Genomic DNA, 55,735 nt, shown 5'->3' with positions numbered 1-55,735 from the left:
CCGCTACGATGATCGCGCCGCGTTGATGACAAACCTTGCTGAGGTTGTTGCAGGGGAGCTGCGCACCGCGCTCCACCAACAGGCGCATGCGACCCTTGCGGTGCCCGGCGGCACAACACCCGGACCGTTCCTGACCGCGCTGAGCGATGCGGATCTCGACTGGTCGCGCGTGCGTGTCATGCTGACAGATGAGCGCTTCGTGCCCGAAAGCTCTGATCGCTCAAACACGCGACTCCTGCGCGGCACCTTGCTGCAGAACCGGGCCGCGGCGGCTACGCTCGTCCCGTTTTACCGGGAGGCAGATGCGCCCGAGGATGTTCTTGATGCCCTGGGGCAGAGCATTGGCGCAGCCCTTCCGCTCGACGTCTGTGTGCTTGGCATGGGCGCGGATATGCATACGGCCTCGATTTTTCCGGGCGCAGATCGGTTGGCCGAGGCGCTGTCGCCCGATGCGCCGCCCTTGCTGCCCATGCGGGCACCCGGCGCGCCGGAGCCTCGGTTGACACTTACAGCGCCAGTTCTGGCAGCGGCGCGGCACATTCATGTTCTGATCCAAGGCCAGGACAAGGCGGATGCGCTGGCCCAGGCGCAGGCCGAGGATGATCGTGCGGTTGCACCCATCAGAGTTGCGCTTGATGCAGGCGCAACGGTGCACTGGGCAGCTTAAACCGCCTCGCAAGCGTCACATTTTCAAGAAGGCCTTCAGATGTAGGCGCGCCGCCCTTCGGGGCGGCACGCCGGATCATCACGCCGATTGGCAGGCGTTCGCGAGTGTCACCTCACGCCCGTTGAAACCATCATTGGCGATCTGCAGGGCATCATGGGACTGGCGCAGCAACAGGTTGCTGAGGACGTTCATCTGGCCCAATTCCTCAACCGTCGGAACATCGCCGTTCAAACCTGCCTCGATCAGATCGCTCATCCCAAGGAAGGTCTCGTGCGCGCATTCAAGTGCGGCCAGCGTTTCCTCACTGGGCTCAACGATACGGTTGTCGAGATTTCCGAACCGCAGGTCCGTAAATGCCGTGTTTAGCACAGAGAGGGTTTGAGCAAGTTCAGCCGTCGCGCTGGCCGGGTCATCGCCGGTCGCCAGTGCGCAATGCTGCGCCGCGATGCGCTGGGACAACATCCGCTGACGTCCCATGACATTCAGCGTGCGGGTCTGATCAGCTGGCAGAACAGAGCCGCGCGCATATTTTTCCTCAAGATCCGCAACAAGCTCGTTGAACCCCGACACCAGATGGTCCGCAAGCTCGGACATCTGCGCCAGGTCGTCCGCACTGGCTGTGCCGCTGGCAGAGATATAGAGCGGGTACAGTTTGAACTGCTCCCAGCGGATTGCGATCATCTCTTCCAGCTGATGGCGGATCACGGGCGAACGCTCAGCCGTCAATCCGAGTGCCTCATCCCCCTCAATCAGTCGCAGTTGAATAGCGTCAGCTTCCGCGATGTCCTGCGGCAGTGCAGAGGTGATGCTGTCATCCTGAATGCCAGCTGCAACATAGCACGCGTTTCTCAGCATCCGCTGCGTGCGCATGCGAAGACTGCCCGCGATATCGATTCTGTAGAGGCCCTGTTCCGCCCGTGCCATCTGCGCGTTGGCCGGTGCTGCAAGAGAGACAGCGAGCGCCATCAAAAGTGCAAGTTTCATAGTGTGTTCATCCCGCTTTTAACCGCACCCATCCCCCCAGATCGGATGCAACTGACGCGGTTTAATACGAAATTGTGACACCGTGTGACCATGAATTATCAACAAATAATTTCTGGTGCAGAAACAACACACGCCTTCAGTGGTGCCGTATATCCCAAAGTATAGTAGTAAATGAGACTCAACCACCCTAAGTTGGCTGCGTTCGCCTTCTGATTGTTTCCGTTGACGAATACGTAAGTGTGGGCTAACATGTAAGCCATGGCTTACGCAGACGTTCTTACCGCTTTAGCTGACCCGACCCGCAGGGCGGTGTTTGAAGTGGTGTGCCGTCACCCCGCGTCGGTCACCGACATCGCAGCCGGTTTGCCGGTCAGCCGTCCCGCTGTCTCCCAACATCTGAAAGTGTTGGAGGCGGCAAATCTTGTTCACGCCATTCCGCAGGGCCGCACACGGCTCTATGCGGTGCAGCCCGACGGGTTGAACGCGTTGCGTGAATGGATGGACGGTGTCTGGGATGTCGCCCTTAAAGCCTATGCCGCCGAAATCGCGCGTCGCACCAAGAAGGACTGATAAAAATGCTTCCACCCCTCGAACGCGAAGTGACCGTGCCCTGTGGGGCCGAGATGGCCTTCACTGTCTTTCTGGAAGAGATGGAGACATGGTGGCCCCTGGGCATGATGACCCTGTCAGCCATGAATGGCGCACCGGCCAAAGGCATCCGCACCGAAGCGCGCGAGGGGGCCGAAATCATCGAGATCGGCGCAGACGGAACGGAAACCTCATGGGGGCACGTGGTGACCTGCAATCCGCCAACCGAACTGGTATTGCGGTTTCATATTCCTGCACCCGGCCGGCCCGCGCAGGGCCGCTCGCTGCTCGAATTGAATTTCGAGGAACTGGGGCCCGATAGCACCCGCGTGCGCCTGAAGCAGAGCGATTGGGAAGCGCTGGGAACAGATGCGGACAACGTTCAGGGCGGCTATGGCAAGGCGTGGGGCATGCTGCTCGACAATGCCTATTCTCAGGCCTGCGCCGCGAAGGCCGGTGGCTGAGATCGTGACGTAAACCCCCTTGATTTGCCGGGATGGGACTGCACCATCAACGGCAACAAGAGGGGAAGCATATGTCCGAGACAGTCAGCGTCAGCAAAGACGGCGAAATCGCAATCGTGACGGTCGACAATCCGCCGGTTAACGCCGTCGGGTTGTCGGTTCGACAGGGGCTGTGGGATGCGATCCCGGCACTTGAGGCCGATGACAGCGTCCGCGCGGCTGTGCTGATTTGTGCAGGCCGCACCTTTATTGCAGGTGCGGATATTCGGGAATTTGACGGCGGCGCACTCGACCCGTGGTTGCCGGAAATCGTTGACCGCATGCATGCCAGTACCAAGCCGTGGGTGGCCGCGATCCACGGCACAGCGCTGGGTGGTGGGCTGGAGACGGCACTGGGTGCGCATTACCGCGTTGCGCTCGCGAGTGCCAAGGTCGGCCTGCCTGAGGTCGCGTTGGGGATCATTCCCGGTGCCGGTGGAACGCAACGCACGCCGCGCCTGACATGTGCGGCAGCCGCGGTAAAGCTTGTCACTTCCGGCGCGCCAATCTCGGCGGCAGAGGCGCAGGACGCCGGACTGATTGATCGTATCGTCGATGATCTGCTGCCCGATGCGGTGGCCTTTGCCCGTTCTATAATGGATCAACCGGTTCCCCGCCTAGACCCGGCCCCCGCGCCGACGGACCTGACACCCGCTGACTGGGACGAGCTGCGTCAGACTGTGCAGAAAAAGGCGAAGGGGCAGCTGTCCCCGGTGCGCGGGTTGGATGCCGTCCGCATCGCCTTCGAGCTTCCCCTGTCGGAAGGGATGGACCGTGAGCGGGATATTTTTCTGGAGTTGAAAGAGACTGATCAGTCAAAGGCCCTGCGTCACGCATTCTTTGCGGAGCGTGCGGTCGCAAAACCCGCTGCGTTGAAGGGGGCGAAACCGCGGCAGCTTGAGCGCGTGGCCATCGTCGGTGGCGGGCTGATGGGGTCTGGCATCGCAACGGCGGCCCTGACCGCGGGACTAATTGTCACCATCATCGAGCAAACGATGGATGCGGCGGAGCAGGCGAAGGGTCGCGTGGCTGCCAACCTTGAGTCTGGCGTTCGCAAGGGCCGAATGTCCGAAGATCAGCGGGATGCGCTGCTCGGAAAATTGCGGGTGACAAATAGCTATCACGGGGCGGATGGCGCTGATCTGTGCATTGAAGCGGTGTTCGAGGACGCCGATACAAAACGTGCCGTGTTCGAGCAACTCGCCCAGATCGCCGGGCCTGATGCTATCCTCGCGACCAACACTTCGTATATCGATCCGGTGAGCTTTACGGACGCCGTGCCAAACCCCGGGCGCGTGATGGGCCTGCATTTCTTCTCTCCGGCTCATATCATGCGTCTTGTCGAGGTGGTGCGCACGCCGCAGACCGAACCGGAAGTTCTGGCCACCGGCTTTGCGCTGGCCAAGAAGATGCGCAAGGTTGCTGTCCTGTCTGGCGTTTGCGACGGGTTCATCGGCAATCGCATTCTCGGTGCCTACGGGCGCATGGCGGGATACCTGCTGGAGGACGGGGCCTCTCCGCAGCAGATCGACGCTGCGATGAAGCGGTTCGGGATGCCGATGGGACCCTTTGAGATGTTTGATATGGCCGGCCTTCAGATCGGATACGCCAATCGCAAGCGCGAGGCCGCGACCCGCCCCGCCGATCAGCGCTATTCGCGGGTTCCCGATCTGATCGTGGAGCAGGGCTGGCTGGGGCAGAAAACCAAGCAGGGGTACTATCGCTACGAGGATGGAAGTCGTACGGCGATCCCCTCGGAAGAGTTCAACGCGCTGTTGGAGGCGGAGCGCGGCGCGCGCAACATCACCCCGCGCGACATTTCTGACGAAGAGATCGTGGCAAGCCTGCATGCCGTGCAGGTGAATGAGGCGGCGATGATCCTTGCGGAAGGTGTGGCGGAACGCCCGCTCGACATCGATATCGTAAAGCTGATGGGTTATGGCTATCCGCGCTGGCGTGGCGGCCCGATGATGGAGGCAGATCGCCTTGGCACGGACCGGGTCCTCGCCACGATGCAGCAGATTGCAGAGACGGATCCCGGCTCGTGGAGCGTCGCGCCGCTCTTATCCCGTCTTGGGGCCGAGGCGACCCCGTTCAGCAGCTTGAACTGACCCCCTAAACAGCACTGCGCCGCGGCTGCTACGGAGCCACGGCGCAGGCTGCCCCCCAATCTGCCTTCCCCCTCAGTCAGGCAGAATCGAGCACACCGGACCTTTGCGGGGCAAAGGGGGCTGGTGCTGCGCGCAGTGCAGCAGTCGCGCCTACCGGTGAGGCCCGTGACATAGGCAGGGGAATGTTTTGCGAATAGTCCCGCAGTTAAGGGACAGAACTTCCAAGTGCTGGCTGAACAATACTGGAACCGATGCCGACAATGGCTGCGGATGTGCGGTCGGACACATTCAGCTTCTCGAACAGACGTCGGACATAAGTGTCCACAGTATGTCGCGAGATGTCCAAAATGTCAGCAATTACTGCGTTACTCTTGCCTTGAGCAATCCAGTCGAGGATTTCCCGCTCTCGTTTCGACAGATTCGCGGGCGCAGTGAAGTCGTTCTTCAGCAACTCGCAATATCGAAGGTGACCGGCCTGTGCTGCCATTTGTAACGCTGCGGCACCTGCGGCGTCGGGCATGTTTTCCGAGCCACCAAAGCCAAGGCCAAGATAGCCATTGCGCAGGTTTGGTCCGAAGAGCGGGATTGCAAGTCCGTCGCCCAGCTTCCAGTGGCTCAACTCTTCCATGAAATCGCGCTGCTCTTCATGCAGGTTTGCGATCTGATCTATGTCTGACCATCGAAAGACATTGGCCATGCGCCGGGCGAGATCAGGTCGCGGATCCACACGGTACAGCTGGTCCTCGATATAGTGGCACACCCAATCTTCGGGAAATCCATCGGTGTGGATTGTCATGCCTTCGCGCCGACCCAGCGGGAAGTGGTGATAGCTGACCCGCTGCGCGCCATGCGCATGGAAATAGTCCAGCCCGAAATCCCAAAGCTCCTGCGCCGTCTTTGCCGACGCGATGTCGTCAATGAACTTGGCAAGATCTGTGTGCATGGGTGGCCTGGGCTCCTTGAAGTTGACCTTACGTCATATGGGGCGGCGATAAAGCATTAATAGATGGCGGATTTGGCCCACCAAAAGAAAACCACCGCTCCGGATGTCGGAGCGGTGGCATACTGGCCTTGCTTGATCGGTTGGGATCAGGCGTTCACGGAGTCTTTCAGTGCCTTCGCGATCGTGACTTTCACCGCGCGATCCGCTTCCTTCTTCATCTGCTCGCCGGTGGCCGGGTTGCGCACCATGCGCTCGGGCCGGTCGCGGCAGAACACTTTGCCAATGTTCGGGATCGTCACGGCGCCACCTGCGGACACTTCGGTGGTCACAACGTTGGACAGAGCATCCAGAAACTTTGCAGCCGAGGCCTTGTCGCTTTCCGTTTGTTCGGCGAGCGCTGCAACAAGCTGCGTTTTCGTCATTGGCTTCTGTGTCATGATTTTTTCCCTGTCATATTCACATTTGATTTTTTTATGAGAAGCGAAAGCCCCCAAAGCGATCACGCATACTTGATCCTAACTGGCGGGCCGCTTCAACGGTTTTCCTTAGAAAATTGGGATAGATCGTCGGGTAAACGCCCCAAAATCCCATCTAGAGGAAAGCTGTTTCGTCAAAGCTTCGCAATTTGCGAGAATGCAACCGCTCAAGTGGCATTTCGCGAAGCGCTTCCATGGCTGACAGGCCGATCCGCAGGTGTTGTGCAACCTGCCGTTTATAGAAATCCGTGGCCATGCCGGGCAGTTTCAACTCGCCGTGAAGCGGCTTGTCCGAGACGCAGAGCAGTGTCCCGTAGGGTACGCGGAAGCGGAAGCCGTTCGCCGCGATTGTGGCACTCTCCATATCGAGGGCAATTGCGCGGGACTGGCTAAGCCGCTGCACCGGGCCGGATTGGTCGCGCAGCTCCCAGTTACGGTTGTCGATGGTCACGACTGTGCCGGTGCGCATGATCCGCTTCAGTTCATAACCACCCAGCCCGGTCACGCTCTCAACCGCATTTTCAAGTGCGACCTGAATTTCGGCCAGTGCAGGGATTGGAACCCAGACCGGAAGGTCATCGTCGAGGACGTGATCTTCGCGGACATAGGCATGAGCCAGCACATAGTCGCCAAGGCTTTGCGAGTGGCGCAGACCGGCACAATGGCCCAGCATCAGCCATGCATGGGGACGCAAAACGGCGATGTGGTCGGTGATCGTCTTTGCGTTCGAAGGACCGACACCGATATTGACCATCGTGATCCCGTTCCCGTCCGCACGGGTCAGGTGATAGGTCGGCATCTGGGGCATCTTCGCAGCAGGCTCCCCTTCCACTCCGTCCCGGGTGGTGACACGTCCGCCGGGCTCCACGAAGGCGACATAGCCGGTATCTTCGGTCAGCTGCTCTTTTGCCCAGGTCACGAACTCGTCCATGTAGAACTGATAGTTCGTGAACAGGACATGGTTCTGGAAATGCGCGGGGCTGGTGGCGGTGTAATGTGCCAGCCGCGCCAACGAATAGTCGACCCGTTGCGCGGTGAAGGCGGCCAGCGGGTTATGACCGCTCGCATCGGGGCCTTGGGTGCCATTGACGATATCGTCATTGGTCGTCTCAAGGTCCGGCACATCAAATGTATCGCGCAATGGCCCGCCCAGCCGATCTTCGATGGAGCCTTCGACATGGGCACCTTCGGGCAGGGCGAAATGCAGGGGGATTGGCGTGTCAGATACGCTGACCTGAACCGGCACTCCGTGATTGTTCATCAACAGCTTGATCTGCTGTTCCAGATAGCCCTTGAACAGGTCGGGCCGTGTAAGCGTCGCTGAATAGGTCCCGGGTTCTGCGACGTGACCAAAGCTGAGGCGGCTGTCGATCCGCGCAAAGGAGGTCGTCGTCAGTTCAAGGCGCGGGTAGAAGGCACGATACCGTCCCTCAACCTCACCACCCTTCATGACGTTGGCAAAGTTGTCGCGCAGGAACTCTGTCGCCTCGGTGTAGAGCGCAATGATATGTTCAACAGCCTCACCCGCCTCGTGAAACAGCTTTGCAGGGCGCACGGCGGGGGTCAGTACAGGCACTTGGGCCGGGGCGTAGGGAACACGCATCGTATCTCTCCGAATGGTCAGCCGAGTATAAGCTCGGTCTTTTTGAATGTTGTGACATCGACGAGGCCGATATCCGAGATACGAAGCTCAGGTATCACCACCAGTGCCAGAAGGGAATGCTGCATATAGGCGTTGTTGAGTTTGCATCCACACGCAACCATCGCCTCCATCATGCGATCTGCATCCGCTGCAACCTCATGCGCGGGGCGATCTGCCATCAATCCGGCGATGGGCAGGGCGACAGAGGCAATGACCTCTCCACCTTTCACGACGCAGATCCCGCCGCCGAGCGCGCGCAGGTGATTTGCAGCCATTGCCATATCGGCTTTGTCTGTCCCGACGACGATCATGTGATGGCTATCATGCGCAACGGTAGAAGCCATGGCGCAGTCCGTGTCATAGCCAAAGCCAGAGACGAAGGCGTTGGTGACACCGCCGGTCGCCCGATGCCGCTCGACCAATGCGATCTGGCAAACATCCCTGGCGCGGTCCATGTTCAGGACGCCATCCGTCGCCGTCACCTCGGCCTCCAACGCCTTGGTGGGGGCCTGATTTTCAACGACACCGATGACCCGCACGCGCGCCCGGTCGCCCTCATGGCGAATGTCGAAATCCGCGGCTGTCAGATCGCGGGCCATGTTGACCGTCTGTTTGCTGTCGAGCGGCCATTCGAAATCGGGCAGGGGGGCTTTGAGCGTACCACTCTCAGCCACGATTTCACCACGGCCTAAAACCATCTCGATGGGTAGCGATTTCAGATCGGATGTCAGGATCATATCGGCACGCCGACCCGGAGTGATCGAGCCGATTTCACGCTCCAGCCCGAAATGCGTCGCCGTGTTGATCGTTGCCATCTGTATTGCGATCAAAGGGTCGAGCCCGCAGTCGATGGCATGGCGCACCACACGATTCATATGTCCATCGCGAACCAGCGTGCCAGAATGGCTGTCATCGGTGCACAGAATGAACGAACGCGGGTCTAGCCCCTTTTCCGTAACCGCCGTTACCTGGCTTTCAACGTCATACCATGCAGAGCCGAGGCGCATCATCATCCGCATCCCTTGCCGCACACGGGCAATCGCATCGGCCTCGCACGTGCCCTCATGATCATCCGCCGGACCGCCCGCGACATAGGCATGGAACGCAGGTCCGAGATCGGGGGACGCATAGTGGCCGCCAACCGTCTTACCCGCGGCCTGCGTGGCGGCAATCTCTGCCAGCATGGCCTGCGATCCGTTGATCACGCCAGGAAAGTTCATCATCTCACCCAACCCGATGATGCCGGGCCACGCCATCGCCTCGGCCACTTCATCAGGCCCAAGCTCAGCGCCCGTATTCTCCAACCCCGGCGCCGAGGGGGCGCAGGAGGGCATCTGCACATAGACGTTGATCGGCTGTTCCAGCGCCTCATCATGCATCAGCCGCACGCCATAAAGCCCCAGCACATTTGCAACCTCGTGCGGATCGACAAACATCGAGGTCGTGCCGTGGGGCATCACGGCGCGGGCAAATTCGGTGACTGTCAGCATGCCGCTTTCAATATGCATGTGCCCGTCACACAGGCCGGGCACCATATATCGGCCCTTTGCCTCAACGATTTCAGTGTCAGGGCCGATGCAGTGAGAGGCGTCCGGCCCGCAATAGGCGAAACGCCCATCCTTGATCGCAATGTCATGGTTTTCGAGGCATTCGCGCGTGTGCACGTTCACCCAGATCCCGCCCTTCATGACCGTGTCAGCGGGGGCACGCCCTGCAGCTACGGCAACAAGATTTGCGGCGACATCCTGCCAAGTGGGAAACATATCAGCGGCTCCTGCATCAAATAGGTCCGCCATTGTCCGGGATTGCGCGCGCCCCGTCCAGACGGGACGCGCGCTGTGGCTTAGAAGCGCATGTTCAGGCCAAGCTGGATCGTCGTCGCCTCAGCCTCCAGCCCGTTGATAGCGAAACTGTCGAAATCGTGGCGCAACGCCTTTGCCGAAGCCGTTACCAGATCGGTGATGAAAACCTCGTACCCGATGCCATAGAACGAGCCGCTGGAATCGCCCGGAGCGGCTGCGCCTGCGCTGGTCTCGACATCTGCGACACCCGCAGTGACATAGTAGAAGTTGCGCCCGCCATCGATGCCGCCGCGCAGTGCGAACCGCTCAACTGAATCGATTGTCGCGATCGTCGCACCGGCTGCGTTGCGCAGGGCAAGATCGGTGCGGTCCAGCTCGATCCCGCCGCCCAGAATGAACGACCCGAAATCGTAGTCGTAATAGGCCGTCAGACCGTAGATGTCGTCATCACCGCTGCTTGCGGCCGCGCCGCTGGTGTCGGCATCAATGTTGCCGAATTGCAGGCCGACGGACGGACCAGTCCAATCGCCCGTGCCGGAATAGGAGCCGAAGCCGCCGGCAAGGGCAGGAGCTGCGGTAAGAGCAGTCAGAACAGTGGCAGAAAGAAGGACATTTTTCATTGCGTCTCTCCAAAAAGAACTTGGCATGAAGGATTTCATGAGCGGCGACCTAGGCCCCGCATTCTTCTGGGAAAGGCTTGAAATCATGAAAACTTCGCCCAAAGCGGCTCACGAATGCGCGAGCCGCTCAGTTTCGTTTCAACGCAGATACCCAATCGCCGCCGTCGGGCTTAACCGAGCCGCTTTCAGGAAACGGTCGAGCTTGTCGGGATCCGGTTGGCGGGTCGTCGCCGTTTCCTCTGCGGCGAGGCCGCCGGTGATGAAGAGCGTGTCGAGCCCTTCACCGACGCCGCCTGCGATATCCGTATTGATCCCATCCCCGATACACAGGATGCGATCATCATCGACGCTGTTCCCGCGGATCTCGGTGAGTTTGCGACGGGCCAGCGCGTAGATGGGGGCGTGCGGTTTTCCGAACGCTTGCGCGTCGCCACCGGCCTCAGCATAGGCCTGCCCGATTGCGCCCGCGCAATAGATGCGCTTGTCGCCGCGATCAACGATCACATCAGGATTGGCGACCAGCATTTTCAGACCCTTCGTCACACCGTAAAGAATGGTCTCGCGATAGTCGTCGGGTGTTTCGGTGTTGTCGTCGAATAGACCGGTGCAAACGATGCTCTCGGCCTTCTCAAGCGGCACGCGCTCGACCGTCGTGCCTTCGTAGAAATCATCCTCTGCCACGGCCGTGAAGAACGGCTCATCCCGGCCTGGTCCAAGATGGTAGACTTTCGATCCGAATGCGCCGGAGGCGAGGGCGTCGACAGCGGCATCGCCGGAGCTTGTCACGCCTTGATAAAGGTCGCGCGCGACGCCGATCTCATCGAGCTGGGTGACGACATGCGCCGACGGGCGGGGCGAGTTGGTCAACAACAAGACCGTCCCGCCGCCATCGCGGAACTGGGTGAGGGCCGCGACGGCTTCCTCAAAGGGTCGGACACCATTGTGCAGACACCCCCACAAATCGCAGAACACCGCGTCATAGTTCATTGCGATCTCGTCGAGATTTTCGATGATGCGGGTCATTGCGCCGTTTCTCCTTCAAGGACGATCCGATCGACGACATAGCCCTGTTCGCGGAGCAGTTCGACCAGTCCGGTCTCTCCGACAAGGTGCAGTGCACCAACGGCAATGACTGTATCACCTGCCTCGAGCGCAGCTGTGATTGTCGGCATCCAGTTGGCGTTGCGCCCGTCGAGCAATTGGGTCTCCAGCACCTCGGCCGCTTCGATCAGCGCTGGATCGTCAATCTCATCCGCGGCCAGAATATCTGCAAATTCAGCAACATGCGCGATCTCGCCACGCTGGTAGTAGTCGAGCGTTTCAATAAAGACCGGAACAGCAAGGTCGAGTGTGGAGATGGAGGTTTGCAGGAAAGCAAGCTCGACCGTGTCTTCAAGCGCGTCCATCATCTCGAAGATTTCGAGGGTGGTTTCCAGGGGCGCAACCGTGACGCCAGCGGCTTGCGCAACCAGTTCGGCGCGCGCGTCCAGTGTGGTGCCGCCGCGTGCCTGCAGGACCAGTTCGCATTCGGGCAGCGCGACCAGCGTTGCGGCGAACCATGGTTTGAAGCGGTCCGCGACATGAGGTGGCACGCCGAGCGGTGCCGCGGCGGTGCTGAGCGTTGTCCAATCCTGTGGCGAGAGCTGATCGCTCAACCCTTTGCCGTCAAGGCTCATGAAGAGGTCCGGGCGCAAGCCCAACATGGCCTGGGCGCCCTGTTGATCGGCAGTTGTCACTTCGACCAGAAGTGTCTCAGCCTGCTCAATCCGCGCTGCGACTTCGTCAGGCAGATCGACGTCCGGTTGCGCCGTGTGGAACGTGCCGAAGAGCATACCGCGCGTGTTGTTCCCTGAAATTTCGTAGAGTCGGCCCAGTGCATTCGGGACCTGAGCTGCGGCCACGTCGACCTGTGCCCGCTGGCTGTCCGTCAAAAGGTTAATGGCCGGATCGGCGATGCACCGGGCGTGCACAACCTGTGCACAAAGCGTGCACAGGGCGACGGCGGCGATCAAAAAGGTTAACGGCTTCAACATCTGAACCTCATAGAGACAATCGGGGGCTGGGCAGAGAGCTAGCATCCCTGCGCGGCAGGGCACAGGGCCAACTGTAATTCGGCTCAGCATTCGACGGCTGAAAGGCGCCGCCCTCGAAGTGCTGTGCGTTTACTCGACCTCGCCATCGAGCATGACGCGCTCGATGGAAAAGCCGTCCTTTTCGAGAAGGCGCAGCAACCCGTCCTCGCCGATCAGGTGATCGGTGCCGACGGCGACAAAAATCGGGTGCATGCCGGAGAAAAAGAGGATGGGTCCCAACCATTCCTGATGACGGTCGATTATCAGGGCCTGATAGCTGACATGCCGGGCGTCTTCGGTCGCGAGATTGTCGGGCGGATTGCGCCCGGCGATTACATCGCGAATTGCCCACATCGCGCCTGTGCGTCCTTCGCCGTAGAGGGCAATGACGGTCCTGTGCAGGTCGGCGACGCCGTCAATACCGCCCACGCTGAGTGACCAGCGTAGCAGGTCAACCTGCTGATCGCGCGACAGCGCATTCATGGCGTTGAAATAGTCCACGGGCGCTTCCAGCGCGCTCCTTGGCATGCGCATCGTTGATGAGGTGTCTTCCACCATCATTTCCATTGTCTGCGCACCGTTCATCTGCCCCTCCAGTTCACAGAGAGGAAAGGCGGCCCAATCGGCCACCACCCAGGGATGCAGACTTTCGATATCCGCCGTCGACCACCCCAGCGGATCGAGCCGTTCGGTCAGAATCGCCCATTGTTCCTCTGACAAATCCTTCTCAAGGCTCTCCCCCGATGTGTCGGCGTAGAGCGAAGGGTCGCCGGCGAGTTGGTTTTCGAAGATTGCTTCATCAATGCTGGAGGTTCGGAACATCATGGACTCGGCACCTTTCATGCCATCCCGGACGGCTTCAGGCAGGTCGGGCCCAAAGCCGGAATCGATGATTCCGTAGAAGAAAATATGCTGGGTGCTGCGGCGGGCGACAAAGGCGCGACCTGTGGAATAGGCGGTTTCTGCAACAAAGGCGTCGATATAGCCACGCTCCTGCTCGGTCAGCGTATCCATAAGGTTTTGGCCCCCACAGCGGGCGGACGCCTGCCCCACGATTGCTGTGGTGAAAATCAAGGACAGCAATAGGGTTGCGCTCTTCGCGATCATGCATAGGTCTCCTGCCAATGGTTAAATCTGGGTAGCGCAGTCCTGGCGCAGAGACACGCAGATCGCTGTTAAATTTTGATCCTTCACAAGAGTTGACACTGCGGCGGGCGCTGTCTAGCTATGCGGCTGTTAGCACTCTTGGGCGGTGAGTGCTAAGGCGCTTCCGTCCACCCGTAACAGAGACTTTTGTAAGGAGAGACTCATGGCTTTTACCCCCCTGCATGACCGCGTTCTGGTTCGCCGCCTTGAGAGCGACGAAAAAACCGCTGGTGGTCTGATCATCCCTGATTCCGCCAAGGAAAAGCCCGCCGAGGGCGAAGTCATTTCCGTCGGTTCCGGCGCACGTGACGAAAATGGCGGCCGCGCACCGATGGACGTGAAAGCGGGCGACAAGGTTCTGTTCGGCAAGTGGTCCGGCACCGAGATCAAGATCGACGGTGAAGACCTGCTCATCATGAAAGAGAGCGACATCCTCGGCATCATCGGCTGAGCGACCGCTTTTCCCTTTCAACACATTTCTAAAGGAGCTTAATCATGGCTGCTAAAGACGTAAAATTCGGCACCGAAGCCCGTAACGGCATGCTCAAGGGCGTCAACACGCTCGCAGATGCCGTCAAAGTGACCCTCGGCCCCAAAGGCCGCAACGTGGTCCTCGACAAGTCCTTCGGCGCACCGCGCATCACGAAAGACGGTGTGTCTGTCGCCAAAGAAATCGAGCTTGAGAACAAGTTCGAGAATATGGGCGCGCAGATGGTCAAGGAAGTTGCTTCCCGCACCAATGACGAAGCGGGCGACGGCACCACCACCGCGACCGTTCTGGCACAAGCCATCGTCAAAGAAGGCGCAAAGTCCGTTGCCGCCGGCATGAACCCGATGGACCTTAAGCGTGGTATCGACCTTGCCACTGCTAAAGTGGTCGAGCAGATCCGCTCCATGGCGCGTCCGGTTTCTGACTCTGACGAAGTTGCGCAGGTCGGCACAATCTCCGCCAACGGCGAAGCAGAAATTGGCCGTCAGATCGCTGACGCCATGCAGCGCGTCGGCAACGAAGGCGTCATCACCGTTGAAGAGAACAAGGGTCTGGAGACCGAGACCGAAGTGGTCGAGGGCATGCAGTTCGACCGCGGCTACCTCTCCCCTTACTTCGTCACCAATCCTGACAAGATGATTGCAGAGCTGGAAGACGCGATCGTGCTGCTGCACGAGAAGAAGCTGTCCTCCCTCCAGCCGATGGTTCCGCTGCTTGAGCAGGTGATCCAGTCCGGCAAGCCGCTGCTGATCATTGCAGAAGACGTGGACGGCGAAGCGCTGGCGACCCTCGTGGTCAACAAGCTGCGCGGCGGCCTGAAGATCGCTGCTGTGAAGGCACCGGGCTTCGGCGACCGTCGTAAGGCGATGCTGCAGGATATCGCGGTTCTGACCGGTGGTCAGGTGATCTCCGAAGATCTGGGCATGAAGCTGGAAAACGTCACGATGGACATGCTGGGCTCTGCCAAGCGCATCTCCATCACCAAGGACGAAACCACCATTGTGGACGGCCTGGGTGAGAAGGCAGAGATCGAAGCGCGTGTCGCTCAGATCAAGCAGCAGGTTGAAGAGACGACCTCTGACTACGACCGTGAGAAGCTTCAGGAGCGTCTGGCCAAGCTCGCAGGCGGCGTTGCCGTGATCCGCGTCGGTGGTTCCACCGAAGTGGAAGTGAAAGAGCGTAAGGACCGTGTGGACGATGCCCTGAACGCGACCCGCGCAGCTGTGCAGGAAGGCGTTGTCGTTGGCGGCGGCGTTGCACTGGTGCAGGCAGGCAAAGCGCTCGAAGGTCTGGAGGGCGCGAACGCTGACCAGAACGCGGGTGTGGCGATCGTGCGCAAGGCGCTGGAAGCACCTCTGCGTCAGATCGCCGAGAATGCTGGTGTGGACGGTGCAGTCGTTGCGGGCAAAGTCCGTGAGAGCGACGACACCTCCTTCGGCTTCAACGCACAGACCGAAGAGTACGGCGATCTGTTCTCCTTCGGCGTGATCGACCCGGCGAAAGTCGTGCGTACCGCGCTGGAAGATGCAGCTTCCGTGGCAGCCCTGCTGATCACCACCGAAGCGATGGTCGCAGACAAGCCCGCCAAAGAAGGCGCTGGCGCACCTGCAATGCCCGACATGGGCGGCATGGGCGGCATGATGTAATCAACCCGGATGGGTTGAGAAAAAAGGGGCCGCAGCGCGAAGCTGCGGCCCTATTTGTTTGGTGTCGTTCCCGGAATTATTCGCCAATCAGCACCTCGTTGCGGGCTGGGGAAGGCAGTGGAGCGTCCAGTTCGACACTCAGATCGGCGGCCAGATCGAAGAATCGGCGTCGCACCGCTTCTGCATAGGGATTGCTGCGCTCGATCGCTTCGAAGACCTCTGGCGCATCATGTTGGACCATGGCGATAGCCTCCGACAGCAAATCAAAGCTTCTGGTGGTCATGCGCGTTGGCAGTGGTCCCATCCTCAGCAACACCTTCGCGATGAGGTGGGTCAGCCCCTGAACGATTGCCGTTTCGCGGTCGTGATCTTCGGGCGTAGTCACGATAACGGTGAGCCCCAGCGATTTTCGCAGAAATGCAGCCAATCGAGTATGGCGATTGCCGCGAATAGGGCAGACGGCAATCTTCAGGCCCTTCAGCCCGTTGGCAGCGCTTTGCGGGCCGAACAACGGGTGTGTCGCGACAATGTCGACATGGCCAGGTAAGAGCTTGCGCATGATTTCGGCAGGTCCAACCTTGACCGAGCCAACATCGATGATCAGGGCGCCGGGATTGCAGGCTTTTGCAATCTGCTCAACCACCTGCTCGAACGAAGAGACGGGAGCCGCTATCAATACAATGTCCGCCTGCGCCACGTCGTGCAACGACGTCAGGCGCACCCCAAGCCGTTGGGCCATGCTGGCCACTGCGGAGGATGGGTCATAAGCCGCTACTGCAAAATGAGCCGTAAGGTACCGGGCTGCGAGTTGTCCGAATGCACCGAACCCCACTATGCCAATGGACGTGTGTTGTTTGCTGATTGTCTTGCTCATTTTCGACCTCTGAACATGCCGCCCGGCATGAGGTCGATTGCAAGGTGACCGCTGACGGGGCAGCGGAAAACAAATGATGAATGACCCGCGGCTATGGAAGCGGGCGATAATAGTCCTGCGATGCGAAGCACAATTTCATCATGGACGCAGACTTACGGGCCGCAGGCAGTGTATGTCAACGATCTGGCAGGGCACTGCTGGCGTGCCTTGCCGTTGCTACCTGCTTGGGTCCGCATCAAACGCTTCCAACATGCTGGCCCTCAACCGTTCCACATCATCGTCGACAGCAACGTTTGGATCACATTTGAAGGGGGGGAGAACCTCGATGCGGATCGTGCCGCTTTTGGGTAGCAATTTGCCCGGGGGCAGGAGGCGGTCTGAGGCGTGGATCACAATCGGGCGGATCGTGCGACCGGTCTTGCGGGCGACCATCACCGCCCCGGCTTTGAAGGGGCCGAGGCCTTCGGATTTGGTGCGTGTGCCTTCGGGAAAGAGCACGACCGAACTGCGGGCGGGCATCTCGTCGACCGCAGAGGTCAGGGTTTCGAGCGCAACCGCACCGCTTTTCCGGTTAATCTCGACAAGGCCTGCGCCCTTGAATCCGCGACGCAGGAGGGGGGCGTCGCAGAGTTCCTTCTTAGCGGCGAAGGTGATCCATTTTTCATCAGGCATCACGTCCATCAGCGCGAAGCCGTCGAGATGGCTGCGGTGGTTGATCACGATGATGCTGTTGGTGTCGCTCGCCAGCGTCGCCCGATCCGCATCTGACATGATGGGACGGATGCTGAGCAGCCAGAGCAGGCGGGTGCAGGCGCGCTTGACCTTGCGCCAATACCAGCCACGAAATCCCCGGCGACGGCCGCATAGCAGGGGTATGAAGGCGATGATCAGAAAGTAGAGCGGCCCGGCAACAAACAGCACCCCACGCTTGAGGAATCGAATGCCAAAACCGTCAATCGTCGCGGTCACCGCGGTCTCTGCTGGAAGGTGCGTAGGCATATATCCCCGTCGCGCATGTTGCCTGCCGGGGATCGTGACGGTGGTATGTGGTCGGCCCGTCTGACGCAGGGCCCGACAAGCGCCTGCGTGCCGCCTCTATGGGCTAAGGACAGTTCTGGATCAATACGAAGTTGAGCAGCCGTCGCTAAGCGAGGCGTCCATAGAAGGTCATGCGCGCATTTTCAGACAGTTCGACCCCCGGCTGGGAATTGTAGGCCAGAACGGCGAGCATGCGGGTCTTGTCACTTTCATTGGGGGAGACGCGATGAATGGAATTGCGCCCCCGAAAGAGTACGAGCGTGCCGGGATCCATCGTCAGCACGTCGGGTTGTGTGGCTCCGTCGAGCAGTGCGGTGACGCCATCGTAATTCATCTCCCCCGCATCTGCGTCGCGCAGATCTTTGACGTATTCAAAGCGGCTGCCGGCGTCGGGTTTTTCGATCAGCAGGGTGATGGCAAAGGAGGAATTGTCGAAATGCCAGCCGAGTTCCTGCCCCCGCTCGGCATAATGGATATTGATGGAGGAGAGTGGATCGGCATAGGGGTGGAGCGCGTCCTCACCTGTCGTGGCCATGACAAAGCTGCGAAACGCCTCTGAGTCATAGAGCGTCCTGAGCGGGGATGTCGCTGCGATGATGTCATCACAGATGCACCCCTTTGAGCTTTCCACCTGCCGGTTCGCGGCATGATCGGTGGGCAGCGCCGGATCGCGCGGTGTGAGGTAGACCGAATGGCTTTGTGTACAGAAATAGGCCCGGTCCCGCCCCGCGCGGCTTTCCGTCTGAAGGCTTGTCAAAGCGTCTGGGCGCAGAAAATCGGGCAGGGCCAGAACGCCCTCTCGGTCCAACGTCTCGGCGCAGTGCTGCTGAAACTCTGGATCAGAGAGCGGGTAGATATTTTGATTCACGATGTCTGCGATGTTCATGGCCGCTCCCCAATAAACTGCACCGAGTTTGGCGCGAAACTGTCCCGCAGGAAAATCATTTGTTACGTGAGGGTCACCTGAACGTGTCTGGTGCTTTCCGTCCGATCTGTCAGAAGAAGGGGATGCGCCTGATCCTGACCATTCTTATCGTCCTCATCGCCTTTGCCGCAAATTCCGTGCTGACCCGTGCCGGATTGGTGGCTGGTGGGATTGGACCAGGGGATTTCACGGCGATCCGGTTGGTGTCCGGGGCAGGGATGCTGGCGATCCTCGTTGCATTGCAGGGGGGGCGACCCTGGGAAGGGGGCAGCCTTGCGGGGACGGGTTCGCTGTTCGTTTATGCTGCCGCCTTTTCCACCGCCTATATCGTGATGGATGCGGGGCTGGGGGCGCTGGTACTGTTCGGTGCGGTGCAGGTTACGATGTTTGCCGGTGCAATTATGCAAGGCGAGCGTCCGGGGCTTTGGCGTTGGGTCGGTTCTGCGCTGGGCCTTGCGGGGCTGGCTCTGCTCGGCGTGCCGGGGGCGGACGCGCCGCCGGTTTGGGCGCTTGCATTGATGATCGGCTCTGGGGTGGCCTGGGGGCTCTATTCGCTGGTCGGGGCGCGGTCTGGTCCGCCCCTGCGCGCGACGGCGGCAAACTTCTTGTGGGCGGCCCCGCTTGGCCTTCTCTTTGCTGTGATCATGGTGGAGGACGTGCCGCAGGCCGCAGGGATCGCGCTTGCTGTGGCGTCGGGCGCGGTGACCTCGGGCTTGGGCTATGCGCTGTGGTACCGGGTGCTGCCCCGGCTTGAGGCGACGCAGGCGGCGTTGGCACAGCTGACGGTTCCGCTGATTGCACTCGCCGGTGGCATGGTCTTTCTGGGCGAGCCTGCGACGCTGCGCTTTGCCCTCTCGGCGGTTCTGATCCTCGGTGGGGTGGCGCTGGGATTGCTGCTCGGTCGAAAAAAGTTGCCAGACGGCGACTAGCTTGGCACGATTCCCGGCGAGAAAACGCAGGGAGGCCAGAATGGCAGGCGAAAACGACAAGTTCGAAGTGTATCAGGACAAGCGCGGTGAATATCGCTGGCGGCGCACGGCCTCTAACGGCAACATCGTGGGCGCCGCAAGCGAGGGCTACAAATCCAAGGCGGATTGCGAAAAGAACATGAACCGCGGTGTTGTGGCGACCGACAAGTGGGAGTTCTACACGGACAAAAAGGGCGAGCACCGCTGGCGGCGCAAAGCGTCCAACGGTCAGATTGTCGGGGCGTCGAGCGAAGGCTATTCCAGCGCCAAGGGTGCCAAGGACAATGCAGCCCGTCAGGGATATGAGGGCTGATCCAGCGTTCTTATGACATGACATCCCCGGTGGAGAGACCGGGGATGTGACAGCAAGGCTTCAGCCGGGTAAGCGACGTCGCGCCTTATTGGCAGGGTCAGGGCACGATGACTTCGAGCGGGTCGTAAAGCACATCGCCTTTCGGCCCGAATGCCAGTTTTTCGACGATATCCGGTTTCACACGGAGCCCGGCGAATTCCGTTTGGTTCACCCAGGCGGTTCGGTTCACGACGCCTTCCGTATCGGCCCAGTTGCCTTTGGGGCGGGCGATAATGCTGGCCTCGTAGATCAATTCGACCTGGTGGAAGCCCTTTTCGGGGTGATGAAATTCCGACACGGCACGCAATGCGCCGATGCGGATGGTCAGGCCGGTTTCCTCCCACACCTCGCGGATCAGATTGTCGGGCACGGATTGGTGCTTTTCCACGCCGCCACCCGGCAGGCACATCAAGTCGGACTGTGCACCCGGATAGGCGTTGACGAGCAGGAGCCGTCCGGCGTCGAGGATCAGGGCACGGGCGGCGAGGCGAGGCGTGGTCTGTGACATGGGCGGACCCTGTGCGAATTTCCGTTGCGGCGCAAGGACTGGTCAGCCGCGCTGGGCGTGCCTAGATTCGCATCATGAAACGCATCCTGATCCTGTTCTTTCTGCACGTTCCCGGCATCGCGAATGCCGCCTGCGTCGTGCTGATGCACGGGCTGGCGCGCACGGACGCGTCGTTCACGATCATGGAGCAGGTGTTAGAGCGGGAAGGGTTCAATACCGTGAACCTGACCTATCCGTCGACGGAGGCGGGGATTCAGGCGCTGGCGCGCAGCGCCATTCCGCAATCGGTTGCCCAATGCGGGGAGGATCGACCCGTTCACTTCGTGACCCATTCCATGGGCGGGATCCTGCTGCGCGTTTATCTTGCGGATGAGTGGCTGCCCTATCTGGGCCGGACGGTGATGTTGGGGCCACCCAATCAGGGGGCTGAGCTGATCGAAGTGTTTGAGGATTGGCCCCTTTTTGAAGTGATCAATGGTGAGGCCGGGGCCGAGCTGGCGCCCGATGCGATCCCAGCGCAGCTGGGCCCGGCGACCTTTCCGGTTGGCATCATTGCAGGCAGTCAGGCGGGCAACCCGATCTACTCTGCCCTGATCGAGGGAGAGGATGATGGGAAGGTCTCGGTTGAAAGCACCCGATTGGAGGGCATGACGGATCATCTGGTGCTGCCCGTGACGCATACGTTCATGATGAACAGCCCCACTGTCATCGCACAGGTCCTGCACTTTCTGCGGGACGGCACATTTGATGATGAGTTGGGTTTTCTCGACGCTGTCGAAGAATTGGTGACGACACCGCAGGACTGAAGGCGGGTTTGCCTGCGGCGCGGATATTTCCACCAAGAAGAAGCCGGTCGCTTATCCTTTGGATGCGCGGGGTGAGACTCGGTTCACGTGGCCCATCTTGCGGCCCGGGCGGGATTGCGCCTTGCCGTAAAGGTGAAGGGCTGCGTTGCTATCTGCGGACAGGGCCTGCCACTGGTCGACCTCGTCCCCGATCAGGTTCTCCATCACCACGTCTGAATGCCGTTGCCCATCGCCCAGAGGCCAGCCCGCGACCGCGCGGATATGCTGTTCGAACTGGTCGATGGTGCAGCCGTTTTGTGTCCAATGCCCGGAATTGTGCACGCGCGGCGCGATCTCGTTGACGATCAGGCCGCCGGACGTGACGAAGAGTTCAATTCCCATCACGCCGACATAGTCGAGTTCGTTCAGGATACGTCCCGCCAGCAGCACGGCATCGGTTTGCAGGCTACGCGGAAGGGACGCGGGAACAGTAGTCGTGGCCAGGATGCCGTCACGATGGACATTCTCGCCAGGATCGTAGCAGGTGATCGCGCCGTCGAGCGCGCGGGCAGCGATCACGCTGATCTCTGCCGAGAAATCAACGAAACCCTCCAGCACGCTGGGGGCCGTAACCTCTGGCCGATCATCGGCGCTGCGCAGGCGGGCCTGCCCCTTGCCATCATATCCCATGCGGCGGGTCTTCAGGATCGACGGCGTCCCGATCTGCGAGATCGCCGCGTCCAGTTCCGCTTGATCCTCAACATTGGCAAACGGCGCGGTCTTGAGGCCGATGCCTTGCAGGAAGGTCTTTTCGTCCAGACGGTCCTGACTGATCCCCAGACTACGGCGGTTGGGGCGGATGGGCACGACGGCCTCGATCCGGTCGAGGGCCGCGGTGGGGACATTCTCGAACTCATATGTCACGACATTGACGGACGCGGCGAAAGCGTCGAGGGCGGCATCATCGTCGTAAGGGGCGGTCGTACAGCGATCCGCAACCTGCGCGGCGGGGCAATCCGCGCTGGGCTCATAGATGTGAACCTTGAAGCCAAGTGGGGCCGCGGCTAGGGCCAGCATGCGGCCAAGCTGGCCGCCACCCAGAATGCCGATGGTCGATCCGGGGGCGAGGGCGTCACTCATCAATCGGCTCCTCAGGGATGGAGGCGCTGAGCGCATCGCGCCATGTGTCGAGCCGCTCGGCCAGTTCCGCGTCAGAGGTCGCAAGAATGCCCGCGGCCATCAGCCCGGCATTGGCCGCGCCCGCCGCCCCGATGGCCATTGTCGCGACTGGAAAGCCCTTTGGCATCTGAACAATTGAATAGAGGCTGTCGACGCCGGATAGCGCCTTGGTCTGCACCGGCACGCCCACGACCGGAACCCGCGTCTTTGACGCCATCATGCCTGGCAAATGCGCAGCCCCGCCGGCACCTGCGATAATCACTTTCAAGCCACGTCCCGCGGCCTCTTTTCCGTAGGACCACAGCCGGTCCGGGGTGCGGTGGGCAGATACGATTTTGGCCTCATAGGGGATGTCGAGCGCGTCGAGCATGTCGGCTGCGAGTTTCATCGTCGGCCAATCCGACTGACTGCCCATGATGATTCCGACCACTGGCTGCATCGCGTTGCCCCTGCTCTTTGACGTTTCGCGCACTATAGGCAGGCGTGGCCGGGTCTCAAGCGATGATATCGGGGTAAAGCTCATCCTCGATCCGGGCGATCTGATCTTTCAGGCCCAGTTTCTGCTTTTTGAGCCGTCGCAAGGTCAGCATGTCGGCGCGTCCGGTTTGTTCAAGCGCAGAGATTGCATCGTCAAGGTCGCGATGTTCGCGCGTGAGGCCCTGAAGGCGGACTTGCAACCGTTCGGTACGGTCCAGCTGGTTTGGCTCATCACGCACGGCATGTCTCCCTCAGTCCCACAGAGTACAGGATAACACTCCGCTGCGTTCGTTCAACTGGCGTTGGTTGCACCCGTGCCGGTGGGCAACTAGATGTGGCGCATGAAATGGATTGAACGCTTCCGCGCCCGCACTGCCCGCAAACCTGTCGTGTCCGTTATCCGCCTGGATGGCGTCATCTCGGCGGGCGGTGGCGTGGGGCGCGCAGGGTTGAGCGATGCGGGCACGGCAGAGCGGATTGAGCGTGCGTTCAAGGTGAAGCGACTTGCAGCCGTAGCCCTCGTCATCAACTCCCCTGGAGGCTCCCCCGCGCAATCGGCGTTGATCGCTGCGCGCATTCGCCGTCTGGCCGAAGAGAAGGACGTTCCTGTCTACGCATTTTGCGAGGATGTGGCCGCATCCGGGGGCTATTGGCTGGCCTGCGCTGGCGACACGATTTACGCGGATGCCAACTCCGTCGTTGGCTCGATCGGTGTGATTTCTGCCAGCTTTGGCCTGCATGAGTTCATTGCGCGCTACGGGATCGAACGCCGGGTTCACACCGCTGGGGAAGACAAGTCCATGCTCGACCCGTTCCGTCCGGAGCGGGAGGAGGATGTCGTTCGCCTGAAGGCTTTGCAGAAAGACATTCACGACAACTTCATCGCGCATGTGAAGGCGCGGCGGGGCAATCGCCTGGCCGACCGCGATCTGTTCACGGGTGAAATCTGGGTGGGTCAGCGTGCGCAAGAGGTTGGACTGATCGATGGGATCGGTCATGTCGTGCCGACGATGAAAGATCTGTTCGGCGACGATGTTCGATTTAATGTGACGCGCCAGCGGCGCCCGCTACTGTCTCGCCTTGGGATGCCCGGCGCGGAGGCGCTGGTGGGCGCAGTTGAGGAGCGGACGCTGTGGCAACGGTACGGGTTGTAAGATCATGATGCTGAAGATCATCGTTCTGTTTCTGATTTTCATGGCCGTCATGGGCATGTTCGGGAAATGGCGGACACGCTTTTTCGAGCGGGGGCCGAAACGGTGCCGCAAATGCAACGGGCATGTCATTGGCGGGCAGTGCCCGTGTGGAGCCACCCGTTGATCTTGTGCTTGTCACAAAGCGTTACGCGCCTATATGCCACGAACGGCGCAGCGTTGCGTCGAAGCGCGGGGTAAGGAATGGATCTGCTATTTGCAGCGGGCGGTCTGGTGCTGCTCGTTATTGCCGGAGACATTCTCGTGCGGGGTGCGGTTGCACTGTCGCTGAAACTGGGTATCCCCGCGCTGATCATCAGTTTGACCATCGTTGCTTTCGGGACATCTGCGCCGGAATTGCTGATCGCGATTCAGGCGGCGCTTGATGGGGTTCCGGGCATCGCGTTTGGCAATGTGGTCGGGTCCAATATCGCGAATGTCCTGCTTGTGATCGGCCTGCCGGCCTTTATTGCCATCATCAAGACCACCGAATGTGACACCCGCCGCAGCTTTTTACAGATGCTGGCTGCAACGATCGTGTTCATTGCGCTGTGCGCGATGGGGCCGCTGCATTACTGGCACGGTGTCGTGATGCTGGCGTTGCTGGGCTATATCCTGCTCGACGCCTATCGTGCGGCGAAGGCGGCGCGACATGGGGATATGGAACCGGAAGATGAATTGGCAGAGCTTGAAGATGCCGATCCAGATATGTCCGGGATCAAAATCGCGATCTTTATCATCCTTGGAATTGCCGGTTTGCCGCTTGGTGCTGATCTGCTGATCGACGGCGCGCGCGGGATTGCCCTGGCCTATGGGGTGTCGGATGCGGTGATCGGGCTGACACTGGTGGCGATTGGCACCTCTCTGCCTGAGCTTGCGACGACCATCATGGCGACGATCCGGCGGCAGGCGGATGTGGTGCTGGGCAATGTCATCGGCTCGAACCTGTTCAATCTTCTGGCGATCATGGGGATCGCGAGCTTCTTTGGCCCGCTGCCGTTGCCGGACGGGTTCCTGACCTTCGATCTGATTGTCATGCTGGGCACATCGTTGCTGCTGATCCCGTTTGTGCTGCACTGGACGAATGTGACCCGTGTTTGGGGTGTGCTGTTCGTTGGCCTTTACGTGGCTTACGTCGCCCTTTTGGCGAGCACGCACTGAACGATGGTGGCGCGGACGTACAGCTTATGTGGCGAAGTCGACGGCCCATGGGCCGTGGCTGTAGACGCGGTTCTTAAATCGGCAGGTTGGAGCAAGGCCGCTGACGCGGATCTTCTGCTATTCGTCCCGCGCGCGACCGCGCCGGGCGCGTCCGACTTTGCTGAAGCGGAGCGGCTGCAGGTCCAACTCGACGCAGTTAAGGCCAAGAGTACGTTGGACGCGTTGGGAGAGGTTGCGGCCACAACGCTCGCCGTTGCGTTGTTTGACGGGCGCATTCGGACGCTGAAGCAGCATTTTGCCGGGCGCAGCGCGGTGGATGCCGCGCGACGCGATATTGTGGTGACAGCCGCACTGGGCCGCGCGCCGGCACTTCGGGTGACCGGGCTGGAATTCGGCGCGGCACCGGAGGGACCGGATCAACGCGATCCGACGTGGCAGGCCGCTCAGGTTGAGCGCATCTCGGTTGCGATCCCGGACCTATCACGCTTGCCGTCGATGCTGACATACCTCGCACAGCAGAAAGCCGTCACCGGGCAGATCATTCGACTTGAAAATCGGGTCTGAGGTCTGGCAGCCGCCGTGCTCTCGATTCGTTCGGCCTGACTTTTCCACCGGAGCGCGGCCTGTCACAAATGCGTTAAAATTCTGGTAGAGATTCCAATGTATTAACACGTGCGAATAAAAATATCTTTTTATAACAATGGCTTGATATAGTGCCCAATATTTAGGCAAATCAATTCCCCGCCTTAATTTTAAGGATAATTTCGTCTCATCATAAACTTGTCCTCACACTTATCCACAGGATCGGTGGAAAGCTTTTTCCTTGATCAGGGGCTTGGGCCATTGCAGGGCCACGGGGGAATCACGAAGGTGTAAACCATGGCGCACAACAACTCGCACAGCTTCGAAGAAGAGGGTCAGGCCGACGCCGCGCGGCAGGCGATGCGCAGCGGTGTCGAGGTCATCAAATCCTATGTGACCACACTGCCCGACGCGCCCGGTGTCTATCGTATGCTGAATGACGCGCAGGAGGTGCTGTATGTCGGTAAGGCCCGATCCCTGCGAAAGCGGGTCGCCAACTATACAAAGCTGACCGGGCAATCCGCGCGGATCGGGCGCATGATCATGGCGACCGCGTCAATGATGTTCCTACGCACGGAGACAGAGACTGAAGCTCTGCTTTTGGAGCAGAACCTGATCAAGCAGCTCAAGCCGCGTTACAACGTCCTGCTGCGCGACGATAAGAGCTTTCCCAATATTCTCGTGACGGATGATCATGGCTTTCCCCGCATTGCCAAACATCGCGGTGCGAAGACTCGGAAGGGCCGGTATTTTGGACCCTTTGCGAGTGCGGGGGCGGTGAACCAGACGTTGAATACGCTGCAAAAGGCGTTTTTGTTGCGCAACTGTACGGATTCCGATTTCGAGACGCGGTCCCGCCCCTGTTTGCTCTATCAGATCAAGCGGTGCTCCGGCCCCTGTGTTGGGAAAATCAGCGAGGCGGAATACAGCGCGCTGGTTGAGGATGCGGTAAAATATCTTCAGGGGCGCTCCACCCGTGTGCAGGGTGAATTGGCCAAGGAGATGGCGGAAGCCTCTGCCGCGATGGAATTCGAACGTGCCGCGGCCCTGCGGGATCGTATTCGGGCAATGACAAATGTGCAGAGTGCGCAAGGCATCAACCCCGAAACGGTGGCCGAGGCGGATGTGATCGCGCTGCATGAGAAAGATGGGCAGGCCTGCGTGCAGGTCTTCTTTTTCCGCGCTCATCAGAACTGGGGCAATCGGGCCTATTTCCCGCGCACCGGCGGCGCGGAGAGCGCGGCCGAGATCCTTGAGAGCTTCATGGGGCAGTTCTATTCGAACAAAGAACCTGCGCGGCTGATCCTGATGAGTCACGAGATCGAGAACGTCGATCTGATGCGCGAGGCGCTGAGCGCGAAGCTGGGCCGCAAAGTGGTCATTGGCGTCCCGTCGCGTGGCGAAAAGAAGATGCTGGTCGAGCAGGCGGCAAAGAACGCCCGGGAAAGCCTGGGGCGGCGAATGAGTGAGACGGCGACGCAGGGCAAGTTGCTCGCCGGTTTGGCGGATGCGTTCGATCTGGACGAGCCACCGCAGCGGATCGAGATCTACGACAACTCCCACATTCAGGGTGCGCACGCTGTTGGCGCCATGGTTGTGGCGGGCCCCGAAGGGTGGCTGAAGTCGAGCTACCGCAAGTTCAACATCAAGGGGGACAAGATCACGCCCGGTGATGATTTCGGCATGATGAAAGAGGTACTGGACCGGCGGTTCTCTCGCCTGATGAAGGAGGACCCGGATCGTAAGAGCGACCAGTGGCCTGATCTTTTGCTGATTGATGGTGGTCCGGGGCAGGTCAGCGCCTCGGAAGCGGCGCTCGCCGATCTGGGCGTTGAGGATGTGACCATTATCGGCGTCGCAAAGGGAACGGAGCGGGATGCGGGCAAAGAGGTCTTCTACCGCGCCGGTCAACCGCCCAAGGCGCTGCCCTTTCGCGACCCGGTGCTCTATTTCACGCAGCGATTGCGGGATGAGGCACACCGTTTTGCAATTGGCACACACCGGGCGAAGCGGGCCAAGGCGACAACTGCGACGCCACTCGATGAGGTACCAGGCGTCGGTGCTGCGCGTAAGCGGGCCTTGTTGGCGCATTTCGGCTCTGCCAAGGCGGTCACTCGGGCGGGACTGGCCGACCTGAAGGCGGTGGACGGGATTTCCGACCAATTGGCCGAGCAGATCTACGGGTTTTTCAATGCGGATGGCTAGATGGGCTTTGTCAGCATCAACCAGATGATGGCGAGAACCGCCGCGAAGGCGGGAACGCCACAGGCAAACCATATCCTGAAGAGCCGGTGATAGGCCGGTGGCAATGTGGCTCCGGCATTCACCGCTGTGACTGCGAGATCGCGCATGCGGGTCTGGATCGCGACCACAGGCAGCCAAAACGCACCGGTGAAGACATAGAGGCCAAGGGACCAAAGCACCCAGCCCTCGGTCAGCGGCCAACCATAGGCGCGCGCGAGAATGTAGCCGGTAATCGGTTGAAGAATGGCTGCGCTCGCGGTGAAGAGGGTATCGGCGATGACCACGATCCGGGCGGTGCCAGCGATAAGGCTAACGTCCCCGCTCAAATGCGCCATCACCATGAAGAACGCGATCCCCGCGCCAGTGCCCAGCAGGACGGTCGCGCCAAGGACGTGGAGAAAGTGTACAAGCTCGATCATCGCTCATCCAGCAGGCTGGCCGTGACGAACGCAAGGGTGAAGCCCGGAATGACCTTCACCATCGGACCCAGTGGATCGAGCCAGAGTGCAGGGGCCAGGAGGGCCGCCCCGGCCATATAGCTGAGCGATATCAGCATCATGGCGAAGCACGCGGAGCGCGCAAAACGGCGCACCAGAACAGCAAGTCCCACGATGATGTCCGCGAAGGCGCCGAGATAGACGAAGGCCATTTGCCACGCTGCGGGCGGCGATCCCAGAACGCTTGCCGCGCGCGCGGGGTCGAGCAGCGCGATCAGGCCAGACACGCACCAGAACAGCGCGAGGGTCACAATTGCCACCGGCAGCATCAGATAGGTGCGCGCAAAACGCAGATCCTGCGTAGTCGCGGGCATCGCGGCCAATGTCTGCGGCAGGGACGTGCAGGGATGTTCGGGGTGAGGCTCGGCGCGGACACCGTCGCGGAGCGTCTTGAGCGCTGTGCTGCGCAGTGGGCTGTGCCATCCTAGCCATCCGGCCAGATCGGCGCAGCGTCCCAATATGCTGACGAGGGGGGCTGGTACCGGGACAGATACCCCATCCGGCAGCCCGATCCAGCGCCGCATTTGGGCGATCAGGCTTGGGAAATTGTAGGCATCTGGTTCGGCCAACTCGATGACCTCTCCCGTTGCGATCCGTCGCTCAACGGCCGCCAGCACAGTCTGTCCGATGTCGTTGACGCTGACGGTCTGGATTTCGACATCCTCCATGATGCGCGGAACGAAACCGGGCAGCGATGCGGCCGCGCGCAACAACGCGGTTCCGCCATAGGCCGTGGGTGCGAGTACGAGTGCCGGCCGCAAGATCACCTGATCTATACCGGAGGACTGGAGCACCGCATCCCCCATCGCCTTTGTCCGCATGAACGCGGTGGAGGCATCGGCGCTGGCCCCGGCGGCACTGATCTGCACGACCCGGATCGGACGGCTTCCTATCGCCTCCACCAGTGCCTCGATCATCTGAAGGTGGATCGCATCCAGATTGTCCCGCAGACCATCCTGCAGGGCACCCGCTGCGTTGACGACTGTGTCGATATTCCTCAACACATCCGCCCAGCCCGCCGGGTCGAGTTTGGTCAGGTCGGCGGAGATACAGTCGACGCCTGGTAGATGGCGCGGCGGTGTTCGCGCCACGCCGCGCACAACATGACCTACGGTGACGAGATCCCGGGCGATGGCGGCACCGATCAGGCCGCTCACCCCCAGAACCAACACGTTTTGGCTGTGCGCCATGAAAACGTCTCCCCAAGCGATTCAAGGGCTACCCCCCGCCGCGTGCGCAGGATAGATCAGGGGCATGCAATGGACGATCCCAAATATCCTGACTGTGTTGCGCGTTCTGGCGGCGCCCGCGATTGCGCTGATTTTTCTTGTGTTCGAGCGCCCGCTGGCGGATTGGGTCGCGTTGGTTTTGTTTGTTGGCGCGGCGTTGACTGACTATGTCGACGGGTGGATTGCAAGGGCGTGGGATCAGGGATCGGCCTTTGGCAAGATGCTGGATCCAATAGCGGATAAGGCGATGGTGATCATCGCGCTGTCGGCGCTATTTGCCCTGCGGGGCCTCGATTGGACCTTTGTTATCCCGACCACGATCATCCTTCTGCGCGAAGTGCTCGTCTCAGGCCTGCGTGAGTTTCTGGGGAATGTGAAGCTGGATGTCACCCAGATTGCCAAGTGGAAAACGACGGTGCAGATGTTCGCGATCGCGGTTCTTCTGGGAGCCGGGGCGCTGGGCTCGACATTGTTCGATGGGCTCGGGCTGTTGCTGCTGTGGATTGCGGCGCTTTTGACGCTGCTGTCTGGATTGGACTATTTCCGCAAGGCGCTTCCTCATCTGGAGGGGCGATGATGAAGGTTCTCTACTTTGCCTGGATGCGCGAGCGTATTGGCCTGCCCTCGGAAAATGTTGAGACATCGGCTGGCACCGTCCGGGCGTTGGTTGCGGAGCTTGCTGCGCGTGAGGAACGATACGCAGCCGCGTTTGCAGATATGCGCGCCGTGCGTGTGGCGCTTGACCAGAAGATGTCGGACCTGGATGCCCCGCTTGATGGGGTGCGTGAGGTTGCGTTTTTCCCCCCGATGACCGGTGGCTGACATGGCTGTCATTCGTGTTCAGGCAGAGGATTTTGATCTGGGCCGCGAAGTCGACGCTGTGCGCGCTGGTCGAACCGATATCGGCGCTGTCGTCACATTCACTGGCCTGGTGCGTGACATGGGCGGCGGGCAGCCGGTTTCGGCCATGGAACTGGAACACTATCCAGGCATGACCGAAGCCGCGCTATCGCAGATCGCAGCGGAAGCCGAGGCACGGTGGCCGCTGCAGGCGTTGAGCGTGATCCATCGTTATGGCGCGCTGAACCCGGGTGATCAGATTGTGTTGGTCGTTGCAGCGTCCCCGCACAGAGCGGCAGCCTTTGATGCGGCGAGCTTTGTGATGGACTATCTCAAGACCCGCGCGCCGTTCTGGAAGAAAGAAACGACGCCGGATGGCGCGCGATGGGTCGATGCGCGCGAAGAGGATGATGCGGCAGAGGCGCGTTGGCGCGACGCCTAGCCCTGTTGTTCTGATCCGGCCGCGGCCTGACGTGCCTCAAGATCCTGATAGGCCGCTTGCCAATCCAGTGCGTTTTGCCGGGCCTGGCGCAAGCCGTCCATTGTGGCCTCAAGCTCTGCTTCCTTCTCACGCAGGCGCGCCGTGAGGCGGCTGTCCGTTTCTGCAAGTTGCGCTGCGAGGTCGGAATGCGCCGCCTCTGCCTGTTCGATCTGCGTGTTCATCGTGTGCAAGGTCGCGACATTGTTGGTGCCCGCCCGGGCCATTGCACCGAAAATCCAGCGGCACAACCAGCCAAGGCAGAATGCGCCGAAGAGGGCGAGTGCCATGATCAGCATCAGCTCGGAACGGGTCATTCAGTGACCTCCTCTGGTGGGGCGTCGGTTTCGTCTGGCGGCAGCGGAATTGCGTCTTCGGACAAAAACTCAATCCGGCGGTTGAGGGCGCGACCCTCGGGCGTGTCATTGTCGGCGACAGGGTCCGCCTCCCCCAAGCCGACGGCGCGCATCCGGTCGAGGAAGACACCCCGCGCGAGCAGCGCATCCAGAACCGCGTTGGCACGCGATTCCGAGATGCGTTGGTTCAGCTCTTCCCGCCCCTGATTGTCGGTGTAACCCGCAATGATGAAATTGAGCTCGGGACACTCCCGCAGGCGGGTCGACAGAGCGTCGAGTACGGGAGCACTGGAGAGGTCCAGATTGGCCGAAGACGGGGCAAAGCCAATGCGCGCGCCGGGGGTTTGAATCGCCTGCACCTCCTCAAGGCACAGATCGGGATCGGCGCTCGGTGCAATGATCTGCTCTACATCTTGGGGTTGGATTTCCTCAATATCGATGGTGATGGTTGTGTCTTGCGGCAGGCGGGCGGCGAGGGCTTCCGCGATCTGGTCTGCGATCCCCTCTCCCGGTGCGGCACCCTCAATCACGAGTGTGCCGCGTTCAGCGATGGCAGAACCATTGAGCATCAGAGTGACCGCCTCAACCGCAGCAATGGCCGAGGCGACGGTTGTCGGCTGACCTTCGCCCTGTGTGGCAAGTTCTGTTTCCAAGGTGACACCGGGGAAGGCTGATGAGGCGTAGCTGAGCACGGCCTCGACCGCCGCATCGTCGGACAAGCTGCCCTCAACAGTTACAACGCCATCTGCGCGGGTCACGGTGAAGGGACGCGCGGCGCTGACCGCCTGCGGAATACTCTCAGGCTCAGGCAGAGTTTGCTCTTCAATCACCAAAGTGAACCCGTCGGGAAGGGCTTCGGCAAGATCGGCTATCACGGCGTCTGCCAACACATCGGCGGTGCGGGCACCGATTTTCAGCGTCACAACCATGCTCTGCAAGGAGAGTGATCCTGACGGGAGTGCGTTGAGTGCGGGCAGCGCGACCGTAAGCGCGTCCGCCCACCCTTCGGGTGCTCCTAGGGCGAGCCGACATTCGGCATCTGCTTCACTTGTGATCATGGCGATCCGGCCCAGCGACGCATTGTCCGGCACTGCGCAGGTTTCGATTGTCAGACCGTCCGCGTTTTTGTTCGCGAGGAACGGGAAGGGCGCGAGTGTGCGGGGCGGTGCGGCCAGTTCCAGCGTAACCGCGGTGCCCGGAGGGGCTGCTGCCCGTACGCGCCTCTCGATGGCATCGCGCGTCGCCGCATCCGCCAGGGCGGCCTCAATCACCGCGGCACCGCGGGGGCCAAAGGTGATGCGTCCGGTCTGCATCAGAGGGGCGACATCGAGGGCGGCGAGAAGATTGAAGGTCCATGCCGCCGGTTCATCGCGATCTACGCTCTCGGCGAGAATGCTGACCGGGCGTGTTGAGCGCTCTGCAAAGACTTCCACAGTCGCAAGCGATCCGTCCGGCACTGTGCCCAGCACCGTGATTTCGGCTGGGTTCAGGATGATCGTCATGCCGAGCGGGCTCACAGCCTCGGCCGCATCGGTCGCGGTCAGGATGATCCGGTTTTCGATCCGCTGGGCGCCGACGATGCCGCGGGCCACTTCGAGGGCGCGGAAACCCGCCGCTTCGCTGGGTGCGGCGCCGGAGAGTGTGACGCGCGTGCCGTCCACCGCGATATCAGGCCAGTCCTGCGCTGCGGCTGACAAACCGTTTACGACGGTGTTGCGGGTCTGATCCTCAATCTCGCGCGCGGCCTGATCGGACAGCCACCACGCACCCGCGGCTGCGCCCGCAAAGCTTAATATCAAGAAGAGATAGGCGGCGATGCGCATCGTGATTCCCGCAGGTCTTGTCCGGACGATCTTTTTAGGCGGTAAGGGGCAGGTCTCACAACCCGGCGAAGAGACCGGCGCCGATGAGACCGGCGACAAGGATAAGACCGGCATCCCGATTGGAGCGGAACAGTTGCAAGCAGCGATCTGCGTCTTCTGTATCCAGAGTCCGCAATTGCCAGTTGAGATGCATGCCCATCGCCCAGACTCCGACGAGAGCGATCAGCATTGCAATGGGCTGCGGTGTCAGTAGTGCGAGTATCACCGCGAGCGTGGCGAGGATGATTGTTGCCACCTGAAAGAGCAGCAGCCAGCCGGCGGTGCGCTCCCCAAACAGGCGGGCGGTGGATTTCACGCCGATCAGGGCGTCATCCTCTTTGTCTTGATGCGCATAGATCGTGTCGTAGAACAGGGTCCATGCGATCGCGGCGCCATATAGTGCAATGGCGGGCCATTCGAGCGTACCGCGCAGCGCGACCCAGCACAGCAGGATGCCCCAGTTAAAGGCGACACCCAGAAAGACCTGGGGCCACCACGTAAACCGTTTCGCAAATGGATAGATGGCCACTGGAATCAGAGCAACGATCCCCATACCGATTGCGGGCAGGGGGAAGGTCAGGAGGATCGCGAAGGCCACCGCCATCTGTCCGAGCATCCAAAGATAGGCCTGCTTGCGTGTGACCTGCCCCGATGGCAGCGGGCGTGAGCGGGTGCGTGCGACCTCTGCATCAAAGTCCTGATCGGCCAGATCGTTCCAGGTGCATCCCGCCCCGCGCATCAGGAACGCGCCAAGCGCGCACGCGATGGCGAGCCATGCGGCGTAGAGAGACCCTCCGCCATTGGCAGCCATGGCGAGACCCAGTCCCCACCAGCATGGTATCAGCAGAAGCCACGTGCCCGCAGGCCGGTCGGCACGGCTGAGCCGCAGGTAAGGGCGGCTCCAGCCCGGTGCATAGCGGTCGACCCAATTTTGGTCTACGGCATCGGCGACCCTTCCGTCCGGGGGCAGGGCAAGGTTATCTGAGTCGTCAGTCATGGGAGTGGTTATGGCAGAGCGCGCGCCGAAAATCAGGCTTTACGTTGATGCGCCCCTGCGTCAGGGGCTGGAGGTCGAGACACAGACCCAGGCGCACTACCTCGTGAATGTGATGCGTCAGTCGGCCGGTGATCGCGTCGAACTGTTCAACGGCGAGGATGGAGCATGGGCCGCAGAGATCCTGCGGGCCGGAAAGCGTGCCGTTTCGATGCGTTGTGTGGCGAAAACGTCCGAACAGTCCATGCCGCCGGATCTCGAACTGCTCTTCGCACCGATCAAAAAGGCGCGCACCGATTTCATTGTCGAGAAGGCGACAGAGCTGGGCGTGCGCAGCATTCGTCCGGTTTTCACCCGGTTCACAAATGCAGAGCGTGTACGCCCAGAGAAGCTGCGTGCCCATTGCATAGAGGCGGCGGAGCAATGTGGCGGAACCTTCGTGCCTGATCTGCGCGATGCCGCACCGCTGGATGCAGTCCTGTCGGATTGGCCTGAGGGGCGAAAGCTGCTGTTTTGTGATGAGCGCATGGATGCGCCGGATGCTGCGGCGGCCTTGCGCAATGCCGGACCTGGAGCGTGGTCGATACTGATCGGGCCGGAGGGTGGATTTTCGGACGAGGAATCGGCGCGATTGCGCGCGTTGCCCTTTGCAACAACGGTGATGCTTGGCCCGCGTGTGTTGCGCGCGGATACCGCCGCAGTGGCTGCGCTGACACTCTGGCAGTCGGCATTGGGGGATTGGTGAGGCCGTACATCTGACCATAATTTTCGTAGAGATGGATGGCAGGCGCATTGCAATGGCGATGGGTGATACGCAGTTTGTCCATGCAGCCTGACTGCTTCTGACAGGAAATTTTGATGATACGTCCTGAACTTGCGACTGCTTTGCGCCGAAATGCCCCCGTGCTGAGCTTTCTGGGTCTCTGCGCTTTGGGCCTTTGGGTTGCGACGCGCGGGGGATGGGTGATGGCCGGGATTGGCGTTGTCATCTTGTTCGTCGGCGCAGCATTGACGGTGGATGGCCTGCGCCAGTTGCGCGTAACCCGCCGATGCGACGGTGCGGGTGTTGTTTTGGTTGATGAACGGCGTGTTGGTTATTTCGGGCCCGAGGAAGGCGGATTTTTCGCAATGGCCGATATCGAGCGGGTCGAACTGATCATTCGCCCGGGCGATGCGCGCTGGTGGCTGCATGGGCCCGAGGGCGCACTTTCGATCCCGGTCGGGGCAGAGGGATCGGCGCAAATGCTGGACGTATTTGCGGCCTTGCCAGGCTTTCCTTTAGGTCCCGCCTCGGAGCTGGTCGACCTTCGCCCGCCGGGGCAGCATATCCTATGGCCTCGCGATAAGGTGAACGCAGGACCGGCTCACCTTGCCAAGCCATCTTCGCATGGCTAACTCGGTTGTAACACCCGCCTGACAGGAGGCTTACAAATGTCCATCCCACAGTCAGGCGGCGACCTGATCGAGACCCGCGCGCAGCTGATCGAGTTTTTATCCGATGGGTGCAAGCCGTCGGAGGACTGGCGCATCGGGACCGAGCACGAGAAGTTCGGGTACTGCCTCGAAACGCACAAGTCGCTGCCCTACGAGGGAGATCGCTCGGTCCATGCGATGCTGTCGGGCCTCTCATCGCGCTTTGACTGGGCACCAATTGAGGAGCAGGGCAAGCTGATCGGCCTTAAAAAGGGTGGTGCCAACATCTCCCTAGAACCGGGCGGGCAACTTGAGCTGTCGGGCGCTCCTCTAGAGACGATCCATCAGACGTGTGACGAGGTGAACACCCATTTGGCACAGGTCAAGGCCATTGCCGATGAGATCGGCGTCGGCTTTATCGGTTTGGGGGCCGCCCCCCAATGGCGCCACGAGGATGTCGATGTCATGCCCAAGGGCCGCTATGCCCTGATGGAAAGCTACATGGACAAGGTCGGGAGCACCGGAAAGTGGATGATGTTCCGCTCCTGCACCGTGCAGGTGAACCTCGACTTCGGGTCTGAGGCGGACATGGTTCACAAGTTCCGCACGGCCATGGCCCTGCAGCCCATTGCAACGGCGCTCTTCGCCAACTCACCGTTTTGGGAGGGTGAGGTCACGGGCTGGCAGAGCTGGCGGATGCGCATCTGGCGCGATCTGGATGCATCCCGCACCGGGACACTGCCCTTTGTCTTTGAGGATGGGATGAGCTTTGAGCGCTATGTGGACTACGCGCTCGATGTGCCGATGTATTTCGTCTATCGCGATGGAAAATACATCAACGCGCTGGGGCAATCCTTCCGCGATTTTCTGAAGGGCGAATTGCCCGCGCTGCCCGGCGAGAAGCCGACGACCGCTGATTGGGGAGATCATCTGACGACGATCTTCCCAGACGTTCGGATCAAACAATTCATGGAAATGCGCGGCGCTGATGCCGGTCCGTGGCGCAGGTTGTGTGCCATGCCAGCGTTCTTTGTCGGCTTGCTCTATGATCAGTCGGCCCTCGATGCAGCTTGGGACCTCTGCAAGGACTGGACGCAGGAAGAACGTGACGAATTGCGGTATGTAGCGGCGAAGGATGGGCTAAAAGGCCAGTTCCGCGGTGAACCGGTACAGGCACTGGCCGCGCGGGTTTTGCAGATTGCACAAGCGGGTCTTGCCGCGCGCGGACGCGCCGGTGCCGGTGGGTTGATTCCGGATGAGACACATTTTCTAGCGGCGCTGCATGATATCGTCGAACGGGGCGAAACGCCCGCTGATGAGCTCTTGGCGCGATATCACGGTGATTGGCAGGGCGATCTTTCGCGGATTTACGCCGATTACAGCTATTGAGCCTTAACGCTTTCACTACCTTTGCGAGGTAGCTCCAACCGGGTTGATGCCGGTTTTAGGAGTGTGTGCAGTGCGCAGGTGGATGCGACCCAAACCCCCGAGCGCCATGCGGTCGCGCCGTGGTCTGATGGCTGCGATCGACGAACATATTCCCATGCTCTGGTGCGGCATGGATATGCGCATTGTCGAGGTTAACGAGCCTCTATGCGCCTTGCTTCAGTGTTCGCCAGACGATCTGGTTGGAAAGCTGATTGCGGATCTCAGACTTGCGACAGGGAAAGAGGCTGTCTGGTTCGACGGTGATGACAACAGCGAATGCGCGTTGCTGGAAAAGCGTCTGACACTCCCCTCAGGGGCGCGGCTCTATGTTTCGGTTACAATGCTGCGGCTGCCGCCCAGCGGCGAGAGTGTGCCACGCAGGGTCATGGCCATGGTCACAGACCGGACTGCCTCGCGCGTTCAGGAATATGCGCGCAATTCAATCGCGTTCGCCTTGGGGGATGTGTGCGCAGGGCTGCATCTGGACCTTACAGGTCGGGTGAAGGATGCGAGCCCCGCCATGGCAGAACTGCTGGCCGTGGATCGCAAAACGCTCGTCGGACGGTATCTGAACGAGTTTGAAGTGAACGGAGATTGGTCATCCCACGCCATCATGCGGGCCAAGGACGGTGCGCGTCTGACTGAATTGGTTCAAATGCGTGGCGAAAACGGCCCAAAGGTTTGGGTCGATATGTCGATTTCGCCCGTCCTATCGGTTGAGGGTGAATTGCTGGGCCTGATCGTGGTCGTCAATGATCAGACGGCAAATATCAAGGCGCTGGGTCATGTAACACGCGCGCTGCAACAGCTGTCGGAAGGGGCGATTGGTCAGGAATTGGAACTGACACTGCCGCCCGCCTTTGAGGATACGCGGGTGGAGTTGAACGGCTCGATCCGGCGCCTGTCACGTTTGCTCGAAGCAATGCGATCCGTGGCAGATCGTGTCAATCAGGCTGCGGTTGCGATGCGGGGGCAGGCGCGGGAGCTTGCCAGTCGTAGTGAGGAACAATCGCAGAGTGTGGGCAAAACAACCGAGACTGTTGAGGAGATTTCCAACGGTGTCAGTGAGAATGCCGAATCGGCCGAACGCGCCGGTGAATTGAGCCGCAAGATGGCGGCGCGTGCGCAGGCCGGTGTCAGTGTGGCGCGTGATGCGCAACAGGTCGTCAGCGGCATGGTTAAGGACGCTGGGGAGATGGCGCGGATCGTGACGACCATCGATTCCATCGCATTTCAGACCAATCTTCTGGCACTAAATGCCGCGGTGGAGGCAGCACGTGCGGGCGAGGCCGGACGGGGGTTCGCCGTTGTGGCCGCAGAAGTGCGCACATTGGCCCGGCGGAGTGCTGATGCTGCGCGCGATATCAGCACGCTGATCTCACGCAACAGCGAACAATCGGCTCGCGGCGGTCAGTTGGTGGAAGAGACCGGTGATGTGTTGAGCGCCATCGCCAGTATCACAGCTGAAGTCAGCACTGCCGTGCAGGACATCGCGGGTGCCTGTCGTCTTCAGGCCCAGCGGGTCGAAGAAATCTCTTCCGGGCTTGGCGTGCTGGACGGGAAGACCCAGGAAAACGCCGCGGCCGCCCAAAGGTCATCCGTGGCATCGGCGCGGATGCGCAAGGACATCGCAGCGCTTACCGCGCTGACAGCACATTTTGAGGACGGATCCACCACAGCGCTTGATGAGGCAAAGTCGGCCTGAAGGCTTGCGTGTTGTCCATAAAGCGGCAGTGTTTTCCCACCAGAACAAGAGGGGTGTGATCCATGCGGCTAATGAATGTTGGTGAACGCGGGCGCGAGCGTGCTGCAATGATGGATCAGGACGGCGTCTTGCGGGATGTCTCCCAATATATACGCCGGGTCGGAGGGGGCTCTCTACTGCCTGCCACGATGGACCGGCTGCGCGCGCTCGACCCGGCCACGCTGCCGCCCATCGGCGTTGAGGCCCGGATTGGACCGTGTGTCCTGGATGTGCCTGACTTTCTGTGCGTGGGTCTGAACTATGCAAAACATGCGCGCGAATCCGGTATGGAGCCGCCGGCCCAGCCGATCATCTTTTCCAAGGCCAGCTCGGCTTTGGCAGGCCCAGACGATGACCTCATCCTCCCCCGTCATGCGATCAAGGCTGATTGGGAAGTCGAGTTGGGGGTCGTGATCGGCACAGAGGCCTATCAATTGAGCGAGGCCACCGCGCTGGACCATGTCGCAGGTTACTGCTTGGTCAACGACATCTCCGAACGGTCATGGCAACTGGAAACGGCAGGCCATTGGATCGTTGGAAAATCTGGTCCGGGCTTTGGTCCTGTCGGGCCCTGGCTGCTCAGCGCCGAGGAGGTGGCCGATCCGCAGGATATCGACCTTTGGACCGACTTAAATGGCGAACGGATGCAAGCCTCGAACACATCGGACATGATCTTCGGCGTGGTTGAGATACTGGTCTGGCTTTCGCGCCATATGGTCCTGCGCCCCGGAACTGTCATCGCCACGGGAACGCCGGAAGGGGTTGGTATGGGATTCCGTCCGCAACGCTTTCTGCGTGATGGCGATCAGTTGCGTCTGGGTGCTGCGGGATTGGGCGAACAGGGACAGCGCGTAATTCAGGCATGAAGCCGCTTGCACACCGCCGCGCTCCCGCCTAATACCTGTGCGCGAAGCGGGCGTGATGTAGTGGTAGCCTGTCAGCCTTCCAAGCTGAACGTGCGGGTTCGATTCCCGCCGCCCGCTCCAAGCCAATCGTTGGCAAAGCCTGTCCGTTACAATTGGTTGCTGTGCCGCTGGTGCTGCGCATGCAGGATCGTCACACGAATCCCCCTTGCCCCGACAACCCTGAATGGACTATCTCCGCGCCAGACGACCACATTCCATCGCAAATATGGGAACTGAGCATGGCTAAGGAAAAGTTTGAGCGGACGAAACCGCATGTGAACATCGGCACGATTGGTCACGTTGACCATGGTAAGACGACGCTGACGGCTGCGATCACGAAGCAGTTCGGCGACTTCAAGGCCTATGACGAGATTGACGGTGCGCCTGAAGAGAAAGCGCGCGGGATCACGATTTCGACCGCGCACGTTGAGTACGAGACCGAGGGCCGTCACTACGCCCACGTCGACTGCCCGGGCCACGCGGACTACGTCAAGAACATGATCACCGGTGCGGCGCAGATGGACGGCGCGATCCTGGTGGTGAACGCGGCCGACGGCCCGATGCCCCAGACGCGTGAGCACATCCTGCTCGGCCGTCAGGTCGGCATTCCTTACATGGTCGTGTTCCTGAACAAAGTCGATCAGGTCGACGACGAGGAACTGCTCGAGCTGGTCGAGATGGAAGTGCGCGAGCTGCTCTCCGACTACGACTATCCGGGCGACGATATTCCGATCATCGCGGGCTCCGCGCTGGCGGCTCTCGAAGGCCGTGACGCCAACATCGGTGAAGAGAAGATCGCCGAGCTGATGGCGGCTGTGGACAGCTACATCCCGAACCCCGAGCGGGCCGTGGACCAGCCGTTCCTGATGCCGATCGAAGACGTGTTCTCGATCTCGGGCCGCGGTACGGTTGTGACCGGTCGTGTGGAGCGTGGCGTGATCAATGTGGGCGACGAGATCGAAATCGTCGGCATCCGCGACACGAAGAAGACGACCTGCACGGGCGTTGAGATGTTCCGCAAGCTGCTCGACTCTGGCGAAGCAGGCGACAACATCGGTGCGCTGCTGCGCGGCGTTGACCGTGACGGCGTTGAGCGTGGTCAGGTTCTGTGTAAGCCGGGTTCGGTGAAGCCGCACACGAAGTTCACGGCCGAGGCGTATATCCTGACGAAGGAAGAGGGTGGCCGTCACACGCCGTTCTTCGCGAACTACCGCCCGCAGTTCTACTTCCGCACGACGGACGTGACCGGCACGGTTGAGCTTCCCGCAGGCACCGAAATGGTGATGCCGGGCGACAACCTGAAGTTCGACGTCGAGCTGATCGCCCCGATCGCCATGGAAGAAAAGCTGCGCTTCGCTATCCGCGAAGGCGGCCGCACCGTCGGCGCTGGCGTCGTCGCTTCCATCATCGAATAATCCTCGCCCCTCAGGGCAGAGAGTTCACGCCGCCGCGCCCCGAAAAGGGCGCGGCGGTTTTTTGTTCATGGCGGACAGCAAAAAGGCCCTCGCACGGCGCACGAGAGCCTTTCAGATTCCCAGGGACGGGAGAATCATTCGGTCAGGGCGGTTGTTCCCATTGGCGCAATCGGTCCGGTGAATGCGACCTGAACTGGGTCCGGCTCAAACATCATCAGCATAGACGGGGCAGAAGGGACGTCGCCGGTCAGAAGCCAGCGATAGCCTGGCGCCATCGGGTCCGCGATCTGCGCAACGCGCGGTGCGCTGCCCGGACGGTTCTCACTTTCCACCACGGCCATTGCCGCCTGCACGCGCTTGAACTGAAACGTCTGAAGCTCGACATGGGCCTGACGCTCTGCTGCGACCGCATTGTCATTCTCCAATAAGGACAGCGCCAACGGAGCCGAGGCAATACCAAGGAACAAAGCCGCGAAGATTGGATGAAAGCGGAACTGCAGTGCTGACATGTGATATACCCCCGGCTACGTCTTGCCACAATCTAGCCACATTCCGGACTACAACCTCAAGTAGAAATTTGCGCTGGCTTTAGCTTTTGTGATTGTAAGCGCTTTCCAAGCGTACGGCAGGCCTTGCACACCGCTGTCAAAGCACGTAACTCACTGTTCGTCGGACCGGACCTTAAAGGGGTATAGCTCAGTTGGTAGAGCATCGGTCTCCAAAACCGAGGGTCGCGGGTTCGAGTCCTGCTGCCCCTGCCAGTTCGACGCTTGAGAGGGAGAGACGCGATGGCGCGCACGAATCCATTCCAGTTCATTCAGCAGGTTCGTGGTGAGACCGCGAAAGTTGTCTGGCCGACCCGTCGCGAAGTCGCGTTGACCACGGCAATGGTATTCGTGATGGCCACGATTGCGGCGATCTTCTTTTTTCTGGTGGATCAGCTGATTCAGCTTGGCCTTCAAGCAATTCTCTAACGGTTTCTCCGCGCGGGCGGTTGATCTTCGATCCCGCGGGCGGTACACGCCACCTAATTCCAGACAGTCACGGCGCGCTCGATTCGGACGGCGCGCCGGATTTTGTTTGGGGGACAATGGTTAAGCGCCCGAATTGCGGGTGAGATTGAGGTAAGCGCGACATGGCGATGCGGTGGTACACGGTGCACGTTCTCTCGAACTTCGAGAAGAAGGTTGCCGAATCGATCATGGAGCAGGTGGCCCAGAACGAGATGGAAGACGAGATCGAAGAGGTTCTCGTTCCCACTGAGACGGTCATGGAAGTGCGTCGCGGCAAGAAGGTCGAGACAGAGAAGCGCTTCATGCCCGGTTATGTCCTGGTGAAGATGGATATGACTGATCGCGCCTATCACCTCGTGAACGACACCAACCGGGTCACGGGCTTCCTCGGCCCAATGGGCAAGCCGATCCCCCTGCGTCAGGCAGAGGTTGATCGCATCACCCAGACCGTTCAGGAAGGTGTCGAGAAGCCACGTACCCTGATCACCTTTGATGTTGGTGAGCAGATTACCGTCACAGACGGCCCGTTCGAGAGCTTCTCGGGCATGGTTGAGGAAGTGGATGACGAGAACCAGCGTCTGAAGGTGACGGTTTCGATCTTTGGCCGGGCAACTCCGGTCGAGCTGGAATACACGCAGGTTCGCAAAGGCGAATAACCGTGGCCCTTCGGGGCAATCCCGCGGGAGGCGAGGCGCGCGCGCGCACCGAACCGGACCGCATCACGAAGAGCCTGACGGTCGCGACCTGACGGCGTGAGAGCAAGGAGGCCACTATGGCCAAGAAGGTAGCAGGGCAGCTGAAGCTGCAAGTGCCCGCAGGCAAAGCGAACCCGTCCCCGCCAGTGGGCCCGGCGCTGGGTCAGCGCGGCATCAACATCATGGAATTCTGTAAGGCGTTCAACGCCAAGACGCAGGAGATGGAAGCCGGTGCACCGTGCCCGACCGTCATCACATATTACGTCGACAAGTCTTTCACGATGGAAATCAAGACGCCGCCTGCGTCTTACTATCTGAAGAAAGCTGCGAAGCTGAAGTCCGGCGCCAACAACCCGTCCAAGGAAGTTGCAGGCACCGTGACCGTTAAGCAGGTGCGTGAGATCGCGGAGGCCAAGATGAAGGACCTCAACGCGAACGATATCGACGGCGCAATGCAGATCATCCTGGGCTCCGCCCGGTCGATGGGCATCGAGGTGAAGTAATGGCTAAGCTCGGTAAGCGCATGACGGCTGCAAAGGCAGCCTTTGAAAACAAATCCAACCTGTCGGTGTCCGACGCGGTTGCTCTGGTGAAATCCAACGCTACGGCGAAGTTTGACGAGACCATCGAGATCTCGATGAACCTCGGCGTTGATCCTCGCCACGCGGACCAGATGGTTCGTGGCGTTGTGACCCTGCCATCCGGCACGGGCAAAACCGTGCGCGTTGCAGTGTTCGCTCGTGGCCCGAAGGCTGAGGAAGCTCAGGCAGCTGGTGCGGACGTCGTTGGTGCAGAAGATCTGATGGAGCAGGTTCAGGCCGGCAACATCAACTTTGACCGCTGCATCGCGACCCCGGATATGATGCCGATCGTTGGTCGTCTGGGTAAGATCCTCGGCCCGCGCAACCTGATGCCGAACCCGCGTGTTGGCACCGTCACGATGGATGTGACAGCAGCTGTCGAAGCGGCCAAGGGCGGTGAAGTTCAGTTCAAGGCAGAAAAAGCCGGCGTCGTGCACGCAGGCGTTGGCAAAGCTTCGTTCGAAGCGGATGCAATCGAGGCGAATGTGAAAGCATTCATCTCTGCTGTGAACAAGGCGAAGCCTTCCGGTGCCAAGGGCACTTATGTGAAGTCGATCGCACTGGCGTCCACGATGGGCCCGGGTGTGAAGATTGACGTCGCAGACGCGACGGCTGAGTAAGCATTCGCGTAGGCCCTCGGGCTTGCGCAACGACATTCCCTGCACCATGCGGGGATGTTCCGGGGCCAAACCGGCTGGTTGACCAGACAGGTGGCCTCATCCGTCCGAGACGGTGGGTGGGCTTCATATGGAGTCGTTAAACCCTGCCATAGACGGGGGACATGTTGAGTTCTGAGCCTTCGGGCGCAGGTCTTGGCGGGACCCCGGACGGGAACCCAAGGGAGGGGCGTTCGCGCCCTTCAAACTGAGCCGGTGGGGCCGTTAAAAGCCTCACCATAATTTGGAGCAATACTGTGGATAGAGCCCAAAAAGAAGCGGTTGTAGCAGAGCTCAACCAAGTCTTCACGGACTCTGGCGTCGTTGTGGTTTCGCACTACACCGGCCTCTCAGTTGCCGAAATGACTGCGTTCCGCACAGCCGTCCGTGAGGCCGGTGGTGCAGTGCGTGTCGCCAAGAACCGGCTCGCCAAGATCGCCCTGGAAGGCACCCCCGCCCAACCCGTTGGGGACCTTCTGACCGGGATGACTGTTTTCGCCTATTCCGAAGACCCCGTGGCTGCGGCCAAGGCGGTTGAGGAGTTCGCAAAGTCCAATGACAAACTTCAGGTCATTGGCGGCGCGATGGGCGGTGAACTGCTCGATCCGGCAGGTGTCAAAGCTGTTGCAGCCATGCCGTCCCGCGAGGAGCTTATTGCTTCCGTCGTGGCGTGCCTGGGCGCACCGGCTTCCAACATCGCAGGCGCAATCGGCGCACCGGCTTCCAACATCGCGTCGATCCTGTCGACGCTGGAAGAGCGCGAAGCGGCGTAAGTCAAAGGCAAACGAGGGGACGGTGTTGGGCATAACTTCCCGACCCGGACCTTACAGAACTGAACGTATAGGAACAGACAAATGGCTGACCTCAAGAAACTCGCAGAAGAGATCGTGGGCCTGACCCTTCTCGAAGCTGCTGAACTGAAGAACATCCTCAAAGACGAGTACGGCATCGAGCCGGCTGCCGGTGGCGCCGTCATGATGGCTGGCCCTGCTGGTGGCGACGCTGGCGCGGCTGCTGAAGAGCAGACCGAGTTCGACGTGATCCTCAAGTCCGCTGGCGACAAGAAGATCAACGTGATCAAGGAAGTTCGTGGCATCACCGGCCTCGGCCTCAAAGAAGCCAAGGAACTGGTCGAAGCTGGCGGCAAAGCTGTCAAAGAGCAGGTTTCCAAGGAAGAAGCAGAAGACATCAAGGGCAAGCTGGAAGCAGCTGGCGCAGAAGTCGAGCTCAAGTAATCTTCTTGTGAAACTCTTGGCGATATCGTCAGGGGTTGAAATATCGGGGCTGGGCGCGCATATGAGCGTGTCCAGCCTCAACCGCTTCTTTTCCGACCCTTTGTTAGCAATCGTTAATAGAGGGCCGTAAAAGGCGCGGATTATCCGGGTTGATGCGTTTGGGACCGCATCACGGCATGGGATGATCAACGCTGACGGGCTTTCGCCCGAACCGTCGCCCAACGGTTCGGCGCGAGGACAGCACGAGGAATACTCACGCATGGTACAGACGTTCTCCGGTCACAAGCGTATCCGTAAATATTACGGATCGATCCGCGAAGTTGCGAAAATGCCGAACCTGATCGAGGTTCAAAAATCTTCCTATGATCTCTTCTTGGAGTCCGGTGACGGACTGGAGCCGATGGATGGTGAAGGCCTGATGGGCGTTTTCCAGTCGGTTTTCCCGATCAAGGATTTCAACGAGACTTCCATCCTTGAGTTCGTGAAGTACGAACTTGAGCACCCGAAATATGACGTTGAAGAGTGTCAGCAGCGCGACATGACCTATGCCGCACCGCTGAAAGTCACTCTGCGTTTGATCGTGTTCGAGGTGGACGAAGATACCGGGGCACGCTCGGTCAAGGACATCAAGGAGCAGGACGTCTATATGGGCGATCTGCCGCTGATGACCGAGAACGGCACGTTCGTGGTCAACGGAACGGAGCGTGTCATCGTTTCCCAGATGCACCGTTCCCCGGGTGTGTTCTTCGACCATGACCGCGGCAAGACGCACGCGTCGGGTAAGCTGCTGTTTGCATCCCGCATCATTCCCTATCGCGGTTCCTGGCTGGACTTCGAATTCGACGCGAAAGACATCGTGTTCGCGCGTATCGACCGCCGCCGGAAGCTGCCGGTGACGACACTTCTCTATGCGCTCGGCCTCGACCAGGACGGGATCATGGACGCCTATTATGACACGGTCACGTTCCGCAATGTGAAGGACAAGGGTTGGGCGACCCCGTTCTTCCCAGAGCGTATCCGAGGCACGAAGCCGACGCACGACATCATCAACGCTGCCGACGGTGAGTTGATTGCCGAAGCGGGCAAGAAGGTTACGCCGCGCACGGTGAAAAAGCTGCTCGACGAAGGCACTGTCACTGAAATCCTCGTGCCATATGACAATGTCTTCGGACGTTTCGTGGCGCGTGATATCGTGAACCCCAAGACTGGCTACATCTATGCCGAGGCGGGCGACGAGATTACCGAGGATCTGTTGGCCGAGCTGAACGAGGCGGGTCACGACGAGATCCCGACCCTCGATATCGACCACGTGAATGTTGGCCCGTATATCCGTAACACGTTGTCCAACGACAAGAACATGAACCGCGACACCGCGCTTCTCGACATCTATCGGGTGATGCGTCCGGGCGAGCCGCCGACCGTTGAAGCGGCGTCGGCGATGTTCGATTCCATGTTCTTTGACAGTGAGCGTTACGATCTTTCCGCGGTTGGCCGTGTGAAGATGAACATGCGCCTTAACCTAGACGCACCCGACACCATGCGCACGCTGCGCAAGGAAGACATCATCGCCGTCATCAAGGCGCTGGTGGAGTTGCGTGACGGGCACGGTGAGATCGACGATATCGACCACCTGGGCAACCGTCGCGTCCGCTCTGTCGGTGAGCTGATGGAGAACCAGTACCGCGTTGGTCTGCTGCGCATGGAGCGTGCGATCAAGGAGCGTATGTCCTCCGTCGAGATCGACACGGTGATGCCGCAGGATCTGATCAACGCGAAGCCTGCTGCTGCGGCTGTGCGTGAGTTCTTCGGCTCCTCCCAGTTGTCGCAGTTCATGGACCAGACGAACCCGCTGTCGGAAGTGACGCACAAGCGTCGCCTGTCCGCGCTTGGGCCGGGCGGCCTGACGCGGGAGCGTGCGGGCTTTGAGGTGCGCGACGTTCACCCGACCCACTATGGCCGGATGTGTCCGATTGAGACGCCGGAAGGACCGAATATCGGTCTGATCAACTCCCTCGCGTCCTTTGCGCGTGTGAACAAGTACGGCTTCATTGAAACACCCTACCGTGTCGTCAAGGACGGTCAGGTGACAGATGAAGTTCAGTACATGTCCGCCACGGAAGAAAGCCGGTACACGGTCGCTCAGGCGAACGCGAAGCTGTCGGACACTGGCACCTTCACGGACGAACTGATCTCCACCCGGACAGCAGGTGAGTTCGAGCTGAACCCGCCAGAGAATATCAACCTGATCGACGTGAGCCCGAAGCAGCTGGTCTCTGTCGCGGCATCGCTGATCCCATTCCTTGAGAACGATGACGCGAACCGCGCGCTGATGGGTTCGAACATGCAACGTCAGGCGGTGCCGCTGGTGAAGGCGGAAGCGCCGTTCGTCGGCACGGGGATCGAAGAGGTTGTGGCCCGCGATTCCGGCGCTGCGATCACGGCGCGCCGGGCGGGTGTCGTGGATCAGGTCGATGCGATGCGGATTGTTGTCCGCGCGTCGGGCGATCTGGATCCGGGCGATGCAGGCGTCGACATCTACCGTCTGCGCAAGTTCCAGCGTTCCAACCAGAACACCTGTATCAACCAGCGTCCACTGGTGAAGGTGGGTGACCGCGTACGCGCAGGTGAGGTTGTGGCCGATGGTCCGTCCACCGATCTGGGCGAACTGGCGCTGGGCAAGAACGTGCTTGTCGCGTTCATGCCTTGGAATGGCTACAACTACGAGGATTCCATCCTGATCTCCGAGCGGATCGTGAAGGATGACGTGTTCACCTCTATCCACCTCGAAGAGTTTGAGGTCGCTGCCCGCGATACTAAGCTGGGGCCGGAGGAGATCACGCGCGATATCCCGAACGTCGGTGAGGAAGCGCTGCGCAACCTCGACGAAGCAGGGATCGTCTATATCGGTGCCGAAGTGGGGCCGGGCGACATCCTCGTCGGTAAGATCACGCCGAAGGGCGAAAGCCCGATGACGCCGGAGGAGAAACTGCTCCGCGCCATTTTCGGTGAGAAGGCGTCCGACGTGCGCGATACCTCCCTGCGTTTGCCGCCGGGTGACTACGGCACCGTGGTCGAGGTTCGCGTGTTCAACCGCCACGGCGTGGACAAGGACGAGCGTGCTCTGCAGATCGAGCGGGAGGAGGTTGAACGCCTCCAGCGGGATAAGGACGACGAACTCGCGATCCTTGAGCGCAACATCTACGCCCGTCTGCGCGACATCATCACTGGCAAGAAGGCCGTTAAGGGTCCGAAGGGCGTCAAGGCCGGCTCCATCATCGACGATGAGATGCTGGACGAGACGCTGACCAAGGGTCTGTGGTGGCAGCTGGCGCTGGAAGATGAGAACGACGCCAAGAATGTGGAAGCGTTGCAGGCACAGTTCGAAGCTCAAAAGCGTACGCTGGACCGCCGGTTCGAGGATAAGGTCGACAAGGTCCGTCGTGGCGACGACCTGCCGCCGGGCGTGATGAAGATGGTCAAAGTCTTCATCGCCGTGAAGCGTAAGCTTCAGCCGGGCGATAAGATGGCCGGCCGTCACGGGAACAAGGGTGTTATCTCCCGCGTGGTGCCTGAGGAAGATATGCCCTTCCTCGGCGATGGTACGCAGGTTGATTTCGTGCTGAACCCGCTGGGCGTGCCCTCGCGCATGAACGTCGGTCAGATCCTTGAGACACATATGGGGTGGGCCGCGCGCGGCCTCGGCTCCATGGTGGGTGAGGCGCTCGATGAGTATCGCCGTTCGGGTGACATGACACCTGTGAAGGATGCCATGAAGCTGGCCTACGGCGAGGACGTCTATGCAGAGGCAACGGGCGATATGACCGATGAAGAATTCCTTGAGGCGGCGGGCAACGTCACCCCAGGTGTTCCAATCGCGACGCCGGTTTTCGATGGTGCGAAAGAGCCTGATGTAAACGACGCGCTCAAGCGTGCGGGCCTTGATGAAAGCGGCCAGTCCATCGTCTTTGACGGACGGACAGGTGAGCAATTCGCACGGCCTGTCACGGTCGGTGTGAAGTACCTGCTCAAGCTGCATCACCTGGTGGATGATAAGATCCACGCCCGTTCGACCGGCCCATACTCCCTCGTCACGCAGCAGCCGCTGGGTGGTAAGGCGCAGTTCGGTGGTCAGCGCTTTGGTGAGATGGAGGTCTGGGCGCTGGAAGCGTACGGCGCCGCCTACACCTTGCAGGAAATGCTGACGGTGAAGTCGGATGACGTGGCCGGCCGGACCAAGGTCTATGAAGCCATCGTGAAGGGCGACAACGATTTCGAGGCCGGTGTGCCTGAATCGTTCAACGTTCTGGTCAAGGAAATCCGCTCGCTCGGCCTCAATGTCGAGCTGCTGGATTCCGAGATCGAAGAGGAGTGATCGGAGGCCGGGGGCGGCATGCTCGCCCCCGACCGCGGCTTCGATGCCGCGACATGCCACTGACAGATAGGATCACGAAATGAACCAAGAGCTTATCAACAACCCGTTCAACCCGGTTGCCCCGCTCAAGACCTTTGACGAGATCAAGATTTCGCTCGCTTCGCCCGAGCGGATCCTGAGCTGGTCCTTCGGCGAAATCAAAAAGCCGGAAACCATCAACTATCGTACGTTCAAGCCCGAGCGTGATGGCCTGTTCTGCGCACGTATCTTTGGCCCGATCAAGGATTACGAATGCCTTTGCGGCAAATATAAGCGCATGAAATATCGCGGTGTGACCTGCGAGAAATGCGGCGTGGAAGTCACCCTGCAAAAGGTCCGCCGTGAGCGGATGGGCCATATCGAGCTGGCCGCACCTGTCGCACATATCTGGTTCCTGAAATCGCTGCCGTCCCGCATCGGTCTGATGCTGGACATGACGCTGCGCGATCTGGAGCGGATCCTCTATTTCGAACAGTATGTGGTGATCGAGCCCGGTCTGACCGAACTCAACAAGGGTCAGCTGCTGACCGAAGAAGAGTTTCTGGATGCCGAAGATCTGTACGGTGCCGACGCGTTCCGCGCGGGCATTGGTGCTGAGGCGATCCGTGAAATGCTGGCCGATATCGACCTGGATGCGGAAGCCGAGCAGCTGCGCGCTGATCTGGCCGAGGCAACGGGTGAGCTGAAGCCCAAGAAGATCATCAAGCGCCTTAAGCTGGTTGAAAACTTCCTCGATTCCGGCAACCGCCCTGAATGGATGATCCTGACCGTTGTTCCCGTGATCCCGCCAGAGCTGCGCCCGCTGGTGCCGCTGGACGGTGGCCGCTTCGCGACGTCCGATCTCAACGACCTCTATCGTCGAGTGATCAACCGGAACAACCGCCTTAAGCGTCTGATCGAGCTGCGCGCGCCGGACATCATCATCCGTAACGAAAAGCGGATGCTGCAAGAGTCCGTCGATGCGCTCTTCGACAATGGCCGCCGTGGCCGTGTGATCACCGGTGCGAACAAGCGTCCGCTCAAGTCGCTCTCCGACATGCTCAAGGGTAAGCAGGGTCGCTTCCGTCAGAACCTTCTGGGTAAGCGGGTCGATTTCTCTGGCCGTTCGGTGATTGTGACCGGGCCGGAGCTCAAGCTGCATCAGTGCGGCTTGCCCAAGAAGATGGCGTTGGAGCTGTTCAAGCCATTCATCTATTCGCGCCTTGATGCGAAGGGTCTGTCCTCCACCGTGAAGCAGGCCAAGAAGCTGGTCGAGAAGGAGCGTCCCGAGGTTTGGGACATCCTTGAAGAGGTGATCCGCGAGCATCCGGTGATGTTGAACCGTGCGCCGACGCTGCACCGATTGGGCATTCAGGCGTTCGAGCCTGTGCTGATTGAAGGCAAGGCGATCCAGCTTCACCCGCTGGTGTGTTCGGCGTTCAACGCGGACTTCGACGGTGACCAGATGGCTGTGCACGTTCCGCTGAGCCTCGAGGCCCAGCTGGAAGCGCGCGTTTTGATGATGTCGACGAACAACGTTCTGTCGCCTGCAAACGGTAAGCCGATTATTGTTCCTTCGCAGGATATGATCCTTGGCCTTTACTACATCACGCTTGCGCGCGATGGGCAGAAGGGTGAGGGCATGGTCTTCGGCTCCATCGAGGAAGTCGAACACGCTGTCACGTCCGGTCTGGTGCATCTGCACTCCAAGATCACGGCTCGCATCGAGCAGGTGGACCCGGAGACGGGTGAGCTGGTCATGAAGCGTTTCGAGACCACACCGGGCCGTCTGCGCCTCGGTGCGCTGCTTCCGAAGAACGCAAAGGCACCGTTCGACATCGTCAACCGGCTGCTGCGCAAGAAGGAAGTCGGTGAGGTCATCGACACGGTATACCGCCACTGCGGTCAGAAAGAATCCGTGATCTTCTGTGACCAGATCATGACCCTCGGCTTCACCGAGGCGTTCAAGGCCGGCATCTCCTTCGGCAAGGACGACATGGTGATCCCCGACACCAAGTGGGACATCGTTGAGAACGTGCGCGAGCAGGTTAAGGAATTCGAGCGCCAGTACATGGACGGCCTGATCACTCAGGGCGAAAAGTACAACAAGGTGGTCGATGCCTGGTCGCAGTGTTCTGACGTCGTTGCCGACGCGATGATGGGCGAAATCTCTGCCGTGCGTCGTGACGACGCCGGTGCCGAGATGGAACCGAACTCGGTCTACATGATGTCTCACTCCGGGGCGCGCGGCTCCCCTGCGCAGATGAAACAGCTGGGCGGGATGCGTGGTCTGATGGCCAAGCCTTCGGGTGAGATCATTGAGACGCCGATCGTGTCGAACTTTAAAGAAGGCCTGACAGTGGCGGAGTACTTCAACTCCACCCACGGTGCCCGTAAAGGTTTGGCCGATACCGCGCTCAAGACGGCGAACTCGGGTTATCTGACCCGTCGTCTGGTCGACGTCGCGCAGGACTGCATCGTCAAGATTGACGATTGTGGTACGGACAAGTCGATCACGGCTGCAGCGGTCGTGACCGATGGTGATGTCGTCGCGTCGCTGTCCGAGCGGATCCTGGGCCGTGTTGCGGCTGAAGATGTGCTGGATCCGGCGGATGACAGCGTTGTTCTTTGCAAGCGTGGTGAGCTGATCGACGAGCGGATGGCAGATGTCATCGAAAGCGCCGGTGTTCAGTCGATGAAGATGCGCTCCCCACTGACCTGTGAGGCTGAGGACGGTATCTGTGTTCAGTGTTACGGTCGTGACCTTGCACGCGGTACTCGTGTGAACCCGGGTGAGGCTGTCGGCATCATCGCCGCACAGTCCATCGGTGAGCCTGGCACACAGCTGACGATGCGGACCTTCCACATCGGCGGCATCGCGCAGGGTGGTTCGCAGTCGTTCCTGGAGGCAACGCAGCCTGGTAAAGTCGAGCTTCGCAACTCCAACGTCATCACCAACTCTTCGGGTGACGTGATCGTTCTGGGTCGGAACATGGTGATTGCCGTGATCGACGAGAACGGCGTTGCGCGGGCCGAGTACAAGATGGCCTACGGTTCGACCTTGTTGGTGAAGGAAGGGCAGGAAATTGCACGCGGCGACAAGCTCGCCGAGTGGGATCCCTACACCCTGCCGATCATCGCGGAGAAGGACGGCACCGCGAAGTTCGTCGATCTCACACCAGGTATCTCGGTTCGGGAAGAAACGGATGACGCCACCGGTATTTCGCAGAAGATCGTGTCCGACTGGCGCGCGGCCCCTAAGGGCAACGAACTGAAGCCTGCGATCATTCTGGCGGATACGGACGGTGAGCCGGTTCGTTTGGACAACGGCAACCCGGCCACTTACGCAATGTCTGTGGACGCCATCCTTTCTGTCGAAGACGGGCAGGAGATGAAGGCGGGTGACGTTCTGGCGCGTATTCCGCGCGAGGGTGCGAAGACCAAGGACATTACCGGTGGTCTGCCGCGTGTGGCTGAACTGTTCGAGGCGCGTCGTCCGAAAGACCACGCGATCATCGCAGAGCAGGACGGTTATGTTCGTTTTGGCAAGGACTACAAGAACAAGCGCCGCATCGCGCTTGAGCCTGCCGATGACAGCATGGAAGCGGTCGAGTATCTCGTGCCCAAGGGCAAGCACATCCCGGTGAACGAGGGCGACTTCGTTCAGAAGGGTGAGTATATCATGGACGGTAACCCCGCTCCGCACGATATCCTCGCCATTCTGGGGATCGAGGCGCTGGCGGATTACCTCATCAATGAGGTGCAGGACGTCTATCGTCTGCAGGGTGTGAAGATCAACGACAAGCACATCGAGGTGATTGTTCGCCAGATGCTCCAGAAATGGGAGATCTCTGAGTCCGGCGGCACGACGCTTCTGAAAGGTGAGCAGGTCGATAAGATCGAGTTTGATGAGGCGAACGAGAAGGCGATTGCCAAGGGCGGGGAACCTGCAAAGGGCGCGCCGATCCTGCTGGGGATCACCAAAGCATCCCTGCAAACGCGCTCGTTCATCTCTGCCGCTTCGTTCCAGGAAACGACGCGCGTTCTGACTGAAGCGTCCACGCAAGGTAAGCGGGACAAGCTGATTGGTCTGAAAGAGAACGTGATCGTTGGTCGCCTGATTCCTGCGGGTACGGGCGGTGCAACGCACGACATCAAACGGGTCGCGCAAGAGCGCGACGCGAAGGTGATCGCGCAGCGTCAGAAGGAAGCGCAGGCTGCTCTGGAAGCAGAAGAGGCTGCAAACCCTGCTCCGGCAGAGGACAGCGCAGAGTAAGATCTGCCTAGAACGATCAAAGAAGGGGCCCCGCTGCTGGATGCATCGGGGCCCCTTGCTTGCGCGATTGTGAAGCAGCGCCCTTTTCCAATGCTCTCCCCCTGCCTAGTTTAACGAGAAGCAAAGGGAGTAGGGCATGAGAGTTCTTCAGCAAATCGCTTCGATCGCCTGTGCCGCGTTGATTGCGGGCAGTGCATGGGCTCAGACAGAGGAACAGCTTGGCCTGTCACGGGAAATGCTGCTGCTCAATGGCTTCGATACCATGACGCAGGATATGGCCCGCGACCTGCGCAGCCCATCCGAAGACACCGAGCGTGGTGATCCGGCAATGGCGCGCGCCTGGGCCCGGATCGGCCCGAACTTCTTTGACCCGGATGAAATGTTCGATGCTGCCGCACAGCGATTGGCCGAAGCGGCGACAGTCGAAGAGTTAGAGCAACTCAAGACCTTCTTTGCGACAGAGCTGGGCCAGAAAGTCACCGCGCTGGAGGAAGCGAGCCAAGCGCCGGAGATGGCAGATGTGGATACGATTGCAGCCGGAATGCGCTTGCTTGAGTTGCAGGACGATCCCGAGCGGCTGGCCGCACTTGAACGATTGAGCGCTGCGTTCGGATCGGACGAGGCCGCCGCAGCGGTGTCACTCAACGTGCAGTTCGCCTTTGTGTCGGCCTTGGCGTCGCGTAATCCAAATGCGCTGCCTGAAGCCGATTTGTTGGCATTGATCATGGGCGGCCATGATGAGCTGGTTGCCGAGATTCGCGCCGAAGCCGTACCCCGGCATGCTTTTGTCTATCAGGACCTGACGATCGAAGAGATTGAGGCCTATGCTGAACTGCTTGAAACGCCGGCAGGTCAGAAGATGTATGCTGCCGTAAATTCCGCGCTGGAGGGCGAGATGGTCGCTGAAATTCGGGCATTCGGAACCCTTTTGGGCGCGGCCCTGATGGCAGAAGATATTTAGCGGACACCTATGCAGTCAGGTCTTGGCTGACCTGTGTTGACACTTGAGTGAGTCGGGCGTAGGTATCGCGCACTTTCCGAGGGGAGATTCCCTTTGGAGACAAGAAATACAGCCGATACTGGCGAGTCATGATCCGGGCAGTCGCTCCGATCCTCTGGAATTTCCGCCATTGCGCATTTCTCAAAAGGGAATGCGCTTTGGTTCGTGCGTGCCATGAGGTGCGCATTTGGCCGTTGAACGAACGATAGGGCGAGATTGGAATGCCGACGATCCAACAGCTGATCCGCAAACCGCGGCAGCCAAAAGTTAAGCGCTCGAAGTCGCTGCATCTGGAGGGTTGCCCCCAGAAGCGTGGCGTCTGTACGCGCGTGTACACGACCACCCCGAAAAAACCGAACTCCGCTATGCGGAAAGTTGCGAAGGTTCGCCTGACCAACGGTTTCGAGGTGATCTCCTACATCCCTGGTGAAAGCCACAACCTTCAGGAGCACTCTGTGGTTCTGATCCGTGGCGGCCGGGTGAAAGATCTTCCGGGCGTCCGCTACCACATCCTGCGCGGTGTACTCGACACGCAAGGCGTCAAAGATCGCCGTCAGCGTCGTTCGAAGTACGGCGCAAAGCGTCCGAAATAAGAAGGAGACCGCGAGATGTCACGACGCCATCGCGCCGAGAAACGGGAAGTTCTGCCGGACGCCAAGTATGGTGACCGCGTTCTGACCAAGTTCATGAACAACCTGATGTATGACGGCAAGAAATCTGCCGCTGAAAGCATCGTTTACGGCGCGCTTACGCGC

The 55,735-nt window shown here is 60.2% G+C and carries 56 protein-coding genes and 2 tRNA genes (2 of these 58 only partly in view); 36 read left to right on the top strand and 22 right to left on the bottom strand.

Features of this window, described 5'->3' with window-relative positions; translation table 11 throughout:
- Nucleotides 1-667, top strand: partial view of a 6-phosphogluconolactonase gene (gene pgl, locus POI8812_RS00615; RefSeq protein ID WP_108780603.1) — the 3' portion only. Its footprint begins 5 nt before the window's first position; 667 of the gene's 672 nt are visible here — the last part of the coding sequence; its start codon lies off the left edge, out of view; the stop codon is at nucleotides 665-667.
- Nucleotides 668-745: 78 nt separating this feature from the next.
- Here pgl and POI8812_RS00610 read toward each other — a convergent pair whose 3' ends face one another.
- Nucleotides 746-1,651 (bottom strand): type IV pili methyl-accepting chemotaxis transducer N-terminal domain-containing protein, encoded by a 906-nt coding sequence (locus tag POI8812_RS00610; RefSeq protein WP_108780602.1) that lies wholly within the window; start codon nucleotides 1,649-1,651, stop codon nucleotides 746-748.
- A 258-nt stretch (nucleotides 1,652-1,909) separates the two neighbouring features.
- Here POI8812_RS00610 and POI8812_RS00605 point away from each other — a divergent pair, with 258 nt between their 5' ends.
- From POI8812_RS00605 to POI8812_RS00595, 3 genes are all read left to right on the top strand, one after another.
- On the top strand, nucleotides 1,910-2,221 hold the full coding sequence (locus POI8812_RS00605; RefSeq protein WP_108780601.1) for an ArsR/SmtB family transcription factor: 312 nt from the start codon (nucleotides 1,910-1,912) through the stop codon (nucleotides 2,219-2,221).
- A 5-nt stretch (nucleotides 2,222-2,226) separates the two neighbouring features.
- Entirely contained in the window at nucleotides 2,227-2,703 is a 477-nt protein-coding gene (locus POI8812_RS00600; RefSeq protein ID WP_108780600.1) for an SRPBCC domain-containing protein, read from the top strand.
- Nucleotides 2,704-2,774: 71 nt separating this feature from the next.
- Nucleotides 2,775-4,853, top strand: a complete 2,079-nt coding sequence (locus POI8812_RS00595) for an FAD-dependent oxidoreductase (protein ID WP_108781450.1) — start codon at nucleotides 2,775-2,777, stop codon at nucleotides 4,851-4,853.
- Nucleotides 4,854-5,058: 205 nt separating this feature from the next.
- Here the strand turns inward: POI8812_RS00595 and POI8812_RS00590 are convergent, their stop codons facing one another.
- The 8 genes from POI8812_RS00590 to POI8812_RS00555 form a co-directional block, all read right to left on the bottom strand.
- Complete coding sequence (locus POI8812_RS00590; protein WP_108780599.1) at nucleotides 5,059-5,796, bottom strand: helix-turn-helix transcriptional regulator; 738 nt, start codon at nucleotides 5,794-5,796, stop codon at nucleotides 5,059-5,061.
- A 146-nt stretch (nucleotides 5,797-5,942) separates the two neighbouring features.
- Nucleotides 5,943-6,233, bottom strand: coding sequence for an HU family DNA-binding protein (locus POI8812_RS00585; protein ID WP_108780598.1), 291 nt, complete (start codon nucleotides 6,231-6,233; stop codon nucleotides 5,943-5,945).
- A 154-nt stretch (nucleotides 6,234-6,387) separates the two neighbouring features.
- Nucleotides 6,388-7,875, bottom strand: a complete 1,488-nt coding sequence (locus tag POI8812_RS00580) for an AMP nucleosidase (protein ID WP_108780597.1) — start codon at nucleotides 7,873-7,875, stop codon at nucleotides 6,388-6,390.
- Nucleotides 7,876-7,892: 17 nt separating this feature from the next.
- The gene (ade, locus tag POI8812_RS00575) at nucleotides 7,893-9,677 is read right to left on the bottom strand and encodes an adenine deaminase (protein WP_108781449.1); all 1,785 of its coding nucleotides are present in this window, start codon (nucleotides 9,675-9,677) and stop codon (nucleotides 7,893-7,895) included.
- Nucleotides 9,678-9,757: 80 nt separating this feature from the next.
- Nucleotides 9,758-10,336 carry an outer membrane protein gene (locus tag POI8812_RS00570; protein ID WP_162844841.1) on the bottom strand — a complete coding sequence of 193 codons (579 nt, stop codon included), beginning with the start codon at nucleotides 10,334-10,336 and terminating at the stop codon, nucleotides 9,758-9,760.
- Nucleotides 10,337-10,474: 138 nt separating this feature from the next.
- Nucleotides 10,475-11,359, bottom strand: coding sequence for a TIGR01459 family HAD-type hydrolase (locus POI8812_RS00565; protein ID WP_108780595.1), 885 nt, complete (start codon nucleotides 11,357-11,359; stop codon nucleotides 10,475-10,477).
- Complete coding sequence (locus tag POI8812_RS00560; protein WP_162844840.1) at nucleotides 11,356-12,369, bottom strand: TraB/GumN family protein; 1,014 nt, start codon at nucleotides 12,367-12,369, stop codon at nucleotides 11,356-11,358. Before POI8812_RS00560 ends, POI8812_RS00565 begins: the two co-directional genes overlap by 4 nt.
- A 129-nt stretch (nucleotides 12,370-12,498) precedes the next feature.
- On the bottom strand, nucleotides 12,499-13,515 hold the full coding sequence (locus POI8812_RS00555; RefSeq protein WP_108780593.1) for a TraB/GumN family protein: 1,017 nt from the start codon (nucleotides 13,513-13,515) through the stop codon (nucleotides 12,499-12,501).
- A 202-nt stretch (nucleotides 13,516-13,717) separates the two neighbouring features.
- Between POI8812_RS00555 and POI8812_RS00550 the strand changes: the two genes are divergently transcribed.
- Together POI8812_RS00550 and groL are read left to right on the top strand one after the other, a co-directional pair.
- Nucleotides 13,718-14,005, top strand: coding sequence for a co-chaperone GroES (locus tag POI8812_RS00550; RefSeq protein WP_108780592.1), 288 nt, complete (start codon nucleotides 13,718-13,720; stop codon nucleotides 14,003-14,005).
- Nucleotides 14,006-14,049: 44 nt separating this feature from the next.
- On the top strand, nucleotides 14,050-15,690 hold the full coding sequence (groL, locus tag POI8812_RS00545) for a chaperonin GroEL (protein ID WP_108780591.1): 1,641 nt from the start codon (nucleotides 14,050-14,052) through the stop codon (nucleotides 15,688-15,690).
- Between the two features lie 76 nt (nucleotides 15,691-15,766).
- Here groL and POI8812_RS00540 read toward each other — a convergent pair whose 3' ends face one another.
- The 3 genes from POI8812_RS00540 to POI8812_RS00530 form a co-directional block, all read right to left on the bottom strand.
- Nucleotides 15,767-16,564: a prephenate dehydrogenase gene (locus POI8812_RS00540; protein WP_108780590.1), complete on the bottom strand. Its 798-nt coding sequence runs from the start codon at nucleotides 16,562-16,564 to the stop codon at nucleotides 15,767-15,769.
- A 216-nt stretch (nucleotides 16,565-16,780) separates the two neighbouring features.
- Nucleotides 16,781-17,533, bottom strand: coding sequence for a lysophospholipid acyltransferase family protein (locus POI8812_RS00535; RefSeq protein ID WP_162844839.1), 753 nt, complete (start codon nucleotides 17,531-17,533; stop codon nucleotides 16,781-16,783).
- Nucleotides 17,534-17,708: 175 nt separating this feature from the next.
- Nucleotides 17,709-18,488 (bottom strand): HalD/BesD family halogenase, encoded by a 780-nt coding sequence (locus POI8812_RS00530; protein ID WP_181377178.1) that lies wholly within the window; start codon nucleotides 18,486-18,488, stop codon nucleotides 17,709-17,711.
- Between the two features lie 59 nt (nucleotides 18,489-18,547).
- On the opposite strand from POI8812_RS00530, the gene POI8812_RS00525 reads away from it, so the two are divergent.
- Entirely contained in the window at nucleotides 18,548-19,456 is a 909-nt protein-coding gene (locus POI8812_RS00525) for a DMT family transporter (RefSeq protein WP_306438834.1), read from the top strand.
- A gap of 40 nt (nucleotides 19,457-19,496) precedes the next feature.
- Entirely contained in the window at nucleotides 19,497-19,808 is a 312-nt protein-coding gene (locus tag POI8812_RS00520) for a YegP family protein (protein WP_108780587.1), read from the top strand.
- A gap of 97 nt (nucleotides 19,809-19,905) precedes the next feature.
- On the opposite strand, the gene POI8812_RS00515 is transcribed toward POI8812_RS00520, so the two are convergent.
- Entirely contained in the window at nucleotides 19,906-20,355 is a 450-nt protein-coding gene (locus POI8812_RS00515) for an NUDIX domain-containing protein (RefSeq protein WP_108780586.1), read from the bottom strand.
- A 74-nt stretch (nucleotides 20,356-20,429) separates the two neighbouring features.
- Between POI8812_RS00515 and POI8812_RS00510 the strand changes: the two genes are divergently transcribed.
- Nucleotides 20,430-21,161 (top strand): esterase/lipase family protein, encoded by a 732-nt coding sequence (locus POI8812_RS00510; protein WP_108780585.1) that lies wholly within the window; start codon nucleotides 20,430-20,432, stop codon nucleotides 21,159-21,161.
- Nucleotides 21,162-21,212: 51 nt separating this feature from the next.
- On the opposite strand, the gene POI8812_RS00505 is transcribed toward POI8812_RS00510, so the two are convergent.
- Genes POI8812_RS00505 through POI8812_RS00495 form a run of 3 tightly spaced genes read right to left on the bottom strand, consistent with a single transcriptional unit; the run spans nucleotide 21,213 to nucleotide 23,035 of the window.
- Nucleotides 21,213-22,280 (bottom strand): 5-(carboxyamino)imidazole ribonucleotide synthase, encoded by a 1,068-nt coding sequence (locus POI8812_RS00505; protein WP_108780584.1) that lies wholly within the window; start codon nucleotides 22,278-22,280, stop codon nucleotides 21,213-21,215.
- A complete protein-coding gene (gene purE, locus POI8812_RS00500) occupies nucleotides 22,273-22,758 on the bottom strand; it encodes a 5-(carboxyamino)imidazole ribonucleotide mutase (protein ID WP_108780583.1) in 486 nt (161 codons plus the stop codon). The genes POI8812_RS00505 and purE overlap by 8 nt, the downstream gene beginning before the upstream one ends.
- 55 nt (nucleotides 22,759-22,813) lie before the next feature.
- Nucleotides 22,814-23,035, bottom strand: a complete 222-nt coding sequence (locus tag POI8812_RS00495) for a YdcH family protein (protein ID WP_108780582.1) — start codon at nucleotides 23,033-23,035, stop codon at nucleotides 22,814-22,816.
- A gap of 102 nt (nucleotides 23,036-23,137) precedes the next feature.
- On the opposite strand from POI8812_RS00495, the gene POI8812_RS00490 reads away from it, so the two are divergent.
- The 5 genes from POI8812_RS00490 (at nucleotide 23,138) to uvrC (ending at nucleotide 27,934) form a co-directional block, all read left to right on the top strand.
- A complete protein-coding gene (locus POI8812_RS00490; protein WP_370739559.1) occupies nucleotides 23,138-23,950 on the top strand; it encodes a S49 family peptidase in 813 nt (270 codons plus the stop codon).
- 4 nt (nucleotides 23,951-23,954) lie between these two features.
- Nucleotides 23,955-24,113, top strand: coding sequence for a hypothetical protein (locus POI8812_RS17575; protein ID WP_162844838.1), 159 nt, complete (start codon nucleotides 23,955-23,957; stop codon nucleotides 24,111-24,113).
- 77 nt (nucleotides 24,114-24,190) lie between these two features.
- On the top strand, nucleotides 24,191-25,147 hold the full coding sequence (locus POI8812_RS00485; RefSeq protein ID WP_108780580.1) for a calcium/sodium antiporter: 957 nt from the start codon (nucleotides 24,191-24,193) through the stop codon (nucleotides 25,145-25,147).
- A 3-nt stretch (nucleotides 25,148-25,150) separates the two neighbouring features.
- Complete coding sequence (locus tag POI8812_RS00480) at nucleotides 25,151-25,711, top strand: Rossmann-fold NAD(P)-binding domain-containing protein (protein ID WP_108780579.1); 561 nt, start codon at nucleotides 25,151-25,153, stop codon at nucleotides 25,709-25,711.
- A gap of 315 nt (nucleotides 25,712-26,026) precedes the next feature.
- Nucleotides 26,027-27,934, top strand: coding sequence for an excinuclease ABC subunit UvrC (gene uvrC, locus POI8812_RS00475; RefSeq protein ID WP_108780578.1), 1,908 nt, complete (start codon nucleotides 26,027-26,029; stop codon nucleotides 27,932-27,934).
- On the opposite strand, the gene POI8812_RS00470 is transcribed toward uvrC, so the two are convergent.
- The gene (locus POI8812_RS00470) at nucleotides 27,931-28,392 is read right to left on the bottom strand and encodes a DUF2269 family protein (protein WP_108780577.1); all 462 of its coding nucleotides are present in this window, start codon (nucleotides 28,390-28,392) and stop codon (nucleotides 27,931-27,933) included. The genes uvrC and POI8812_RS00470 overlap by 4 nt on opposite strands.
- Nucleotides 28,389-29,660: an SDR family oxidoreductase gene (locus POI8812_RS00465; protein ID WP_108780576.1), complete on the bottom strand. Its 1,272-nt coding sequence runs from the start codon at nucleotides 29,658-29,660 to the stop codon at nucleotides 28,389-28,391. Before POI8812_RS00465 ends, POI8812_RS00470 begins: the two co-directional genes overlap by 4 nt.
- 64 nt (nucleotides 29,661-29,724) lie before the next feature.
- Between POI8812_RS00465 and pgsA the strand changes: the two genes are divergently transcribed.
- The 3 genes from pgsA to moaE are packed head-to-tail and all read left to right on the top strand — an operon-like array spanning nucleotide 29,725 to nucleotide 30,981.
- Complete coding sequence (pgsA, locus tag POI8812_RS00460; RefSeq protein ID WP_108780575.1) at nucleotides 29,725-30,276, top strand: CDP-diacylglycerol--glycerol-3-phosphate 3-phosphatidyltransferase; 552 nt, start codon at nucleotides 29,725-29,727, stop codon at nucleotides 30,274-30,276.
- Complete coding sequence (moaD, locus tag POI8812_RS00455; RefSeq protein ID WP_108780574.1) at nucleotides 30,276-30,521, top strand: molybdopterin converting factor subunit 1; 246 nt, start codon at nucleotides 30,276-30,278, stop codon at nucleotides 30,519-30,521. The genes pgsA and moaD overlap by 1 nt, the downstream gene beginning before the upstream one ends.
- A 1-nt stretch (nucleotide 30,522) precedes the next feature.
- On the top strand, nucleotides 30,523-30,981 hold the full coding sequence (gene moaE, locus POI8812_RS00450) for a molybdopterin synthase catalytic subunit MoaE (protein WP_108780573.1): 459 nt from the start codon (nucleotides 30,523-30,525) through the stop codon (nucleotides 30,979-30,981).
- Here moaE and POI8812_RS00445 read toward each other — a convergent pair.
- Genes POI8812_RS00445 through ubiA form a run of 3 tightly spaced genes read right to left on the bottom strand, consistent with a single transcriptional unit; the run spans nucleotide 30,978 to nucleotide 34,232 of the window.
- Nucleotides 30,978-31,334 (bottom strand): hypothetical protein, encoded by a 357-nt coding sequence (locus tag POI8812_RS00445; protein WP_108780572.1) that lies wholly within the window; start codon nucleotides 31,332-31,334, stop codon nucleotides 30,978-30,980. The genes moaE and POI8812_RS00445 overlap by 4 nt on opposite strands.
- Nucleotides 31,331-33,196: an OmpA family protein gene (locus POI8812_RS00440; protein ID WP_162844837.1), complete on the bottom strand. Its 1,866-nt coding sequence runs from the start codon at nucleotides 33,194-33,196 to the stop codon at nucleotides 31,331-31,333. Before POI8812_RS00440 ends, POI8812_RS00445 begins: the two co-directional genes overlap by 4 nt.
- Before the next feature lie 55 nt (nucleotides 33,197-33,251).
- Nucleotides 33,252-34,232: a 4-hydroxybenzoate octaprenyltransferase gene (ubiA, locus tag POI8812_RS00435; RefSeq protein ID WP_108780570.1), complete on the bottom strand. Its 981-nt coding sequence runs from the start codon at nucleotides 34,230-34,232 to the stop codon at nucleotides 33,252-33,254.
- A 10-nt stretch (nucleotides 34,233-34,242) separates the two neighbouring features.
- On the opposite strand from ubiA, the gene POI8812_RS00430 reads away from it, so the two are divergent.
- From POI8812_RS00430 to tuf, 7 genes are all read left to right on the top strand, one after another.
- A complete protein-coding gene (locus tag POI8812_RS00430; protein ID WP_108780569.1) occupies nucleotides 34,243-34,974 on the top strand; it encodes a 16S rRNA (uracil(1498)-N(3))-methyltransferase in 732 nt (243 codons plus the stop codon).
- Nucleotides 34,975-35,087: 113 nt separating this feature from the next.
- Nucleotides 35,088-35,624: a hypothetical protein gene (locus POI8812_RS00425; protein WP_108780568.1), complete on the top strand. Its 537-nt coding sequence runs from the start codon at nucleotides 35,088-35,090 to the stop codon at nucleotides 35,622-35,624.
- Nucleotides 35,625-35,660: 36 nt separating this feature from the next.
- Nucleotides 35,661-37,031 carry a glutamate--cysteine ligase gene (locus tag POI8812_RS00420; protein WP_108780567.1) on the top strand — a complete coding sequence of 457 codons (1,371 nt, stop codon included), beginning with the start codon at nucleotides 35,661-35,663 and terminating at the stop codon, nucleotides 37,029-37,031.
- 82 nt (nucleotides 37,032-37,113) lie between these two features.
- On the top strand, nucleotides 37,114-38,775 hold the full coding sequence (locus tag POI8812_RS00415) for a methyl-accepting chemotaxis protein (protein ID WP_162844836.1): 1,662 nt from the start codon (nucleotides 37,114-37,116) through the stop codon (nucleotides 38,773-38,775).
- A gap of 62 nt (nucleotides 38,776-38,837) precedes the next feature.
- Entirely contained in the window at nucleotides 38,838-39,680 is an 843-nt protein-coding gene (locus POI8812_RS00410; RefSeq protein ID WP_108780565.1) for a fumarylacetoacetate hydrolase family protein, read from the top strand.
- Between the two features lie 46 nt (nucleotides 39,681-39,726).
- Nucleotides 39,727-39,800: transfer RNA gene (locus POI8812_RS00405), tRNA-Gly, on the top strand.
- A 158-nt stretch (nucleotides 39,801-39,958) separates the two neighbouring features.
- A complete protein-coding gene (gene tuf / locus POI8812_RS00400; protein WP_108780550.1) occupies nucleotides 39,959-41,134 on the top strand; it encodes an elongation factor Tu in 1,176 nt (391 codons plus the stop codon).
- A 134-nt stretch (nucleotides 41,135-41,268) separates the two neighbouring features.
- On the opposite strand, the gene POI8812_RS00395 is transcribed toward tuf, so the two are convergent.
- On the bottom strand, nucleotides 41,269-41,643 hold the full coding sequence (locus tag POI8812_RS00395; RefSeq protein ID WP_108780564.1) for a hypothetical protein: 375 nt from the start codon (nucleotides 41,641-41,643) through the stop codon (nucleotides 41,269-41,271).
- Nucleotides 41,644-41,819: 176 nt separating this feature from the next.
- On the opposite strand from POI8812_RS00395, the gene POI8812_RS00390 reads away from it, so the two are divergent.
- The 12 genes from POI8812_RS00390 to rpsG all read left to right on the top strand — a co-directional run.
- A tRNA-Trp gene (locus POI8812_RS00390) sits at nucleotides 41,820-41,895 on the top strand.
- A gap of 27 nt (nucleotides 41,896-41,922) precedes the next feature.
- A complete protein-coding gene (gene secE, locus POI8812_RS00385; RefSeq protein WP_108780563.1) occupies nucleotides 41,923-42,108 on the top strand; it encodes a preprotein translocase subunit SecE in 186 nt (61 codons plus the stop codon).
- 161 nt (nucleotides 42,109-42,269) lie between these two features.
- Nucleotides 42,270-42,803 carry a transcription termination/antitermination protein NusG gene (gene nusG / locus POI8812_RS00380; protein ID WP_108780562.1) on the top strand — a complete coding sequence of 178 codons (534 nt, stop codon included), beginning with the start codon at nucleotides 42,270-42,272 and terminating at the stop codon, nucleotides 42,801-42,803.
- A gap of 116 nt (nucleotides 42,804-42,919) precedes the next feature.
- Nucleotides 42,920-43,345 carry a 50S ribosomal protein L11 gene (gene rplK / locus POI8812_RS00375; RefSeq protein ID WP_108780561.1) on the top strand — a complete coding sequence of 142 codons (426 nt, stop codon included), beginning with the start codon at nucleotides 42,920-42,922 and terminating at the stop codon, nucleotides 43,343-43,345.
- The gene (gene rplA, locus POI8812_RS00370; protein WP_108780560.1) at nucleotides 43,345-44,043 is read left to right on the top strand and encodes a 50S ribosomal protein L1; all 699 of its coding nucleotides are present in this window, start codon (nucleotides 43,345-43,347) and stop codon (nucleotides 44,041-44,043) included. The genes rplK and rplA overlap by 1 nt, the downstream gene beginning before the upstream one ends.
- Nucleotides 44,044-44,336: 293 nt before the next feature.
- Nucleotides 44,337-44,852, top strand: a complete 516-nt coding sequence (rplJ, locus tag POI8812_RS00365; RefSeq protein WP_108780559.1) for a 50S ribosomal protein L10 — start codon at nucleotides 44,337-44,339, stop codon at nucleotides 44,850-44,852.
- Between the two features lie 81 nt (nucleotides 44,853-44,933).
- Nucleotides 44,934-45,314: a 50S ribosomal protein L7/L12 gene (gene rplL, locus POI8812_RS00360; protein WP_108780558.1), complete on the top strand. Its 381-nt coding sequence runs from the start codon at nucleotides 44,934-44,936 to the stop codon at nucleotides 45,312-45,314.
- Nucleotides 45,315-45,573: 259 nt separating this feature from the next.
- Entirely contained in the window at nucleotides 45,574-49,686 is a 4,113-nt protein-coding gene (gene rpoB / locus POI8812_RS00355; protein ID WP_108780557.1) for a DNA-directed RNA polymerase subunit beta, read from the top strand.
- 79 nt (nucleotides 49,687-49,765) lie between these two features.
- Nucleotides 49,766-53,980 (top strand): DNA-directed RNA polymerase subunit beta', encoded by a 4,215-nt coding sequence (gene rpoC, locus POI8812_RS00350; protein WP_108780556.1) that lies wholly within the window; start codon nucleotides 49,766-49,768, stop codon nucleotides 53,978-53,980.
- 136 nt (nucleotides 53,981-54,116) lie between these two features.
- Nucleotides 54,117-54,941 (top strand): DUF2059 domain-containing protein, encoded by an 825-nt coding sequence (locus POI8812_RS00345; RefSeq protein ID WP_108780555.1) that lies wholly within the window; start codon nucleotides 54,117-54,119, stop codon nucleotides 54,939-54,941.
- Between the two features lie 260 nt (nucleotides 54,942-55,201).
- A complete protein-coding gene (rpsL, locus tag POI8812_RS00340; RefSeq protein WP_108780554.1) occupies nucleotides 55,202-55,573 on the top strand; it encodes a 30S ribosomal protein S12 in 372 nt (123 codons plus the stop codon).
- Between the two features lie 15 nt (nucleotides 55,574-55,588).
- On the top strand, nucleotides 55,589-55,735 hold the 5' portion of the coding sequence (gene rpsG, locus POI8812_RS00335; protein WP_108780553.1) for a 30S ribosomal protein S7. It continues 324 nt past the right edge of the window; the window shows 147 of its 471 coding nt (coding positions 1-147); its start codon is at nucleotides 55,589-55,591; the stop codon falls past the right edge of the window.

Origin of the sequence: Pontivivens insulae (assembly GCF_900302495.1) — a bacterium.
Taxonomy (GTDB): Bacteria; Pseudomonadota; Alphaproteobacteria; order Rhodobacterales; family Rhodobacteraceae; genus Pontivivens; species Pontivivens insulae.
Note: the sequence above shows the minus strand (reverse complement) of the source record. Positions and strands in the feature narration are given on the sequence as shown.

Bases quoted from the DNA above. Each gene is read 5' to 3' on its own strand.
- POI8812_RS00610 (WP_108780602.1), bottom strand. From the start codon at position 1,651: ATGAAACTTGCACTTTTGATGGCGCTCGCTGTCTCTCTTGCAGCACCG.
- POI8812_RS00605 (WP_108780601.1), top strand. From the start codon at position 1,910: ATGGCTTACGCAGACGTTCTTACCGCTTTAGCTGACCCGACCCGCAGG.
- POI8812_RS00600 (WP_108780600.1), top strand. From the start codon at position 2,227: ATGCTTCCACCCCTCGAACGCGAAGTGACCGTGCCCTGTGGGGCCGAG.
- POI8812_RS00595 (WP_108781450.1), top strand. From the start codon at position 2,775: ATGTCCGAGACAGTCAGCGTCAGCAAAGACGGCGAAATCGCAATCGTG.
- POI8812_RS00590 (WP_108780599.1), bottom strand. From the start codon at position 5,796: ATGCACACAGATCTTGCCAAGTTCATTGACGACATCGCGTCGGCAAAG.
- POI8812_RS00585 (WP_108780598.1), bottom strand. From the start codon at position 6,233: ATGACACAGAAGCCAATGACGAAAACGCAGCTTGTTGCAGCGCTCGCC.
- POI8812_RS00580 (WP_108780597.1), bottom strand. From the start codon at position 7,875: ATGCGTGTTCCCTACGCCCCGGCCCAAGTGCCTGTACTGACCCCCGCC.
- ade (WP_108781449.1), bottom strand. From the start codon at position 9,677: ATGTTTCCCACTTGGCAGGATGTCGCCGCAAATCTTGTTGCCGTAGCT.
- POI8812_RS00570 (WP_162844841.1), bottom strand. From the start codon at position 10,336: ATGAAAAATGTCCTTCTTTCTGCCACTGTTCTGACTGCTCTTACCGCA.
- POI8812_RS00565 (WP_108780595.1), bottom strand. From the start codon at position 11,359: ATGACCCGCATCATCGAAAATCTCGACGAGATCGCAATGAACTATGAC.
- POI8812_RS00560 (WP_162844840.1), bottom strand. From the start codon at position 12,369: ATGTTGAAGCCGTTAACCTTTTTGATCGCCGCCGTCGCCCTGTGCACG.
- POI8812_RS00555 (WP_108780593.1), bottom strand. From the start codon at position 13,515: ATGATCGCGAAGAGCGCAACCCTATTGCTGTCCTTGATTTTCACCACA.
- POI8812_RS00550 (WP_108780592.1), top strand. From the start codon at position 13,718: ATGGCTTTTACCCCCCTGCATGACCGCGTTCTGGTTCGCCGCCTTGAG.
- groL (WP_108780591.1), top strand. From the start codon at position 14,050: ATGGCTGCTAAAGACGTAAAATTCGGCACCGAAGCCCGTAACGGCATG.
- POI8812_RS00540 (WP_108780590.1), bottom strand. From the start codon at position 16,564: ATGAGCAAGACAATCAGCAAACAACACACGTCCATTGGCATAGTGGGG.
- POI8812_RS00530 (WP_181377178.1), bottom strand. From the start codon at position 18,488: ATGAACATCGCAGACATCGTGAATCAAAATATCTACCCGCTCTCTGAT.
- POI8812_RS00520 (WP_108780587.1), top strand. From the start codon at position 19,497: ATGGCAGGCGAAAACGACAAGTTCGAAGTGTATCAGGACAAGCGCGGT.
- POI8812_RS00515 (WP_108780586.1), bottom strand. From the start codon at position 20,355: ATGTCACAGACCACGCCTCGCCTCGCCGCCCGTGCCCTGATCCTCGAC.
- POI8812_RS00510 (WP_108780585.1), top strand. From the start codon at position 20,430: ATGAAACGCATCCTGATCCTGTTCTTTCTGCACGTTCCCGGCATCGCG.
- POI8812_RS00505 (WP_108780584.1), bottom strand. From the start codon at position 22,280: ATGAGTGACGCCCTCGCCCCCGGATCGACCATCGGCATTCTGGGTGGC.
- purE (WP_108780583.1), bottom strand. From the start codon at position 22,758: ATGCAGCCAGTGGTCGGAATCATCATGGGCAGTCAGTCGGATTGGCCG.
- POI8812_RS00490 (WP_370739559.1), top strand. From the start codon at position 23,138: ATGAAATGGATTGAACGCTTCCGCGCCCGCACTGCCCGCAAACCTGTC.
- POI8812_RS17575 (WP_162844838.1), top strand. From the start codon at position 23,955: ATGATGCTGAAGATCATCGTTCTGTTTCTGATTTTCATGGCCGTCATG.
- POI8812_RS00485 (WP_108780580.1), top strand. From the start codon at position 24,191: ATGGATCTGCTATTTGCAGCGGGCGGTCTGGTGCTGCTCGTTATTGCC.
- POI8812_RS00480 (WP_108780579.1), top strand. From the start codon at position 25,151: ATGGTGGCGCGGACGTACAGCTTATGTGGCGAAGTCGACGGCCCATGG.
- uvrC (WP_108780578.1), top strand. From the start codon at position 26,027: ATGGCGCACAACAACTCGCACAGCTTCGAAGAAGAGGGTCAGGCCGAC.
- POI8812_RS00470 (WP_108780577.1), bottom strand. From the start codon at position 28,392: ATGATCGAGCTTGTACACTTTCTCCACGTCCTTGGCGCGACCGTCCTG.
- POI8812_RS00465 (WP_108780576.1), bottom strand. From the start codon at position 29,660: ATGGCGCACAGCCAAAACGTGTTGGTTCTGGGGGTGAGCGGCCTGATC.
- pgsA (WP_108780575.1), top strand. From the start codon at position 29,725: ATGCAATGGACGATCCCAAATATCCTGACTGTGTTGCGCGTTCTGGCG.
- moaD (WP_108780574.1), top strand. From the start codon at position 30,276: ATGAAGGTTCTCTACTTTGCCTGGATGCGCGAGCGTATTGGCCTGCCC.
- moaE (WP_108780573.1), top strand. From the start codon at position 30,523: ATGGCTGTCATTCGTGTTCAGGCAGAGGATTTTGATCTGGGCCGCGAA.
- POI8812_RS00445 (WP_108780572.1), bottom strand. From the start codon at position 31,334: ATGACCCGTTCCGAGCTGATGCTGATCATGGCACTCGCCCTCTTCGGC.
- POI8812_RS00440 (WP_162844837.1), bottom strand. From the start codon at position 33,196: ATGCGCATCGCCGCCTATCTCTTCTTGATATTAAGCTTTGCGGGCGCA.
- ubiA (WP_108780570.1), bottom strand. From the start codon at position 34,232: ATGACTGACGACTCAGATAACCTTGCCCTGCCCCCGGACGGAAGGGTC.
- POI8812_RS00430 (WP_108780569.1), top strand. From the start codon at position 34,243: ATGGCAGAGCGCGCGCCGAAAATCAGGCTTTACGTTGATGCGCCCCTG.
- POI8812_RS00425 (WP_108780568.1), top strand. From the start codon at position 35,088: ATGATACGTCCTGAACTTGCGACTGCTTTGCGCCGAAATGCCCCCGTG.
- POI8812_RS00420 (WP_108780567.1), top strand. From the start codon at position 35,661: ATGTCCATCCCACAGTCAGGCGGCGACCTGATCGAGACCCGCGCGCAG.
- POI8812_RS00415 (WP_162844836.1), top strand. From the start codon at position 37,114: ATGCGACCCAAACCCCCGAGCGCCATGCGGTCGCGCCGTGGTCTGATG.
- POI8812_RS00410 (WP_108780565.1), top strand. From the start codon at position 38,838: ATGCGGCTAATGAATGTTGGTGAACGCGGGCGCGAGCGTGCTGCAATG.
- tuf (WP_108780550.1), top strand. From the start codon at position 39,959: ATGGCTAAGGAAAAGTTTGAGCGGACGAAACCGCATGTGAACATCGGC.
- POI8812_RS00395 (WP_108780564.1), bottom strand. From the start codon at position 41,643: ATGTCAGCACTGCAGTTCCGCTTTCATCCAATCTTCGCGGCTTTGTTC.
- secE (WP_108780563.1), top strand. From the start codon at position 41,923: ATGGCGCGCACGAATCCATTCCAGTTCATTCAGCAGGTTCGTGGTGAG.
- nusG (WP_108780562.1), top strand. From the start codon at position 42,270: ATGGCGATGCGGTGGTACACGGTGCACGTTCTCTCGAACTTCGAGAAG.
- rplK (WP_108780561.1), top strand. From the start codon at position 42,920: ATGGCCAAGAAGGTAGCAGGGCAGCTGAAGCTGCAAGTGCCCGCAGGC.
- rplA (WP_108780560.1), top strand. From the start codon at position 43,345: ATGGCTAAGCTCGGTAAGCGCATGACGGCTGCAAAGGCAGCCTTTGAA.
- rplL (WP_108780558.1), top strand. From the start codon at position 44,934: ATGGCTGACCTCAAGAAACTCGCAGAAGAGATCGTGGGCCTGACCCTT.
- rpoB (WP_108780557.1), top strand. From the start codon at position 45,574: ATGGTACAGACGTTCTCCGGTCACAAGCGTATCCGTAAATATTACGGA.
- rpoC (WP_108780556.1), top strand. From the start codon at position 49,766: ATGAACCAAGAGCTTATCAACAACCCGTTCAACCCGGTTGCCCCGCTC.
- POI8812_RS00345 (WP_108780555.1), top strand. From the start codon at position 54,117: ATGAGAGTTCTTCAGCAAATCGCTTCGATCGCCTGTGCCGCGTTGATT.
- rpsL (WP_108780554.1), top strand. From the start codon at position 55,202: ATGCCGACGATCCAACAGCTGATCCGCAAACCGCGGCAGCCAAAAGTT.